This window comes from Pseudomonas sp. FYR_2, from assembly GCF_043106425.1.
Lineage (GTDB): Bacteria > Pseudomonadota > Gammaproteobacteria > Pseudomonadales > Pseudomonadaceae > Aquipseudomonas > Aquipseudomonas monteilii.
The window spans coordinates 1-56,835 of sequence record NZ_JBICMM010000006.1 but is presented as its reverse complement, the minus strand read 5'-3'; the positions used below and the strand labels follow the sequence as shown (position 1 = coordinate 56,835).

At 62.9% G+C, this 56,835-nt stretch carries 48 protein-coding genes, 1 tRNA gene and 3 pseudogenes; 29 read left to right on the top strand and 23 right to left on the bottom strand.

Annotation, left to right across the window (positions count from 1 at the left end; genetic code table 11):
• Positions 1–84: 84 nt before the first annotated feature.
• The 5 genes from ACF8R4_RS01055 to ACF8R4_RS01035 all read left to right on the top strand — a co-directional run bounded on the left by ACF8R4_RS01055 (position 85) and on the right by ACF8R4_RS01035 (position 4,099).
• Positions 85–393: a PepSY domain-containing protein gene (locus ACF8R4_RS01055; RefSeq protein ID WP_016714736.1), complete on the top strand. Its 309-nt coding sequence runs from the start codon at positions 85–87 to the stop codon at positions 391–393.
• Positions 393–707 carry a PepSY domain-containing protein gene (locus ACF8R4_RS01050; RefSeq protein ID WP_019097599.1) on the top strand — a complete coding sequence of 105 codons (315 nt, stop codon included), beginning with the start codon at positions 393–395 and terminating at the stop codon, positions 705–707. The genes ACF8R4_RS01055 and ACF8R4_RS01050 overlap by 1 nt, the downstream gene beginning before the upstream one ends.
• The gene (locus ACF8R4_RS01045; RefSeq protein WP_019097600.1) at positions 708–1,376 is read left to right on the top strand and encodes a response regulator transcription factor; all 669 of its coding nucleotides are present in this window, start codon (positions 708–710) and stop codon (positions 1,374–1,376) included.
• On the top strand, positions 1,373–2,692 hold the full coding sequence (locus tag ACF8R4_RS01040; RefSeq protein WP_164524367.1) for a sensor histidine kinase: 1,320 nt from the start codon (positions 1,373–1,375) through the stop codon (positions 2,690–2,692). The genes ACF8R4_RS01045 and ACF8R4_RS01040 overlap by 4 nt, the downstream gene beginning before the upstream one ends.
• Positions 2,693–2,944: 252 nt before the next feature.
• Positions 2,945–4,099: an HPP family protein gene (locus ACF8R4_RS01035; RefSeq protein WP_060498284.1), complete on the top strand. Its 1,155-nt coding sequence runs from the start codon at positions 2,945–2,947 to the stop codon at positions 4,097–4,099.
• Here ACF8R4_RS01035 and ACF8R4_RS01030 read toward each other — a convergent pair.
• Positions 4,073–4,939, bottom strand: coding sequence for a LysR family transcriptional regulator (locus tag ACF8R4_RS01030; protein ID WP_060498283.1), 867 nt, complete (start codon positions 4,937–4,939; stop codon positions 4,073–4,075). The two genes, ACF8R4_RS01035 and ACF8R4_RS01030, sit on opposite strands and share 27 nt — an antisense overlap.
• A 178-nt stretch (positions 4,940–5,117) precedes the next feature.
• Here ACF8R4_RS01030 and ACF8R4_RS01025 point away from each other — a divergent pair, with 178 nt between their 5' ends.
• Positions 5,118–7,007, top strand: a complete 1,890-nt coding sequence (locus ACF8R4_RS01025) for a propionyl-CoA synthetase (RefSeq protein WP_104835159.1) — start codon at positions 5,118–5,120, stop codon at positions 7,005–7,007.
• Between the two features lie 65 nt (positions 7,008–7,072).
• On the opposite strand, the gene zapE is transcribed toward ACF8R4_RS01025, so the two are convergent.
• Complete coding sequence (gene zapE / locus ACF8R4_RS01020) at positions 7,073–8,143, bottom strand: cell division protein ZapE (RefSeq protein WP_392491502.1); 1,071 nt, start codon at positions 8,141–8,143, stop codon at positions 7,073–7,075.
• 275 nt (positions 8,144–8,418) lie between these two features.
• On the opposite strand from zapE, the gene ACF8R4_RS01015 reads away from it, so the two are divergent.
• Positions 8,419–8,493 (top strand) — tRNA-Gln (locus tag ACF8R4_RS01015).
• A 111-nt stretch (positions 8,494–8,604) separates the two neighbouring features.
• On the opposite strand, the gene ACF8R4_RS01010 is transcribed toward ACF8R4_RS01015, so the two are convergent.
• From ACF8R4_RS01010 to ACF8R4_RS01000, 3 genes are read right to left on the bottom strand one after another with little or no spacing between them, the layout of a single operon-like run.
• A complete protein-coding gene (locus ACF8R4_RS01010; RefSeq protein WP_392491500.1) occupies positions 8,605–10,992 on the bottom strand; it encodes a response regulator in 2,388 nt (795 codons plus the stop codon).
• A gap of 13 nt (positions 10,993–11,005) precedes the next feature.
• Positions 11,006–11,467: a response regulator gene (locus ACF8R4_RS01005; RefSeq protein ID WP_016714727.1), complete on the bottom strand. Its 462-nt coding sequence runs from the start codon at positions 11,465–11,467 to the stop codon at positions 11,006–11,008.
• A 15-nt stretch (positions 11,468–11,482) separates the two neighbouring features.
• Positions 11,483–13,732 (bottom strand): ATP-binding protein, encoded by a 2,250-nt coding sequence (locus ACF8R4_RS01000; RefSeq protein ID WP_060498278.1) that lies wholly within the window; start codon positions 13,730–13,732, stop codon positions 11,483–11,485.
• A gap of 253 nt (positions 13,733–13,985) precedes the next feature.
• Between ACF8R4_RS01000 and ACF8R4_RS00995 the strand changes: the two genes are divergently transcribed.
• The 7 genes from ACF8R4_RS00995 to ACF8R4_RS00965 all read left to right on the top strand — a co-directional run bounded on the left by ACF8R4_RS00995 (position 13,986) and on the right by ACF8R4_RS00965 (position 20,327).
• Entirely contained in the window at positions 13,986–14,513 is a 528-nt protein-coding gene (locus ACF8R4_RS00995; protein WP_392491498.1) for a spore coat U domain-containing protein, read from the top strand.
• A 30-nt stretch (positions 14,514–14,543) separates the two neighbouring features.
• Entirely contained in the window at positions 14,544–15,080 is a 537-nt protein-coding gene (locus ACF8R4_RS00990) for a spore coat U domain-containing protein (RefSeq protein ID WP_060498276.1), read from the top strand.
• Between the two features lie 18 nt (positions 15,081–15,098).
• The gene (locus tag ACF8R4_RS00985; RefSeq protein ID WP_060498275.1) at positions 15,099–15,632 is read left to right on the top strand and encodes a spore coat U domain-containing protein; all 534 of its coding nucleotides are present in this window, start codon (positions 15,099–15,101) and stop codon (positions 15,630–15,632) included.
• 3 nt (positions 15,633–15,635) lie between these two features.
• On the top strand, positions 15,636–16,139 hold the full coding sequence (locus ACF8R4_RS00980) for a spore coat U domain-containing protein (protein ID WP_060498274.1): 504 nt from the start codon (positions 15,636–15,638) through the stop codon (positions 16,137–16,139).
• A 40-nt stretch (positions 16,140–16,179) separates the two neighbouring features.
• Positions 16,180–16,956, top strand: a complete 777-nt coding sequence (locus tag ACF8R4_RS00975; RefSeq protein WP_104835152.1) for a molecular chaperone — start codon at positions 16,180–16,182, stop codon at positions 16,954–16,956.
• A 108-nt stretch (positions 16,957–17,064) separates the two neighbouring features.
• The gene (locus ACF8R4_RS00970) at positions 17,065–19,362 is read left to right on the top strand and encodes a fimbria/pilus outer membrane usher protein (RefSeq protein WP_392491539.1); all 2,298 of its coding nucleotides are present in this window, start codon (positions 17,065–17,067) and stop codon (positions 19,360–19,362) included.
• Positions 19,359–20,327, top strand: coding sequence for a spore coat U domain-containing protein (locus ACF8R4_RS00965; RefSeq protein ID WP_060498273.1), 969 nt, complete (start codon positions 19,359–19,361; stop codon positions 20,325–20,327). The genes ACF8R4_RS00970 and ACF8R4_RS00965 overlap by 4 nt, the downstream gene beginning before the upstream one ends.
• A gap of 163 nt (positions 20,328–20,490) precedes the next feature.
• Here ACF8R4_RS00965 and ACF8R4_RS00960 read toward each other — a convergent pair whose 3' ends face one another.
• The 3 genes and pseudogenes from ACF8R4_RS00960 to ACF8R4_RS00950 form a co-directional block, all read right to left on the bottom strand.
• On the bottom strand, positions 20,491–21,639 hold the full coding sequence (locus ACF8R4_RS00960; protein WP_104835150.1) for a M14-type cytosolic carboxypeptidase: 1,149 nt from the start codon (positions 21,637–21,639) through the stop codon (positions 20,491–20,493).
• 98 nt (positions 21,640–21,737) lie between these two features.
• Complete coding sequence (locus tag ACF8R4_RS00955; protein ID WP_060498271.1) at positions 21,738–21,968, bottom strand: hypothetical protein; 231 nt, start codon at positions 21,966–21,968, stop codon at positions 21,738–21,740.
• Positions 21,961–22,344, bottom strand: a pseudogene (locus ACF8R4_RS00950) (MlaA family lipoprotein); the annotation flags it as partial. The gene ACF8R4_RS00955 and the pseudogene ACF8R4_RS00950, both read right to left, overlap by 8 nt.
• Here ACF8R4_RS00950 and ACF8R4_RS00945 point away from each other — a divergent pair.
• A pseudogene (locus tag ACF8R4_RS00945) lies at positions 22,333–22,866 on the top strand (sensor histidine kinase); the annotation flags it as partial. The pseudogenes ACF8R4_RS00950 and ACF8R4_RS00945 overlap by 12 nt on opposite strands.
• Here ACF8R4_RS00945 and ACF8R4_RS00940 read toward each other — a convergent pair.
• The 4 genes from ACF8R4_RS00940 to ACF8R4_RS00925 all read right to left on the bottom strand — a co-directional run bounded on the left by ACF8R4_RS00940 (position 22,867) and on the right by ACF8R4_RS00925 (position 26,657).
• Positions 22,867–23,331: a nuclear transport factor 2 family protein gene (locus ACF8R4_RS00940; protein ID WP_060498270.1), complete on the bottom strand. Its 465-nt coding sequence runs from the start codon at positions 23,329–23,331 to the stop codon at positions 22,867–22,869.
• A 163-nt stretch (positions 23,332–23,494) separates the two neighbouring features.
• Positions 23,495–24,298: a 2,5-didehydrogluconate reductase DkgB gene (dkgB, locus tag ACF8R4_RS00935; protein ID WP_060498269.1), complete on the bottom strand. Its 804-nt coding sequence runs from the start codon at positions 24,296–24,298 to the stop codon at positions 23,495–23,497.
• A gap of 228 nt (positions 24,299–24,526) precedes the next feature.
• The gene (locus ACF8R4_RS00930) at positions 24,527–25,021 is read right to left on the bottom strand and encodes a DUF934 domain-containing protein (RefSeq protein WP_060498268.1); all 495 of its coding nucleotides are present in this window, start codon (positions 25,019–25,021) and stop codon (positions 24,527–24,529) included.
• A complete protein-coding gene (locus tag ACF8R4_RS00925; protein ID WP_060498267.1) occupies positions 25,005–26,657 on the bottom strand; it encodes a nitrite/sulfite reductase in 1,653 nt (550 codons plus the stop codon). Before ACF8R4_RS00925 ends, ACF8R4_RS00930 begins: the two co-directional genes overlap by 17 nt.
• A gap of 213 nt (positions 26,658–26,870) precedes the next feature.
• Here ACF8R4_RS00925 and ACF8R4_RS00920 point away from each other — a divergent pair, with 213 nt between their 5' ends.
• Positions 26,871–27,944, top strand: coding sequence for an ABC transporter substrate-binding protein (locus tag ACF8R4_RS00920; protein ID WP_060498266.1), 1,074 nt, complete (start codon positions 26,871–26,873; stop codon positions 27,942–27,944).
• Positions 27,945–28,210: 266 nt separating this feature from the next.
• Here the strand turns inward: ACF8R4_RS00920 and ACF8R4_RS00915 are convergent, their stop codons facing one another.
• Both ACF8R4_RS00915 and metH read right to left on the bottom strand, forming a co-directional pair.
• Positions 28,211–28,429, bottom strand: coding sequence for a DUF2970 domain-containing protein (locus ACF8R4_RS00915; RefSeq protein ID WP_104835146.1), 219 nt, complete (start codon positions 28,427–28,429; stop codon positions 28,211–28,213).
• A gap of 108 nt (positions 28,430–28,537) precedes the next feature.
• On the bottom strand, positions 28,538–32,245 hold the full coding sequence (metH, locus tag ACF8R4_RS00910; RefSeq protein ID WP_060498265.1) for a methionine synthase: 3,708 nt from the start codon (positions 32,243–32,245) through the stop codon (positions 28,538–28,540).
• A gap of 175 nt (positions 32,246–32,420) precedes the next feature.
• On the opposite strand from metH, the gene ACF8R4_RS00905 reads away from it, so the two are divergent.
• The 5 genes from ACF8R4_RS00905 to ACF8R4_RS00885 all read left to right on the top strand — a co-directional run bounded on the left by ACF8R4_RS00905 (position 32,421) and on the right by ACF8R4_RS00885 (position 37,794).
• Complete coding sequence (locus tag ACF8R4_RS00905) at positions 32,421–34,721, top strand: fatty acid cis/trans isomerase (RefSeq protein ID WP_060498408.1); 2,301 nt, start codon at positions 32,421–32,423, stop codon at positions 34,719–34,721.
• Positions 34,722–34,829: 108 nt separating this feature from the next.
• On the top strand, positions 34,830–35,864 hold the full coding sequence (locus ACF8R4_RS00900) for an acyltransferase (protein WP_060498264.1): 1,035 nt from the start codon (positions 34,830–34,832) through the stop codon (positions 35,862–35,864).
• 58 nt (positions 35,865–35,922) lie between these two features.
• Positions 35,923–36,507 (top strand): Fe-S biogenesis protein NfuA, encoded by a 585-nt coding sequence (nfuA, locus tag ACF8R4_RS00895; RefSeq protein WP_060498263.1) that lies wholly within the window; start codon positions 35,923–35,925, stop codon positions 36,505–36,507.
• A gap of 195 nt (positions 36,508–36,702) precedes the next feature.
• A complete protein-coding gene (locus tag ACF8R4_RS00890; protein WP_392491491.1) occupies positions 36,703–37,311 on the top strand; it encodes an SCO family protein in 609 nt (202 codons plus the stop codon).
• Complete coding sequence (locus tag ACF8R4_RS00885; protein WP_060498262.1) at positions 37,312–37,794, top strand: copper chaperone PCu(A)C; 483 nt, start codon at positions 37,312–37,314, stop codon at positions 37,792–37,794.
• A gap of 49 nt (positions 37,795–37,843) precedes the next feature.
• Here ACF8R4_RS00885 and ACF8R4_RS00880 read toward each other — a convergent pair whose 3' ends face one another.
• Positions 37,844–38,071, bottom strand: coding sequence for a hypothetical protein (locus ACF8R4_RS00880; protein ID WP_003250422.1), 228 nt, complete (start codon positions 38,069–38,071; stop codon positions 37,844–37,846).
• Positions 38,072–38,473: 402 nt separating this feature from the next.
• Here ACF8R4_RS00880 and ACF8R4_RS00875 point away from each other — a divergent pair, with 402 nt between their 5' ends.
• Positions 38,474–39,691, top strand: coding sequence for an MFS transporter (locus ACF8R4_RS00875; RefSeq protein ID WP_392491488.1), 1,218 nt, complete (start codon positions 38,474–38,476; stop codon positions 39,689–39,691).
• A 54-nt stretch (positions 39,692–39,745) separates the two neighbouring features.
• Here the strand turns inward: ACF8R4_RS00875 and ACF8R4_RS00870 are convergent, their stop codons facing one another.
• The 7 genes from ACF8R4_RS00870 to ACF8R4_RS00840 all read right to left on the bottom strand — a co-directional run bounded on the left by ACF8R4_RS00870 (position 39,746) and on the right by ACF8R4_RS00840 (position 45,088).
• Positions 39,746–40,591 carry an AraC family transcriptional regulator gene (locus ACF8R4_RS00870; RefSeq protein WP_060498260.1) on the bottom strand — a complete coding sequence of 282 codons (846 nt, stop codon included), beginning with the start codon at positions 40,589–40,591 and terminating at the stop codon, positions 39,746–39,748.
• The gene (locus ACF8R4_RS00865) at positions 40,588–40,902 is read right to left on the bottom strand and encodes an AzlD domain-containing protein (RefSeq protein WP_104835140.1); all 315 of its coding nucleotides are present in this window, start codon (positions 40,900–40,902) and stop codon (positions 40,588–40,590) included. The genes ACF8R4_RS00870 and ACF8R4_RS00865 overlap by 4 nt, the downstream gene beginning before the upstream one ends.
• Entirely contained in the window at positions 40,899–41,591 is a 693-nt protein-coding gene (locus ACF8R4_RS00860) for an AzlC family ABC transporter permease (RefSeq protein ID WP_060498258.1), read from the bottom strand. The genes ACF8R4_RS00865 and ACF8R4_RS00860 overlap by 4 nt, the downstream gene beginning before the upstream one ends.
• A 125-nt stretch (positions 41,592–41,716) precedes the next feature.
• Positions 41,717–42,412, bottom strand: a complete 696-nt coding sequence (locus ACF8R4_RS00855) for a sel1 repeat family protein (protein WP_060498257.1) — start codon at positions 42,410–42,412, stop codon at positions 41,717–41,719.
• 136 nt (positions 42,413–42,548) lie between these two features.
• On the bottom strand, positions 42,549–43,631 hold the full coding sequence (locus ACF8R4_RS00850; RefSeq protein ID WP_060498256.1) for a hypothetical protein: 1,083 nt from the start codon (positions 43,629–43,631) through the stop codon (positions 42,549–42,551).
• Between the two features lie 39 nt (positions 43,632–43,670).
• Complete coding sequence (locus ACF8R4_RS00845) at positions 43,671–44,297, bottom strand: LysE family translocator (protein WP_060498255.1); 627 nt, start codon at positions 44,295–44,297, stop codon at positions 43,671–43,673.
• A gap of 2 nt (positions 44,298–44,299) precedes the next feature.
• Entirely contained in the window at positions 44,300–45,088 is a 789-nt protein-coding gene (locus ACF8R4_RS00840; protein ID WP_060498254.1) for a YqcI/YcgG family protein, read from the bottom strand.
• Positions 45,089–45,247: 159 nt separating this feature from the next.
• Here ACF8R4_RS00840 and ACF8R4_RS00835 point away from each other — a divergent pair, with 159 nt between their 5' ends.
• Complete coding sequence (locus ACF8R4_RS00835) at positions 45,248–46,168, top strand: LysR substrate-binding domain-containing protein (protein ID WP_164524371.1); 921 nt, start codon at positions 45,248–45,250, stop codon at positions 46,166–46,168.
• 386 nt (positions 46,169–46,554) lie between these two features.
• On the opposite strand, the gene ACF8R4_RS00830 is transcribed toward ACF8R4_RS00835, so the two are convergent.
• On the bottom strand, positions 46,555–46,692 hold the full coding sequence (locus ACF8R4_RS00830) for a hypothetical protein (RefSeq protein ID WP_156342102.1): 138 nt from the start codon (positions 46,690–46,692) through the stop codon (positions 46,555–46,557).
• A gap of 93 nt (positions 46,693–46,785) precedes the next feature.
• Between ACF8R4_RS00830 and ACF8R4_RS00825 the strand changes: the two genes are divergently transcribed.
• The 6 genes and pseudogenes from ACF8R4_RS00825 (at position 46,786) to ACF8R4_RS00800 (ending at position 56,766) form a co-directional block, all read left to right on the top strand.
• Positions 46,786–49,146 (top strand): DNA polymerase II, encoded by a 2,361-nt coding sequence (locus ACF8R4_RS00825; protein WP_392491484.1) that lies wholly within the window; start codon positions 46,786–46,788, stop codon positions 49,144–49,146.
• Between the two features lie 79 nt (positions 49,147–49,225).
• Positions 49,226–53,722 (top strand): annotated as a pseudogene (locus tag ACF8R4_RS00820) (NEL-type E3 ubiquitin ligase domain-containing protein).
• Positions 53,723–53,950: 228 nt separating this feature from the next.
• Complete coding sequence (locus ACF8R4_RS00815; protein WP_060498250.1) at positions 53,951–54,502, top strand: DUF4174 domain-containing protein; 552 nt, start codon at positions 53,951–53,953, stop codon at positions 54,500–54,502.
• Positions 54,503–54,676: 174 nt separating this feature from the next.
• Positions 54,677–55,168: a hypothetical protein gene (locus tag ACF8R4_RS00810; protein ID WP_060498249.1), complete on the top strand. Its 492-nt coding sequence runs from the start codon at positions 54,677–54,679 to the stop codon at positions 55,166–55,168.
• 73 nt (positions 55,169–55,241) lie between these two features.
• Positions 55,242–56,075, top strand: a complete 834-nt coding sequence (locus tag ACF8R4_RS00805) for a DUF692 domain-containing protein (RefSeq protein ID WP_060498248.1) — start codon at positions 55,242–55,244, stop codon at positions 56,073–56,075.
• Positions 56,068–56,766, top strand: a complete 699-nt coding sequence (locus tag ACF8R4_RS00800) for a DUF2063 domain-containing protein (protein ID WP_060498247.1) — start codon at positions 56,068–56,070, stop codon at positions 56,764–56,766. Before ACF8R4_RS00805 ends, ACF8R4_RS00800 begins: the two co-directional genes overlap by 8 nt.
• Positions 56,767–56,835 lie beyond the last annotated feature (69 nt).

Here is a 56,835-nt window from a genome sequence, read left to right as displayed (position 1 = left end):
CCAGCTGTTTTCAGGTTGAATTAAGGACCGGTGGTTAATCTTAACCCCGTAGACAACTTGCACAGTTCTCAGGAGAGAAGAACGATGAAAACCTTGACTGCCCTGTTCACCGCCGCCGCCCTTGCCCTGGGCGCCAATGCCGCCTTCGCCAAGGACGTACAGCCTGACGAAGTGGTCAAACTGGTCAACGCCAAGACCATTAAGTCGCTCGACGAGCTGAAAGCCACCGCCGTGGCCAAGCACCCGGGCGCCACTGTCACCGATTCGGAGCTGGAAGACGAGTACGGCCGCTACATCTACAAGGTCGAATTGCGTGACACGCAGAACGTAGAATGGGACGTGGCGCTGGACGCCAAGACCGGTGAAGTGCTGAAGGACGAGCGGGACAACTGATGATTCACTTACCGCGGCCAGCGCGCTACCTCGCGCTGGCGCTGCTGGCCGTGTGTTCGCTGGCCGCCGCCCGCGACCTTGACCAGGACGAAGCCCTGAAGCTGCGCCAGAAGGGCGTCATCCTGCCGCTCGAACAGTTGCTGGAAACCGCCCTGGGGCGTTACCCCGGGGCGCGTTTGCTGGAGGCCGAGTTGGAAGAGGACGACGATCGCTACGAATATGAAGTCGAACTGCTGACGGCGGACGGTGTGGTGCGCGAGATCAAGCTCGATGCCAGCACCGGCGCCTTGCTCAAAGACGAGGAAGACGACTGAATGCGCCTGTTGCTTGTCGAGGACAATGTACCGCTGGCCGACGAGCTGACCACCGGCCTGCAGCGCCAGGGTTATGCCGTGGACTGGCTGGCTGACGGCCGCGATGCGGTGTACCAGGGCCAGAGCGAGCCCTACGACCTGATCATCCTCGACCTTGGCCTGCCGGGCTTGCCGGGCCTGGACGTGCTGGCCCAGTGGCGTGCCGCCGGCCTGGCCACGCCGGTGCTGATCCTTACCGCCCGTGGCTCGTGGGCCGAGCGTATCGAAGGGCTGAAAGCCGGGGCTGATGACTACCTGAGCAAACCGTTCCACCCGGAGGAGTTGCAACTGCGCATCCAGTCGCTGCTGCGCCGTGCGCGTGGTCTGGCCAATCAGCCAACACTGGAAGCTGCCGGCCTGCACCTGGATGAAAGCCGCCAGTGCGTGAGCCGTGATGGCGTGGATGTGCAGCTGACCGCCGCCGAGTTCCGCCTGCTGCGCTACTTCATGCTGCACCCGCAGCAGATCCTGTCCAAGAGCCACCTGGCCGAGCACCTCTACGACGGTGAAACCGAGCGGGATTCGAACGTGCTGGAAGTACACGTCAACCACTTGCGCCGCAAGCTGGGCCGCAGCGTGATCGAGACCCGGCGCGGGCAAGGCTATATCTACGCGGGGAGCACCGGGTGAAGTCGATCCAGGCGCGTTTGAGCCTTGGCCTGGTCGCGGTGCTGGTGGTCATCGGCGTGGTCCTGGCGCAACTGACCTTGTGGTTGTTCGAAGCCGGCCTGCAGCGTTACCTGGAAAACGGCCTGCGCAAGGAAAGCGAGAACCTGCTGGTGGCGCTGGTGCGCGGGCCATCCGGCCTGCAGCTGGATGAGCGCCGCATCTCGGCGGCGTATCAGCGGCCTTTTTCCGGTTATTACTTCCGTATCGATTTCGACAAAGGCACCTGGCGCTCACGCTCGCTGTGGGACCTGGACATGCCCAAGCCAGCTGCGCCAGGCCTTTCCGACAGCCATGAACTCGGCCCGGAAGGGCAGCAACTGCTAGCCCTGCGCGCTGACTACCGGCGCCTGGGCCAAGACATCTCCATCAGCGTCGCGCAGGATTACTCGCCGGTGCGTGAGGGCTTTCGGCGCATGCAGCAGATCGGCCTTGGCATGGGCCTGGTGGCACTGATTCTGGTGTTGGTGCTGCAGCGCATGACCGTAACGCGTTCGCTGCGGCCGTTGGAACGGGCGCGCCAGCAGATCGCCCAACTGCAGCAAGGCCAGCGGTCACAACTGGATGCCGAGGTGCCCAGCGAGCTGGCCCCGTTGGTGGGGCAGATCAACCACTTGCTCAGCCATACCGAAGACAGCCTGCGCCGTTCGCGCAATGCTTTGGGTAACCTGGGGCATGCACTGAAGACGCCGTTGGCGGTGCTGCTGAGCCTGGCGTCCAGCGAGCGCCTGAAGGACTTGCCCGAGGTGCGGGCGCAGATGCGTGAGCAGCTGGAGCAGATTCAGCAGCGGTTGGCGCGCGAACTGAATCGCGCGCGGTTGGCGGGTGATGCCTTGCCCGGTGCGCAATTCGATTGCGATGCCGAACTGCCGGGGTTGCTGAGCACGTTGGGCATGATCCATGGGGAAGGGCTGCTGCTGGCCAGCGATGTGCCCCCCGGGTTGCTGTTGCCATGGGACCGTGAGGACTTCCTGGAGTTGCTGGGCAACCTGCTGGACAACGCCTGCAAGTGGGCCGACAGCGAAGTGCGCCTTGGCATTGAGCCGAACGCCGAGGGCTATCAGGTATGGGTCGATGATGACGGCCCGGGGATTCCCGAGGGCCAGCGGCAGCAGGTGCTGGAGCGCGGTTCGCGGCTGGACGAGCAGGTGGACGGGCACGGCCTGGGGCTGGGCATCGTGCGCGATATCGTCGAGGCCTGGGGTGGGCGGCTGGCCTTGCTGGAGAGCCCGCTGGGTGGGCTTCGCGTCAATATCGACCTGCCGCGCAAGGCCCGATAATGCCGGGGCCGAGATCCCCTGTGGGAGCGGGCTTGAGGATGATCAGTACTGCAAAAAAATTGCAGTACAGCCGCATTTTTTTGAATTAGCCCAATCTCCCCCCTCCCGGCAAAATCCCGTTCACGAAACCCTGCGCTTTCCATCTCTCCACGGACGGAGCCCCTTGTGGTATTGCACGCGCAATACGAGGCCCAGGCCACCTCGGCTGGGCTTTCTTTTTAATCAGAAAAACCAAAGATTCCGACTACTCAAATGCCTGCCTCGCGTTCCGAAAGTCGTCTGCAGCGGCTGTTGCCGGCGCCCCTGAATATTCCCCCAAAAGAATGGCTGCGTGCCGCTATCGGTGCGTTGCTCGGCCTGTTCCTCGCCGGCTGGCTGACCAGCATCGCCTATGGCCCCGGTATCGCCCTGCACCTGCTTGGCCCGCTGGCCGCCTCGGCTGTGCTGGTGTTCGCCGTGCATTCCGGCCCACTGGCCCAACCCTGGCCGGTGCTGGGCAGCTATGCCCTGGCGGGCGCGGTCGGCCTGGCCATGCGTGAAGGCTTCGGCCCCGAGCTGTGGGTGGCCGCTGCCGCCCTGGGCATCTCGCTGCTGGTGATGTGCCTGCTGCGCTGCCTGCACCCACCGGGTGGCGGGGTGGCGGTGAGCGCCGTGCTGGCTGACTCAGGGCTGAACGCCATGGGCGACCACCTGCTGGAGCCGGTGCTGCTCAATGCGTTGATCCTGGTGGCGGTGGCGATTGTCTACAACCGCTTGACGGGCGTGCGCTACCCGAAAGGCGCGGTGCCGCGCAAAGACCTGCACCACACCCATGACCCGCTGCCCGGCGAGCGGGTGGGCATCCGCAGTGAAGACCTGGACCAGGCCCTGGAACAGCTGGGCGAGTTCGTCGACGTCACCCGTGACGAGCTGGAGCGCATCATCCTCGCCACCGAGCAACACGCCCTGCAGCGCAGTCTCGGCGGTATTACGGCGGCCTCGGTGATGTCCCGCGACGTGCAGTTCGCCACGCCCGACACCACCCTTGAACAGGCCTGGAAAATGCTCGCCAGCTACCACCTGAAAACCCTGCCGGTGTTACAGCACGGCAAACTGGTGGGCATCGTCAGCCTCAGCGACCTGGTTGGCCCGGCGATGCAGCGCGGCCGTTTCAGCTGGCGCGGGCTGTTTGGCCGCAAGGCGGTGCGCATGGAGCAGGTGATGAGCCGGCGGGTGGTGAGTGTCAGCAGTCAGCACCCGTTGGAGCACCTGCTGCCACTGTTGTGCGAACAGGGCTTGCACTGCCTGCCGGTGCTCGACGCCGACCAGCTGGTGGGGGTGATTACCCAGACTGACCTGATTGCCGGCCTCAAGCGCCATTTGCTCAGCAAAGCCGAGGCGTCAGATAACCGGGTCCCAGCGCTGTGACCAGTCGCTGGCGCCTGCAGCTACAAGTCGGCGCAAGATAGCGAAGGCCTGTTGAAGGGCTTCGCTGTCGTGTTCGCGTGGATACACCAGGAAGGTTGGGTAAGTGAACTCTGGCGCCTGTGGTACCCGCTCGAACACACCGCTGTCCAGGTATGCCTGCACCACACGCGTGCGAAAGTAACCGCTGCCACCTTGGTCGAGAATGAACTGCAAAGCCAACGGGCCGAGGTTGAAGCTTAACGCCGGGCGCGCGCAATCGGGCAGGGCGGCATCGTGCCGGCGGCGGAAGGCCTCGCCCCAGTCGATGTAGATGTACGGCTCGGGTTGGTCGACGCGGCGCACGCGGATCAGTTTTTCTTCCATCAACTGTTCCACCTGCAAACCCGGCCCGTAGGTCGGCTGGTACACCAGTGCAGCGTCCAGCAGGCCCATCTCGACCTTGCGCAGCAGCGACTCGCCGTCGCTCACTTCGCTGCGTATGGCGTGGCTGGGCAGTTCACGGTGCAGGGCAGTGACCCAGTCAAGCAACATCGGGTTACCCAGGCTGACTTCTGCCCCCACATGCAGCACCTGCTGGCAGCCTTCAGGCAGCGGCAGGTCGCGCCGCGCTGCTTCCCAGGTTTGCACCAGCTGGTTGGCATAACTGACAAAGGCCTCGCCGTCGCTGGTCAGGCTGGCACCGTTGCGGCTGCGCACGAACAGCTGGCAGCCCAATTGCTGCTCCAGGCGCTGCACCCGGGCGGTAATGGCCGTCTGTGACACGAACAGGCGCTCGGCAGCGGCGACCAGGCTGCCGCAACGCACGATTTCCAGAAAGGTTCGGGCCTGTTCGATATCCATGGGCTGCTCGGTGGCTGAGGGGTGGCCTATTCTAGAGGCTTTGCACCGTTAGGGGCGCTTTTGCGTTGTCTGCAAATTTGCAGGTCGGTTGTGACTTTAGTCCCATGGCGGCGCTGTTGTAGCGGTCCATACTCAAGGTTCGCCCTTCAATAACAACAAGTACCGGGTTCCTTTCGCTATGAGCTATCAGCACAGCTACGCCCATTCCATTTCCGACCCTGCCGCATTTTGGGCGGAACAGGCCGCGCACCTGGCCTGGCACCGCAAGCCTGCCCTTACCCTGCAAGACAACGCCGACGGTACCCACCGCTGGTTCGCCGATGGCCGCCTGAACAGCTGCTACCTGGCCCTCGATCACCAGATCGAGCAGGGTCGTGGCGAGCAGCTGGCACTGATTTACGACTCGCCGGTGACGGGCGTGCAGCAGGCTTACACCTACAACCAGTTGCGCGACGAAGTGGCGCGCCTGGCCGGCTTGCTGCGCCAGTTGGGGGTCAACAAGGGCGATGGTGTGATCATCTACATGCCCATGGTGCCGCAGGCGGCCATGGCCATGCTGGCCTGCGCGCGCATTGGTGCGGTGCACTCGGTGGTGTTCGGTGGCTTTGCCGCCAACGAGCTGGCCCTGCGCATCGATGACGCCCGGCCGACGCTGTTGCTCACGGCATCCTGCGGGCTGGAGTTCGACCGGGTGATTGCTTACAAGCCGCTGGTCGACCGTGCCCTGCAACTGGCCCGGCACCAGCCGCGCAATGTGCTGGTGCTGCAACGGCCGCAGGCGCAAGCTGAACTGCAGCCAGGCCGCGACCTGGACTGGCAGGCGGCACTGGCCGGCGCCACGCCGGTCGCCCCGGTCGAACTGGATGCCGGTGACCCGCTTTACATCATGTACACCTCGGGTACCACCGGCAAACCCAAGGGTATCGTCCGGGAAAACGGCGGTAATGCTGTGGCGCTGTGCTATGCCATGCGCCATATCTATGGCATGCAGGCCGGCGATGTGTGGTGGGGCATTTCCGACGTGGGCTGGGTGGTCGGCCATTCGCTGATCGTTTACGGGCCGCTGATGAGCGGCTGCACCACGGTGTTCTACGAAGGTAAGCCAATTCGCACCCCGGACGCCTCGGCCTACTGGCGGGTGGTGGAGCAATACAACGTCAATGCGCTGTTCTGTGCGCCCACCGCCATGCGTGCCATCCGCAAGGAAGACCCGGAGGGCGAGCTGATCCGCAAGCACGACCTCAGCTCGCTGCGCCAGCTGTTCCTGGCGGGTGAGAAGCTCGACTCAAGCACCCATGAATGGCTGGAGCGGGTCAGTGGCAAGCCGGTGCACGACCATTGGTGGCAGACCGAAACCGGCTGGCCGGTCACTGCGCCCTGCGTCGGGCTGGAAGGCAGCGCGGCCAGGCCGGGCTCAAGCAACCGGGCGGTACCGGGCTACCATGTGCGTGTCGTGGATGACGAAGGCCACTTGCTGGGGCCTGATCAGCAAGGCTCGATTGTCATTGCGCTGCCGTTGCCGCCCGGGTGCAGCCAGACGCTATGGGGCGACCACGAGCGTTACTTGCAGGCCTACCTGCGCACCTATCCGGGTTACTACCACACAGGCGATGGCGGCTACCTGGACGATGATGGCTTTGTCTACATCATGGGGCGCACGGATGACGTGATCAACGTGTCCGGGCACCGGCTTTCCACCGGCGAAATGGAGGACCTGGTGGCCTGTCACCCGGCGGTGGCCGAGTGCGCGGTGATTGGCGTGCACGACGAGATCAAGGGGCAGGTGCCGCTGGCGCTCGTTGTGCTCAAGGACGGCGAGGGCATCAGCGAGGCGCAGTTGCTGGTGGACCTGGTGGGCAGCGTGCGCGAGGCAATCGGCCCGCTGGCCTGTTTCAACCGGGTTCGGCGGGTGAAGCGTTTGCCTAAAACGCGTTCGGGGAAGATCTTGCGGGCGGTGCTGCGCAAGATTGCCGATGGGCAGGAGTATGTGCCGCCCTCGACCCTGGATGACCCTGCGGTGCTGGGGGAGATCGAGGCGGTGCTGGCGGATCTGCCCAGGGCGTGTTGATGAGCTGACGGTTCTGGCCTCTTCGCGGGTTTACCCGCGAAAAGGCCGTTTCAGGCAATGTCGATCTAAAGGGCTACCTGGTGCAGTTGCCCCAACCGGCTGCGGGTTCGCATCAGGTCGGCAAGCGGCCCGCCCAGGCTCTCTTCCAGCGGTCGCTTGCCAATCACCGTCACTTGGCGGTCCTGGTCATACAGCACATCCACCAGGTTCACGAAGCGCTGCTGGGCTGCCAGCGAACATTCCGCCAGGTCATCCAGCCCATCAATGATCCACTCATCGTACTGCTGCGCCAGCACCAGGTAGTCGATCACCGCCGTGGCCTTTTCGCACAAGTCGTCAAACCCGAGCACCACCCGCCGGCCCTCAATGGCCAGTGCGCGTAAGGGGCGCTTGTTCACCTCCAGCATCACCGGCTGTTCGCGGGGCACGTTCAGCGCCAGGCGCTGCGCGGCATCGCCTGGCCACACATAATGGCCCTGGGTGAAACGCTGGTGCTCGCGGTTGGCCGGCAGGCTGCGAAAATCCATATCGCCGCCTACCTCCAGCACTTCCATGGCGCTGTTGATCAGGCGGATCACGGGCAGGAAACGCTCGTGGTACAGCGGGTTGGGCAGCAAGCCTTCAGGGGCGTAGTTGGAGGTCACCAGCAGGAACACGCCACGGCTGAACAAGGCGTTGAACAACCGGGTGAGCAGCATCGCATCGCCAATGTCATGCACATGGAACTCATCGAAGCACAGCACCCGGCAATCGCCCACCAGGTCATCGAGTGTGGCACCCAGTGCATCGTCCAATGCCCGGTGGCGGTGCATGCCCTGGTGCAGGCGGGCAAAGAAGTCATGAAAGTGCAGGCGCAGTTTGGCGTCCACCGGCACCGCCTGGAAAAAGCCATCGAGCAGCCAGCTCTTGCCGCGTCCCACCGACCCGTACAGGTAAAGGCTGCGTGGCTGCCCCTGTTCGAGCTGTGCCAGTTGTGTGGCCATGCACTGGATCACCCGTCGCTGGCCATCACTCAGCTGGTAACCCCGGCTGCGGGCTTTGTCCTCGAACCAGTCGAGCAGTTCACTGTGGTTGGCTTCGGCGCCACGCAGGCGTTGGCCAAGCTGGCGAAGTGGGGCGGGGATCCAGGCAGACAAATGCACAGCTCCTTGGGCGATGGCGGGGCAGCGTGCAGCTTGCCCGAGGGCGGCCATTTTGGCCAATACAGAAAGTGGCCGGCAATGATCGCTTCATGCGATAGGTCTGGCATCAGCGTGGGGGAATATGACTAACTCGCTGTTTTCTGGCAATTTTTTTTCATTAGGGGCTTCACAGATCAAAACTTTGTTGTTAAAGTGCCGCGCATTCCAAGACAACAACCCAGTTGTCACTCAGTTGGAATTGTCAGAGCAGCAAACGCTGCATCCGATACAGGGGCGTCGCCAAGCGGTAAGGCAGCAGGTTTTGATCCTGCCATGCGTTGGTTCGAATCCAGCCGCCCCTGCCATTTTCCAGATTCAAACGTATATCACCCGGTGCTTAGGAAAATGAGCGCTGGTTTTTGTCGTTTTTGTCGTTTTTGCGCGATGTTTGTAGAGCGGCCGTGTGCCGCTCTCAACTAACCTGCAATCCCCAGCATTTCATTTAGCACCCTGGCCAGTTCATCCGCCTGCACGGGTTTCTGGATCACCACGCTGCCCGGTAAATCCAGCCCTTGCAACTCCGCATAGCCAGTTAGAAACACCACCGGCAGGTGCGGGTAGCGGTCACGGGCCGCCAGCGCCAACTGCGCGCCGTTGAACTCGGGCATGGCGAAGTCGGTAAGCAGCAGGTCGATTTCCCCATCCAGCAGGGCCAGGGCCTGTTCGCCGCTGTGCGCCTGGCGCACCTGGTAGCCGTACTGGCGCAACACGTCGCCCAGCATGTCGCGCACCAGGTGGTCATCATCCACCAGCAGTACCGTACGGTTGCAGCCACTGTCGCTGACCGACTGCCTGAGCAGCGGTACGGCCGGTTCGCTCATGGCCTGCTCCTTGACCGCCGGCAGATACACCGCCACTTGCGTGCCACGGCCAGGTACGGTGTCGATGCGCACGCCGCCCCCGGACTGTTTGGCAAAGCCGAACACCTGGGCCAGGCCAAGACCGGAGCCCTTGCCGATGTCCTTGGTGGTAAAGAACGGCTCGAACACCTTGGCCAGCACGTCTTCGCTCATGCCACAGCCGGTATCGCGGATGCTCAGCATCACATACTCCCCAGGCTCCGGGTCTTCGGGGCGCTGCGGGCGGGTATCGATGCGGGTGTTGCGGGTGGTCAGGGTCAGTTGGCCGCCATCGGGCATGGCATCGCGGGCATTGATCGCCAGGTTGAGGATGATCATTTCGGTCTGGGTAGGGTCGGTCAGGGCCTGCCACAGGGCCGGGTCCAGGTCCAGGCGTACCGAGACGTTACCGCCCAAGGTGCGGCTTAACAGTTCTTGCAGGCCGGCCAGGGTGCGATTGAGGTTCAGCGGCACGGGTTCCAGGCGCTGACGGCGGGAAAACGCCAGCAGCTGTGAGGTCAGCTTGGCGCCACGCTCGCCGGCTTCGCGGATGTGGGTGAGGCGCGCGCGGGCTTTGTCCAGGTTGGCCTTGGCCAGGTCGCGCTCGAGAAAGCTGGCGCCGGTGAGGATGACCGTCAGCAGGTTGTTGAAGTCGTGGGCCACGCCTGCGGTCAGCTGGCCGACCGCTTCCAGCCGCTGCATCTGTTGCAGCGCCGCCTCGATGCGTTCGCGCTCGTTGATCTGCTCGCGCAGGCGCGTGTTGGCTTCTGCCAGGCCAAGGGCGGCTTCGCGCTCGCTGGTAATGTCGCGCGCCACCACGTACAGCAAGGTGTCTTCGGGCACCACTACCCACGAGAGCCAGCGCTGCTGCCCACCGGCGTGCTGGATGCGCCCGACGAAGCGGGCACTGGTGCGGCCGTGGGCGAGGGCGGCCAGCTCGGTAAGCAACAGTTCCTGGTCGTGCTCGGGCAGCAGGTGCAGCAAGGAGGACTGGCTCAGACGCTCGCGGGAGAAGCCCAGGCTGGCTTCCCAGGCGGGGTTGAGTGCGACTGGGGTCAGGTCTTTGTTGAGCACGGCCAGCAGGTCCTGCGACAGCTCCCAGGCGCGGTCGCGTTCTCGGGTGCGGCGCTCCACCCGCTCGCCCAGCATCTCGTTGAGCTGGCGCAGCGCCTGGGTGGCCAGGCGCTGGGTGTGGATGTCCTGCAGTACGCCGGAAAAACGCACGCACTGGTCGTTGACGAACTGGCACTGGCCGCTGCTAAGCAACCAGCGTGGCTCCAGCCCGTTGGGTTGGGCAATACGGAACTCGACCCGGTAGTGGCCGCCGCTTTCCGGGCGCATGGCGTGCTCCACCGCCTCGCGCACCAGTGGCAGGTCGTCGGGGTAGATGCCGGCGTAGAACACGTCAAGGCTCATTTCGGTGCTGGTGGGCAGGCCGAACAACGTCTTGCAGCGGTCGTCCCACAGCAGCAAGCCTTCTTGCGGGCGCAGGTCCCAGGTGCCCATGCCGGCGGCGTCGATGGCGATGCGGGCACGGGCTTCGACATCTGCCAGTGCCTCTTCGGCGCGGCGCCGTCGCTGGCGTTCCTGCACCTCGGTCAGGGCCCGGCGCACGGCCTTGGGCAGCAGCGGCAAGTTTTTCTTCAGCACATAGTCGGTGGCGCCGAGGCGGATCATTTCCACCGCGTGCTCTTCGCCATAGATGCCGGACAGGAAAATGAACGGTACGGCTGGCGCCAGGCGTTGGGCGATGGCCAGCACCTCGGTGCCGGACGAGCCTGGCAGCACGCAGTCGCACAGGATCAGGTCATAGTGGGCCTCACGCAGGGCATGTTCGACACCCCCATGGTCGAACACCAGCCGGTGCTGCACATTCAGCCCGCTGCGCTCCAGGCGCATCAGGGTCAGCTCGGCGTCCATCGAGCTGTCCTCGACCATCAGTATTTTCAACGGCGTTTGCTGCATCGTTGCGGCGGCCTCAGTTGCTACCGCGACGGTTCAGCCGCAGTGAGCCGGGTGGCGGTTCGTTGAGCACTGCCCAGAATACCCCGAGGTCGGAGATGGCGGCGACGAATTCCTTGAATTCCACCGGTTTGACCACATACGCGTTCACCCCCAACTCGTAGGCGCGCAGCAGGTCGGGCTCCTCCCGCGAGGAGGTCAGCATGACCGTGGGGATGCTGCGCAGTTCAGGTGTGGTACGAACTGCCTTGAGCACTTCAAGGCCATCGACCTTGGGCAGTTTCAGGTCCAGTAGCAGCACGGCAGGGTTGCCGTCGTCGCGATCGGCATAGGCATTGCGGCGCAGCAGATAGTCCAGGGCATCGGCGCCGTCGCGCAGCACGATGACTTCGTTGGCCAACTGGCTGCGCTCCAGGGCCAGCAGCGTCAGCTCCAGGTCCCTTGGGTTGTCTTCGACCAGCAGGATGGGTTTGAGCATGGTGATAGTGGTGCCTCAGGTGGATGCGGGGTGGTGTGGCAGGGTGAAGTGGAAGCTGGCACCCTGGTCGATCTGGCCAGTGGCCCAGACCCGGCCGTCATGGCGCTCGATGATACGACGTACGCTGGCCAGGCCAATCCCGGTGCCTTCGAAGTCCTCCATGCGGTGCAGGCGCTGGAACACCCCGAACAGCTTGTTGGCGTAGGCCATGTCGAAGCCTACGCCATTATCGACGATGATGATTTCGGTTTCGTCAGGGTGCTGTACCGCGCGGATGCCAATGTGCGCGGGGTTACGGCCACGCGTGTACTTGATGGCATTGGCGATCAGGTTGTGCAAGGCCATGTTGATGAATGCCGGATCGCCGATCACCTTGGGCAGTTCAGCAATGTCCCAAACGATTGCGCGGCCTTCGTAATCCGGTGCCAGCTCGCTGCGAATCGCATCGACCAGCGTGTTGAGGTCGACGTCGGACAGGCGCAAGGCCGAGCGGCCCATTTGCGAGAAGTTGAGCAGGTTGTCCACCAGGCTGCCGGCGAAGTGCGCTGCTTCTCCGATATGCTGAAGGTAGCGCTTGCCGCGTTCGCTCAGACCCAGGCCTTCGATTTCGCCGAGCAGTTCGGTGTAGCCGGCAATGTGCCGCAAGGGGGCGCGCAGGTCGTGGGACACGCTGTATGAAAATGCTTCAAGCTCTTTGTTCGAACGGCGCAGCTCGCCTGCCAGTTGCGCCAGCTCTTCGGCCTTGCGCAACACAATGCCCAGCACCGCGCTGCGCAACTCCATCACGCCCTCGATCACCAGCGGGTCCCAGGGCTCGCAGTAGTCGCGCAGTTCTTCCTGCCAGCGTTCGAAACTGTGCCGCGGGTCGAGGTTGCCCTGCGGCCCGGCCTGCTTGGTCGGCTGGCCAGCCCAGTTCACTGTGCGCACCTGCTCGGGGCGAAACCACAGCAGGTAGTGCGAGTGGATCTGCGAGATGGCCACCGCCAGCACACCGCCCGCATGGGCGGCCAGCTCGGGCAGGTCGGTGATGTCACGGCGCAGGTTGTCACTGTGGAACACGGTGTCTGCACCGCGCTGGCCAAGCCAGTGTACCAGCGCGGTCACCTGGGCTTCGGGCGGGGTCTTGCCGATCAGGTCGCAGCGTTCGGCCGAGATCACGGCGGCACCCTGCGCATCGGCAAAGGCCAGTAGCACATGGGGCAGGTCGCGCAGGCCGTCGCTGACGCTGTCATGGTCGGCCATGGACGAGATCATGCGCACGATGTGTTGGCGCAGCGCCAGCAGCTTGCGTGTGCTGGCATGCGCCTCGCGGGACTCGATCTGCAGCGACAGCACGCTGGCCAGCAGCTCGCTGGCCGTGCGGGTACGCAGGTCCACTGCGCGCGGCTGCTCATGGTGGCAGGACACCAGCCCCCACAGTTCACCGTCGACCACGATCGACAACGACATCGACGCCAGCGTGCCCATGTTGCGCATGTATTGCAGGTGCACCGGTGACACGCTGCGCAGCGTGGCAAAACTCATGTCCAGTGCCTTGCCGGTACGCGGGTTGGTGGCCGGGTGCAGGGGCGAGGGTTGGTAGTTGGCATCTTCGATCACGCGTATGCGGTTCATCCGGTACAGCTCGCGCGCCTGGCGCGGGATGTCTGCAGCCGGGAAGCATAGGCCCAGGTAACGGGGGTAGCCCGGGTCGGCCACCTCGGCCAGCACCTGGCCGTTGCCATCGGCATCGAAACGGTACGCCTTGACCCGGCCAAAACCGGTGATGCGCTTGAGTTGCAGCACCGTTTGCTGCAGCAGGTCTTCAAGGCTGCTGGCCAGCTGAAGGCTGCCAACGAAGCTGCGCACCAGTGGGTAGTAGTCGCCTTGCCCGACCAGGTCCGGTGGCAGGCGTGGGGGTTCGAGCTCGGCCACCAGCACGTCGTCGTGACAGTGCACCAGCAGGTGCAACGGGGTGCTGAACGGCGCGCCTTGGCGCAAGCGCACGTCGCCTATGTGAAAAGGGAAGATTTCATCGTCGGGTATGCGCGCGAGCTGCGCGCGTAGGTCAAAACCGTCGCCGACCAGGTGGGTGAATTGGCAACCGATCAGTTCCCGGGCCGGCAAACCCAGCCACTGTTCGACATTTTCACTGGCCTGCAGCACGCACAGGTCGGTGGCATCCAGCACCAGCAAGAAACCGTGGGGCTGGATGCTGCTCGGCACGTGGATCGGTTCCCGGGCACAGCGTTCCATGGCTTCTTCCAGCGTGTTGTCTGCAGTCATCAGTGAAAACGCTCCTGTCTTGTCCGTCCCTGTATGGCACAGGATAAGGTGTGTCACCCTAACAGAATATCAGCAGTTTTACCGGCCTCTGGCCATTGGAGGCATTGGGTAGCGAGGGGTTCTACGCGGTGCTGGTTTTTTTTGACGGGGCGGTATCGCTTTATCGCTAATACAAAAAAATGGCTTGATGCCACCACGGTCGCGCTGCCTCGCTGCTACGCTCAATTCAGGACGTAACGACAAGGATAATAAGGTGACGGAGCGCTTGGTGGCCGTGCTGTTGGGCCTGTTGTTCAGCGGCAGTACCGTGGCAGCGGATTTTCTCGTGGAAGTGCGGGTACTGGTGCAGCGTGGCTGCATGCTGGTGACCCAGGCACGCGATGCGGGAGCCCAGGCGCTGGGGCGGATCGACCTGGGTGCGACGGCGCGTCTGGACGGCCTTGGCGCGCCTTTGAGCGGGGTTCTGCTGAGCCAGCGCCCGCCGCGCCTGGAGTGCAACCCGGGCACCCCTTATCAAGTGCGCGTCGACGGCGGCCAGCATGGCGGCGTTGGCGAACTGCGTTACCTGGCCAGCGACGACCGCACGGCCCGGCCCATACCTTATCGCTTGTACCGCGATGCTGCCTGGCGCGACCCCTTGGAGGTTGGCGTGGCCCAGTCGGCGCGGGTGCCAAGCAGTGGCTCGGTCGAGCTGCCGCTGTATGCGCGTGTCGACAAACTGGCCTGGGTGCCGGATGCAGGGCTGTACGCCGACCTGCTCAAAGTCACGGTCACCTGGTAGGGATATCACCATGCACAAGGACGCGATGCCATGAAGCGCACTTCGATCCTGTTGCTCACCCTGGGGCCACTGCTGGTACCCGGTAGCACGGCGCATGGCAGCACCACCGGCTTCATCCAGGCGAGGCTGGTCATCAGCGCGGCCTGCCAGATCAGCAGCAACGAAACGCAACCGGCCGTGCTTGGCAACCCGGGTGTACTGGACTTTGGCGAGCGCGGCCCGAACTGGGACCAGCCGCTGCGTAGCCGGGTTGACGAAGCGAGCGGCGAGGGCAGCCTGCAGATCAGCTGCACACCCGAGGTTCGGGCCTTCAACGTACGGATCAATGGTGGCCTGAATGGCGATGATGGTATTCGCCGCCTGAGCAACGGCCGTGAACTGATCCCTTATCAACTGGCGGTCGACCCGGGCGGCAATAGCCGCTACGTCATCGGCCAGGCACGCGCTTTCACCATCAACAGCGCCCGGCAGATCCCGATTCCCATCTACGGTGTGGTAGTGGCGCAACCCCGCGCGCTGCCGGCCGGGCTGTACCGCGACACCCTGAGAGTGACCCTGGACTGGTAACTACGCAAGGAGACTCCGATGCGAACGAACCTTTCATGCTGCATGCTTGCAGGCCTCGGCCTGGCGCTGGCCTCTCCGGCACAGGCCGCCACGGTGACCGGGAGCATTACCTCGACGTTGACCCTGATTGCCGCATGCCAGGTCAATGGCGGTACGGCGACATCAGGGCTGAATTTCGGCGCGCTGAACTTCGGCACCGTGGATGCCTTGTTCACCAGCGCCAATGCTCAGGTACAGAGGAGTGGTGGCGGTGCCATGAGCATTCTGTGCTCGGCGGGTGCGATCCCTGTGATCAAGGTGCGCGCCGGCCTGCATGATGGCCAGTCGAGCGGGGGGACGCGGGCGCTTGCCGATGGCGCTGGCAATTTTGTGCCCTACGACCTTTATACCGACTCCGGTGCTTCGAACTTGCTGGCGATCGACGGCACCATCACGTTACCAACCAGCACCGGCGCGGCCCAGACGGTCAATCTTTACGGCAGGGCGGTGGGCAAGGCCGGTTTGCCACCCGGGACCTACACCGACACTATTTCGGTTGAGCTGTCGTTCTGAGCCATGCGCCGCTGGTTGACGTGGGGCCTGACCGGTACCGGCCTGTTGCTGGCCACCCCGCTGAGTGCGGTGACCACCAGCACCTTCACGGTGACGGCTCAAATCGTTGCCGGCTGCCTGGTGATGGGCGGCGTCACCAACTACGGGGCGCTGGACTACGGCACGCAGTCAGCGTTGTCCACCAGCACACTCAGCACTTCGCTGGGCGGCAGCACGGTGACGTTCCAGTGCACGCCAGGCGTGGCCATGAGCATGAGCCTTGACGGGGGGCAGAACAGTGCCAGCGGCACACGCAACCTCAAGCGTGCGAGCGGGGCACAATTGCTGGCCTACCAGTTGTACCGGGACGCGGCCTTCAGCCAGAGCCTGGGGATCGGCCAGAGCGTGGCCGTGAGCTATTCCGACCCGACGGCGATCAAGCTGCCGGTGTACGGGCGGGTCCAGCTGACCGGCACCCTGCCGGCAGGGACCTACACCGATGTGGTGCAAGTGACGGTGACCTGGTAGACGCCAGCGCCAGCAACGACAAGTGTCTAAGGAGAGCTGCATGCGGGAAGGCGCGAAGTGGGCGCATGGATTGATCGGATTGTTGTGGCTGGCAAGCTTGCCGGCAGGGGCGGCGACGTCGGTGCTGATCTGGCCGATCGACCCGGTGCTGGAAGCCGACCAGAAGGCCGGTGCCCTGTGGCTGGAAAACCGTGGCACTGCGCCGGCCAACTTGCAGGTGCGCGTGTTTGCCTGGCGCCAGGGTGATTACCAGGAGCAGTTCCAGGCGCAGCGCGAAATCATAGGCAGCCCGCCGGTGGCCAACATTGCGCCGGGGCAAAAGCAGCTGATCCGCCTGACCCGCACCGGCCCCTCGCCAGCCGGCCAGGAGCAGGCCTACCGCATCATCATCGACGAAATCCCGTCCGCCCTCCCTGTCGAAAAGGCCGAGCCTGGCGCAACAGCGGCCATCCGCCTGCAGATGCGTTACTCGGTGCCTTTGTTCGTCTACGGCGAGGGGCTGTGGGGCAAGGCCGACCCCGAGGGCAAGCGTAATGTCGAGGGTGTGGGCAAGCCGCAGCTCAGCTGGCGCCCCGTGACCGTGCAGGGCAAACCCTACGTTGAGCTGCGTAACACGGGCCCGGTGCATGCGCGCCTGACCGATGTGGTGGTGCAGCAAGGCAGCCAGAGCAAACCGTTGGCCGAGGGCTTGCTGGGCTATGTACTGCCAGGTGCCAGCATGCGTTGGCCGGCACCCGTGGCGCCCGGCAGCACCAGCGTGCTCAAGGGGCGGGTCAACGGCCAAGGCTCGGCGGACGCCATCCGCCAAGGCCAATGAGCCAGCAACTGAATGCAGTGCATGGGCCAGGGAGGACCCGGCAATGGTTGGAAACCGTGTGTGAAGTGGCTGACGGCGATGACGCACCGCTGGTGCCTGGGGCTGGCCGTGGTCAGCCCTGGGCTGGCGCTGGCCGACGGCCTGCCCCCGCCGCCCACGGAGATGTCCGCCATCGCCGATGCCACGCTGTACCTCGACCTGCTGGTGAACCAGATGCCCAGGGCTGAACTGGTGCCGGTGCAGCAGCGGGCCGGGCAGTTGTACCTGGACAGCGAGGTATTGCGCGCGGCGGGCATCTCGCTGCCGGGCAACCCTCAGGGCGAAGTGGCCCTGGAGCGCATCGTGGGGTTGCATACCGACTACGACAGCCAGAATCAACGCCTGCTGCTGCAGGTGCCGCCAGCCTGGCTGCCAGACCAGCAGCTGGGCGACCGCAACCTGTACCCGGCCAGCGATGCCCGCAGCAGTTTCGGCGCCTTGTTCAACTATGACCTGTACCTGAATGACACCGACGACGGCGGCACCTACCTGGCGGCCTGGAACGAGCTGCGCCTGTTCGACAGCTGGGGCACCTTTTCCAGCACCGGGCAGTGGCGCCAGTCGTTCAATGGCGTACAGGCGGACGCCACGCGGCAAGGCTTCATGCGCTACGACACCACCTGGCGCTTCACCGACGAGCAGCGCCTGCTGACGTATGAGGCGGGTGATTTCGTGACCGACGCCTTGCCCTGGAGCAGTTCGGTACGCGTGGGCGGCTTGCAGTTGTCACGTGACTTTGGTGCGCGCCCCGACCTGGTCACTTACCCGTTGCCAGCGTTCGCAGGGGAGGCGGCAGTACCAACGTCGCTGGACCTGTTCATCAACGGCTACAAATCCAGCACTACCGAGCTACAGCCAGGCCCTTACACCTTGACCAACGTGCCCTTCATCAATGGCGCGGGGGAGGCGGTGGTCGTTACTACCGATGCGCTGGGCCGGCAGGTGTCGACCACCTTGCCGTTCTATGTAACCAGTAGCCTGCTGCAGAAAGGCCTGTCGGATTATTCGGTGGCCGCAGGCAGTTTGCGCCGTGATTACGCCGTACGCGATTTCGCATACGGCCCAGGCGTTGCGTCGGCCAGCTTGCGTTACGGCGTCAGCGACAGCTTCACCCTGGAAACCCACGCCGAAACCGCTGAGTCGCTGGCATTGGGTGGCCTGGGCGGCAACATGCGGCTGGGCAACTTCGGCGTGCTTAACGCCGCGTTGGCGCAAAGCCGGTTTGACGGTGACAAGGGCCACCAGGTCGCCTTGGGTTATCAGTACAACAGCCAGCGCATTGGCTTCAGCTACCAGCGCCTGCAACGCCATGGGGACTATGCCGACCTGACCCGGGTCGATGCCCCGGACATGCAACTGAGTAAAAGCAGCGAGCAGGTCACCCTCAGCCTCAACCTGAACGAGTATGGCAGCGTCGGCGCCGGTTACTTCGATGTGCGCGCCGGTGATGGCACGCGTACCCGGTTGATCAACCTGAGTTACAGCAGGCCGCTGTGGGGCAGCAGCAGTGTGTACCTGTCGGCCAACCGCGAGGTGGGCGACAGCCATTGGGCGGTGCAGGCGCAGTTGGTAATCCCGTTCGACCTGCATGGCACCCTGGCGCTGGGCATGGAGCGCAGCAAGGAAGGCGAGCGCCTGCAACGGGTCAACTACAGCCGTGCGGTGCCGGTAGGTGGCGGTGTTGGTTACAACCTGGGGTATGCCGCAGGCAGTGATCGCGATGCCTACCGCCAGGCCGACGTCACCTGGCGCCTGCAGTCGGTGCAGCTGCAGGCTGGTGTGTATGGCAGCAGCGGCGGAATGACCCGCTGGGCCGACGCCAGTGGCTCGCTGGTGTGGATGGACGCCGGGCTGTTTGCCGCCAACCGCATCGACGACGCCTTTGTGGTGGTCAGCACGGCGGGGTATGCCGATGTACCGGTGCGCTACGAAAACCAGGAAGTCGGCCGCACCGATGCCAAGGGGCACTTGCTGGTGCCGTACAGCAGCGGTTACTACCGGGGCAAGTACGAAATCGACCCCATGAACCTGCCGCCGGATGTCCTCGCATCGGACGTAGAACAGCGCGTGGCGGTACGCCGGGGCAGCGGCTACTTGCTGGAGTTCCCGCTCAAGCGCGTGATGGCGGCCAGCGTTGAGCTGGTGGACGCAAACCAGCAGGTACTCAAGTTGGGCAGCCGCGTTACCCACGAGCAAAGTGGCGGCCAGGCGGTGGTGGGCTGGGACGGCCTGGTCTATCTGGAGAACCTGTCGCCGCACAACCGCTTGCAGGTAGAGATCGAAGGGGGCGGGCATTGCGAGGTGGAATTCGACTTGCCGCAAGCACAGGGCTCGGTCCCCTTGATTGGCCCGTTGGTGTGTAAATGAAGGCCGGCTGGGGAGGGTTGTGGGCGGGCGCCATGCTGTTGTTGGCGGGCTCGTCCTGGGCCAAGTGCACGTCAGTGGCCACCTTGCCAGCGGCGTTTGGTGCGCTTAACTCTACCCAGGTGCGCGGCACGTCACAGTCGGCGTCCAGCGCCAACTCGGGGTTGCAGTGCAACGGCTCGGTGCTCAGCGTGCTCAGTAACACCGACTCCTTTGTAATAAAGATCACTTCCACCACCAGCGGCCTGGTAGGGCCAACCGGCGATGTCATCCCCTACACGCTGTATGCCGACGCCACCACCACCTATCCGATCGCCCGTGGCACGCCCTTCGAATTCAGGACCACCGGCATCCTCGATTTGCTGGGCTTGCTCAACGGTACGCCCAAGGCTGTTCCGATCTACATGCGCACTCAGACCGGCGCTAATGTTGCAGCGGGGCTTTATCAGGAAACTCTCAATGTCGAGTGGACCTGGAAGTACTGCGATGGGATTGGCCTTGGCGGTTTATGCATAGGGTATGACCAAGGTAGCGATTCCAAACCCATGACAGTGAGCCTGACGGTGACCAACGATTGTCAGATCACCACCCCCAACATCAGCTTCAGCAGTGCGCCGGTGGTGTCGGGGTTCGGTACGGTAAGCCAGGGTATCAACGTGTCGTGCACCAAGGGCAGCAGTTACACGGTGGGGCTGGATGACGGGCAGAACGTGTCCGGTGGGCGGCGGCGAATGAAGTCATCGGCCAACAATTACCTGGCCTACGACATTTTCAAGAGTGCAGGGACGGTGCGCTGGGGATCGTCAGGGGCGGCGCGACGTGCCAGTGCCGATGCGGACGTGAATCCAGGGGCGGGTACCGGCACTGGGAGCCAGGTGTTCAACTATAACGCCAAGGTCTACACGGACCAGGCTACGCCGCCAGCGGCGACCTATTCCGACAGTGTGATACTGGATGTGCAGTTCTGACTGAGCCTGACGCGGTTTTCTGTTGCGGCAACGGTTTTGAGGGTTTGCGCGATCACTGTGGGAGCGGGCTCGCCCGCGAACAGCGGCGAAGCCGGTGCCATACACCGCGTCGTATTCTTCGCGGGCAAGCCCGCTCCCACAGGATGTGACGTCAGTCTGCCCGTTAGCGCAAATCGCCCACCATCTTCGCCAATGTCTCCAGCACCGCCCCGGCGAGTGCCTTCGACCGCGCCCCCGACCACCCGGTAACCGCATCGGGCGCGTCATCATGGTCCTTGAACGGCATCTCCAGGGTAAGTGACAGGCAGTCATGCGCCATGCCCACCGCGTTGCAGGCCAGCGTGGTATTGGCCTGCCCTGGCTCGTCACGGGTATAGCCATGCACGGTCTGGAAGTCCCGGGTCAGGCTGCACAAGGTGCTGCGGAACTGCTCCTCCAGCGTTGCCAGGCGTGGCGAGTAGCCCGGGTTGCCCTCGCAGGCGGCGGTGAATACGTGGGGGATCTCTTCATCGCCGTGTACATCGATAAAGGCATCCACCCCGTACTGCTTCATCTGCGCCTGGGCAAAGAACACCTCCGGGGTCAGCTCGACGCTGGCGTCCTGCCAGGCGCGGTTGAGGTCCTTGCCCTTGAAGTTGGTGCGCAGGTGGCCGAGGAAGGCGCCGTCCGGGTTCATGTTGGGGATCAGGTACAGGTCGGCCTTGGCCAGCAACTGCTGGATCACTGCATCGTTGGCCTGCAGGCGATCGATTACCCCTTCCATGAACCATTCGGCCATGTGCTCGCCCGGGTGCTGTTGGGCAATCAGCCACAGCTTGCGCTTGCCGATGGCGCCATCGCCGGCGCGCAGCAGCGGAATGTCGCGGCCCTGTACGCTTCGGCCGCTGGCCAGCAACTCGACCCCTGGCAACTGGCGAGCACGTTCGATCAGCTGGTTGTGACGGGCGCGCGGGTAGGGCTCGAAGTAGGCGAACCAGATCTGCTCCTGCTCTGCTTTCACTTCGAACGACAGCGCCGTGCCGTCGAACTGACTGGGTACGCGGAACCAGGTGTTCTGGTCATAGCTGGCCACTGCGTTGTAGCCGCTCCAGGCATTTTTGTACGAGGAGCCCGATGCGTTGTCGAGGCTGAAGCGATGAACCTGGCCCGGGGTCAGCCCACTGACCTTGAAGTGGAACCACTGGTAGTGGCCGCTGTGGGTGTCGGGACGGATGGCCAGGTGCACCTGGGCCGGGTTGCTGGCGTCCAGCACCTGAATGTTGCCGGAATCGAAAGCGCAGTCGATCTGCACGGGGGACAGCGTCACGGTCATGGGCCGGGCTCCTTATCGGGCGTTGTTGTAGGAGTACTGTACACGGCTTGGCAGGGGTGCTGCTCGATATCAAGGCCAATCGGGCGGCGGTAAGCCTTTTAGCGTTCGTGCCTGGCCATCCAGCGTAGCAATGCCGCAATCGATATGCTGCGGTGAGCCTCGCATCGGTAGGGCTTGCCTTCGGCGCTGTAGCGCTCCCGATACCGGCTAAGGACCAGGTTACGGCCATCAGCCGATAGCCGCGCCTCCAGTTCATGCAGCAACACGGGTTGCCGGGCGGCACCTTCCAGGCGCCGGAGCAGCAGCATGGCTGCCTGGGCATCATTCATGGCCGGTTGCCTCCGGGCAATGGGCTTGCCACGTTCCAGGTTTGCCTGCCTTGCCCTCTGCCACCAGGTTGCTGCGCTGCTGGGCGGTGTAGTCGCGCATTGCCAGGTAGTAGTCGGGCCAGGTATGCAGCAGATCGGTCAACGGCAGGGCGGCGGCGCGCCCATTCACGATGTGCCCGGCAGTGGCCCCGGTCGTGAGGGTGGCAACCGTATCGCTGTTATCGCCGAACGGGTCCACGGCCATGCTCAACACCTTGCCGGTAGCGTCGCGCACGTTGTGCGTACCCAGCAGTGGCAGCTCGATGATGGGGCCATTGGCGATGCCCCAGACCCCGAAGGTCTGGCCAAAGTCTGAACGGTGCTGGCTCAGCCCCAGGCCAAGTTGTTTCAGGACGTTGACGAGATGCAGGCCATGGTCGATGCCGCGCTGGCGTTTTTCCGTGATGACGCGCGGCTTGAACCGACCACCGTGTTCGACCTGGGCGAGCTGCTGCTGACCGTGGTGGACGACTTCAAGGATGCGGGCGTGGAGGTTCGCCTCAGCGGGCCGCGCCGCTGTGTTTACACCGGGCGGCCCGTGGGCATCAAGCGGGTGCTGGTCAACCTGATCGACAATGCCGCGAAGTACGGTTGCGAACCCACGGTGGTCTTGGCAGTAACCGCCAGGCAGATAGAGACTACCGTGCAGGATCGCGGGCCGGGCATCGCGCCAGACCTGCAGGAGCAGGTATTCGTGCCGTTTTACCGTATTGAAGGCTCACGTAACCGCGGCACGGGCGGTGTGGGGCTGGGCCTGCCCGCCGCACGGGCCATCGTGCTGGAACAAGGTGGCAGCCTGACACTGAGCAACCGCCTCGATGGCGGTTTGCAAGCCAAGGTCACGCTGCCACTGGGTTGATCAGAGCCCCAGCTCGCTGAGCCCGGGGTGATCATCCGGGCGCCGGCCCAGCGGCCAGTGGAACTTGCGCTCGGCTTCGCTGATGGGGTGTTCGTTGATGCTCGAATGACGGTTCTGCATCAGTCCGTCGTCGGCAAACTCCCAGTTCTCGTTGCCGTAGGCGCGGAACCATTGGCCGCTGTCGTCGTGGTATTCGTAGGCGTAGCGCACGGCAATGCGGTTGCCGGTGAAGGCCCACAGTTCCTTGATCAGGCGGTATTCCAGTTCGTGGTGCCATTTACGGGTCAGAAACGCTTCGATCTCGGCACGGCCACGGGGGAACTCGACGCGGTTGCGCCACACCGTGTCCGGGGTGTAGGCGAGCGCAACCTTGGCCGGGTCGCGGCCGTTCCAGCCATCTTCGGCCAGCCGGACTTTTTCGATGGCACTTTCGCGGGTGAAGGGTGGAAGGGGTGGGCGGGACATCGGTGTACTCCTCGAGTCGTTTGGCTTGTAGCAGGTTAGCTGCCGCTGCCTGGACAGAGAATGGATGTGCCGGGCACTTCATAATTGCGGTGCGTGAAACAGTACTGAGGTGTAGTGCCCAGGTGCTGCCCTTGTGTAACCCCTGCACAAGGGCGTACCCCGGTCAGTCCCAGGCCGGTGCCAGGCCGTCTGGGCTGACTTCGCGGCCATTGCGTTCGAGCGTGGCGATGCGTGCCATGTCGTCTGCGTCCAGCTTCAGGTCTCGGGCAAGCAGGTTGCTGGCCAGGTTTTCACGCTTGGTCGACGACGGGATGACCGCATAGCCCAACCGCAAGGCCCAGGCCAGGGCCACTTGGGCGACAGTAGCCTTGTGCTTCGCGGCAATCTCGGCCAGTACCGGATCCTTCAGCACCTTGCCGTAGGCCAGGGTCATGTAAGAGGTGACGGTGATGCCCTGTTCCTTTAGGAACGCGGTCAGCTTGCCGTTTTGCAGGTAAGGGCTGAGTTCGATCTGGTTGGTAGCGATTTCGCCTTTGCCGACCACCTCGATGGCCTGGCGGGTCAGCTCGATGTTGAAATTGGACACACCGATCTGGCGTGTCAGGCCCAGTTTCTTCGCTTCGGCCAGTGCGGTCATGTATTCGCGCAGTTCCACCCCGTTGCCCGGCGCTGGCCAGTGGATCAGCAGCAGGTCGACATAGTCGGTACGCAGTTTGCTCAGGCTGTCGCGCAGGCTGGGGATGAGCGTGTCGGCGGCGTAGTTGTCCACCCAGATCTTGGTGGTGATGAACAGCTCGCTGCGTGGCACGCCGCTTTCGGCAATCGCTTGGCCAACGTCAGCTTCGTTCTTGTAGATTTGCGCGGTGTCGATCACCCGGTAGCCCAGCGCCAGGGCCGACTTGACCGAATCGATGACGGCCTGGCCGGTGAGGCGGAAGGTGCCGAGGCCGAAAGAGGGAATGCTCATGAATCTGCTCCTGGTGAGTGGGGAATAGCATTGAGCCTGGTCGCTCAACGTCGATCTCATTGGGTATAGGTGCAGTGTGCGGGTTTCGGTGCGCCGGATTAAGGCAGGGCAGGGCCAAGGTCATTTGATTCACAGTCAAGAATCGGTGGCCAAGTTGTGACTGCGTCAGGGGGCAGGAAACGAAACGGCCCGCCATGGAGGCGGGCCGTCAGGCATTGCAGGTGACGATCAGCGGCGGCGGAACAGCGGCAGCGGCTCGTCGGTGGCGGCCTGGTAGGTCACCGAAAAGTCCTTCAGGCTTTGCAGTGCGTCTTCCGGGTCCTTGTCGGCACGGATGGCGAATGCATCGAAACCGCAGCGGGCCATGAAGAACAGCTGGTCGCGCAGCACGTCGCCAATGGCGCGCAGCTCGCCCTTGAACTTGTAGCGGTCACGCAGCAAGCGCGCATTGGAGTAGTTGCGCCCGTCGGTGAAGGCCGGGAAGTTCAGCGCGATGACCTGGAAGTGATGCACGTCTTCGCCGATTTCTTCGGCTTCTTCGTCGCTGTCCAGCCAGATGCCCAGGCCGCCGTCGCGCGCCTTGAGCACATGGGCGTGGTCACGCCACAGTTGCAGCGGGACGATGTAGTCGTCGCAGTTGGTCAGCTCGTCAAAGGACGTTTCCTTGGGCAACAAGTGCCAGGTTTCGTCGACGATCTGGTTGTTCTTAATGATTCGCTGCATAGACGCGTTCCTTGAAGGGGTCGATGCCGATACGCTGGTAGGTGTCGATGAAACGCTCTTCCTCGGTGCGTTGCTCGACATACACGGCGATCAGCTTCTCGATCACATCGGCCATGTCATCCTGGGCGAAGGACGGGCCGAGGATCTTGCCCAGGCTCGCGCCACGCGCGGCGTTGCCGCCCAGCGACACCTGGTAGAACTCCTCACCCTTCTTGTCCACGCCGAGGATGCCGATGTGGCCCACGTGGTGGTGGCCGCAGGCGTTCATGCAGCCAGAGATGTTCAGGTCGATTTCACCGATGTCGAACAGGTAGTCCAGGTCGTCGAAACGGCGCTGGATGGATTCGGCGATCGGGATCGACTTGGCGTTGGCCAGCGAGCAGTAGTCACCGCCCGGGCAGCAGATGATGTCGGTCAGCAGGCCGATGTTCGGTGTGGCGAAGCCGCCTTCGCGCAGCTCCAGCCACAGCGCGTGCAGCTGGCGCTGCTCGACGTCGGCGAGGATGATGTTCTGCTCGTGCGAGGTGCGCAAGAAGCCGAAGCTGTAGCGCTCGGCCAGGTCGGCCACGGCGTCCAGCTGTTTGTCGGTCAGGTCGCCCGGGGCAACGCCGGTCGGCTTGAGCGACAGGGTCACCGCCACGTAACCCGGGCGCTTGTGGGCGCGGGTGTTGCGCGAACGCCAGCGGGCGAAGCCTGGGTATTCGGCGTCCTGGGCGGCGTAGTCGACGTTGTCGAGGGCCAGGTAGTCCGGGTCGACGAAGTGGCGCGACACGCGCTGGACTTCATCTTCGGTCAGGGTGGTGCTGCCGCCACGCAGGTGGACCATTTCGGCCTCGACCTTCTCGGCGAACACTTCCGGGGTCAGGGCCTTGACCAGGATCTTGATCCGAGCCTTGTACTTGTTGTCACGGCGACCGTAACGGTTGTACACGCGCAGGATGGCGTCCAGGTAGCTGATCAGGTCTTGCCACGGCAGGAATTCGTTGATGAACGAGCCCACCACCGGGGTACGGCCCAGGCCACCGCCGACCAATACACGGAAGCCCAGCTCGCCGGCAGCGTTGCGCACCGGCTCCAGGCCGATGTCGTGCACTTCGATGGCGGCGCGGTCTTCCTGCGAGCCGTTGATGGCGATTTTGAACTTGCGCGGCAGGTAAGCGAATTCCGGGTGGAAGGTGGTCCACTGACGGACGATCTCGCACCACGGGCGCGGGTCGATGATTTCGTCTGCGGCCACACCGGCGAACTGGTCGGTGGTGGTGTTGCGCAGGCAGTTGCCGCTGGTCTGGATCGCGTGCATCTGCACGGTGGCCAGCTCGGCGAGGATGTCCGGGATGTCTTCCAGTGCCGGCCAGTTGTACTGCACGTTCTGGCGGGTGGAAATGTGGGCATAGCCCTTGTCGTAGTCGCGAGCGATCTTGGCCAGGGTGCGGACCTGGGTGGCGTTCAGCTGGCCGTACGGCACGGCGACACGCAGCATCGGCGCGAAACGTTGGATGTAAAGGCCGTTCTGCAGGCGCAGAGGGCGGAATTCTTCTTCGCTCAGCTCCCCGGCCAGGTAGCGGCGGGTCTGATCACGGAACTGCTTGACGCGGTCCTCGATGATCCGCTGATCGTACTCGTCGTATACGTACATATAAGTCCTGTCTCAGGCATGCAGCTATTCGCGCGCACGGCCGCGCACTCCGGTACGGAGCCGTGGAACGATATCAGGTTGCGGTTATGCGCTAAAGTGATGTTTTAGCATATGAAAAGAACCAAATGGACTATGTGAGACTGACTGCCATTTGTGCCTTGGGCGAGGCAGGGCGTTTATAATCCGGTGTTTGCTTCGCAGAGATGTGACCCTATGCTCAAGGCCCTGTGCCAAAGCTTGTGTCTAGCCCTGCCGCTGGCGGCAAGCGCGCAGCCATCGGTGGTTTTCCTCAACCCGGGGCTGTCCACCGAGACGTTCTGGACCAGCTACACCCGCTTCATGCAGGCCGCCGCAGATGAGCTGGGCATGACCCTCAGGGTGGAATACAGCGAGCGCCGCGCCGACCTGGCCCTGACCCAGGCCCGGGCGATCCTGAGTGGGGCGCAGCGGCCGGATTACCTGGTGCTGGTCAACGAGCAGTACGTCGCGCCCGAAGTGCTGCGCCTGTCGCGTGGCACGGGGGTGAAACTGCTGTTGGTCAACAACGGCCTGACGGCCAGCCAGGTTCGCAGCATTCAGGCCCAGCCCGACAAGTATGCCGAGCCGCTGGGCACCTTGATGAGCAACGACGAGCAGGCGGGCTTCCAGATGTTGCACCAGATGGTCGCGCAACTGCCGCACGACGTCGGGGCGGTGGACCTTGTGGCGTTTGCCGGGGTCAAGACGACCCCGGCCTCGCAGCTGCGCGAGGAGGGCATGCGCCGTGCGCTGGCCGACTTCCCTCAGGTGCGCCTGCGCCAGGTGGTGTATGGCGGCTGGAGCCGCCAGCGCGCCTACGAGCAGGCGCAGCAGTTGCTGGAGCGCTACCCGGCCACGCGTCTGGTGTGGTCGGCCAATGACGAAATGGCCTTTGGCGCCATGCAGGCGTTCGAAGCCGCCGGGCGCAAGCCGGGGCGCGATGTGCTGTTCAGCGCGGTCAACAGTTCGCCCGAGGCCTTGCGCGCGCGTATCGACGGGCGCCTGAGCGTTTTGATGGGCGGGCACTTTACCCTGGGTGGCTGGGCCATGGTGATGCTGCACGACGACGCACACGGGCTGGCGCTGAACCGCGATGGCCTGCGCGAGCACAGCGTGCCGGTGCTGCAGTTGATCGACCAGGCCAAGGCCAGGCGTTGGCTGAAACTGCTGGAACGGGACGACTACGGTGTCGATTTCCAGCGTTACAGTGCCGAAGGGCGGCCGTCTGGCTACCAGTATCCGTTTCTGACGGCACCGGTCGAATATTGAAAGACCCTGCTTGAGGAAAGGGCATTGCTCGTCTTAACTGCTGGTGGTGAAGTGCATTCCCATAACCACTACAAGAGGCAATGCAATGGGAAACTCAACCAAGGTCCGCAAAGCTGACAGCAGCGTCGATGCCTGGGCGATCCTCTGCCTGATCGTGTTGGTGGTGGTCACTGCCGTGTATTGGGTCAGCCACCAGTAGACCTGTTCTCAAGACCGTGAAGCCGTCCGAGCGCCTGCGGGAGGGAATCCTGCAGGCGTTTTCATTTCTAGCGGGCGGTAAGGTGCATGGCCAGTTGCACCAGGCCGATCAGGACGGCAATGAACACCAGGGTGAACAGCGTCCCCAGTGCGATGAAATGGCTGGCTTTGCCGTGGGTAAAGTCGCGGGCGCGGTTCTTGCCGCTTTGCACGCCGAAGGCGGCGGCGAGAATGCTGTGCAGCATCTGCCAGAAGGTAGGCGGTTTGCCCTGGCTGGAATCGTCCATGGTGGCTCCTGAAGAATCAGAGGCAATCAGGGACAGTGTAGGCAATGTCTATGGGGTTGCCTGTGCCGGCCTCTTCGCGGTTTTACCCGCGAAGAAGCCAGCGCGGTGTTAGCTGTCGTACCCGAGGTTAGGCGCCAGCCAGCGCTCGCTCACGCTCACATCCTGGCCTTTACGCGCGCTGTAGTTCTCGATCTGGTCCTTGTCCACCTTGCCCACGGCAAAGTATTGCGCCTGCGGGTGGGCAAAGTACCAGCCGCTGACCGCCGCCGCCGGGAACATCGCGAAGTGCTCGGTCAGGAACACGCCGCTCGGCCCGGTTTCGCCAATGGCGGTGCCATCGAGCAGGCGGAACAGGGTTTCCTTCTCGGTGTGGTCGGGGCAGGCCGGGTAGCCCGGGGCCGGGCGAATGCCGCTGTACTGCTCCTTGATCAGCGCCTCGTTGTCCAGCTGCTCGTCGCGGGCATAGCCCCAGTGCTCTTTACGCACCTGTTCGTGCAGCCACTCGGCGCAGGCTTCGGCCAGGCGGTCGGCCAGGGCCTTGACCATGATCGAGCTGTAGTCGTCGCCTTTGTCCTGGTAAGCCTTGGCCACTTCCTCGGCACCGATGCCTGCCGTGGTGATGAACCCGCCCACATAGTCGGTGACGCCGCTGGCTTTTGGCGCGACGAAGTCGGCCAGCGACCAGTTGGGCTTGCCGTCCGGCTTGATGGTTTGTTGGCGCAGGTGGTGCAGGGTGGCCAACGGCTGGCCATCCTCGCCGTACACCTCGATGTCGTCATCGGCGACCTGGTTGGCTGGCCAGAAGCCGAACACCGCGCGGGCGCTGATCAGCTTCTCGTCAATCAGCTTGTCGAGCATCTCTCGGGCATCCTTGTACAGCGCCGTGGCCGCCTCGCCGACCACTTCGTCGGTGAGGATGCGCGGGAACTTGCCGGCCAGGTCCCAGGAGATGAAGAACGGGGTCCAGTCGATGTATTCGGCCAGGGTGCGCAGGTCGATGTCTTCCAGCACCTTGACGCCGGTGAAGGAGGGCACCGCTGGCTGGTAGCTGGCCCAGTCGTATTGCGGCTTGGCGGCGATGGCCTGGCTGTAGCTCAGGCGCTCGGTGCGGGCGCTGCGGTTGGCGGTGCGCTCGCGTACTTCCACGTATTCCTGGCGGGTTTTCTCGACGAAGCCCGGCTTGAGTTCCTTGGACAGCAGCTGGGTGGCAACGCCTACCGCACGCGAGGCGTCGGTAACGTAGATGACCGCATCGTTGCTGTACTTCGGCTCGATCTTGACCGCAGTGTGCGCCTTGGAGGTGGTAGCGCCGCCGATCATCAGTGGCAGCTCGAAGCCCTGGCGCTGCATTTCACGGGCAACGTGCACCATCTCGTCCAGCGACGGGGTGATCAGGCCGGACAGGCCGATGATGTCGCACTTCTGTTCGCGGGCGGTTTGCAGGATTTTTTCGGCTGGCACCATCACGCCGAGGTCGACGATGTCGTAGCCGTTACAGCCCAGTACCACGCCGACGATATTCTTGCCGATGTCGTGGACGTCGCCTTTGACCGTGGCCATCAGGATCTTGCCCTTGGCTTCCGGCTTGTCGCCTTTTTCGGCCTCGATGAACGGGATCAGGTGCGCCACGGCCTGCTTCATCACGCGGGCCGACTTGACCACCTGGGGCAGGAACATTTTGCCCGCGCCGAACAGGTCGCCGACCACGTTCATGCCGTTCATCAGCGGGCCTTCGATCACTTCGATCGGGCGTGCGCACTGCTGGCGGCATTCCTCGGTGTCTTCGACGATGAACGCGGTGATGCCTTTGACCAGCGCATGCTCCAGGCGTTTTACCACCGGCAGCGAGCGCCATTCTTCGTTTTCCACTTCTTTGGTGGCGCCGCCGCCCCGGTAGTCGTCAGCGATCGCCAGCAGGGCGTCGGTGCCGTGCGGGGTGCGGTTGAGTACCACGTCCTCGACTTTTTCGCGCAGTGCAGCCGGGATTTCGTCGTAGATTTCCAGCTGCCCGGCGTTGACGATACCCATGGTCAGGCCGTTCTGGATCGCGTGGTACAGGAACACCGAGTGAATCGCCTCACGCACCGGGTTGTTGCCACGGAACGAGAACGACACGTTGGACACACCGCCCGAACTCAGCGCGTGGGGCAGGTGATCGCGGATGTAGGCACAGGCCTCGATGAAATCGACGGCGTAGTTGTTGTGCTCTTCGATACCGGTGGCGACGGCGAAGATGTTCGGGTCGAAGATGATGTCTTCCGGCGGGAAGCCCACTTCGTTGACCAGAATGTCATAGCTGCGCTGGCAGATTTCCTTCTTGCGCGCGGCGGTGTCGGCCTGGCCGACCTCGTCGAAGGCCATCACCACCACGGCAGCGCCATAACGCTTGCACAGGCGGGCGTGGTGCTTGAACTGCTCGACGCCTTCCTTCATGGAAATGGAGTTGACGATGCCTTTGCCCTGGATGCACTTGAGGCCCGCTTCGATCACGTCCCACTTGGACGAGTCGATCATGATCGGCACGCGGGAAATGTCCGGCTCACCGGCGATCAGGTTGAGGAAGCGGACCATGGCGGCCTGGGAGTCGAGCATCCCTTCGTCCATGTTGATGTCGATCACCTGGGCGCCGGCCTCGACCTGCTGCAGGGCGACTTCCAGCGCTTCGGTGTAGTTCTCTTCACGGATCAGCCGGGCGAACTTGGCGGAGCCGGTGATGTTGGTGCGCTCGCCGACGTTGACGAACAGCGACTGGCGGTCGATGGTGAACGGCTCCAGGCCCGACAGGCGGCAGGCCTTGGCGATTTCCGGGATCTCACGCGGCTTGTACTTGGCCACGGCTTCGGCAATGGCCTGGATGTGGCCTGGGGTGGTACCACAGCAGCCGCCGATGATGTTCAGGAAGCCGCTGGCGGCGAACTCCTCGACCACCGCAGCCATTTCCGCCGGGGTCTCGTCGTATTCACCGAAGGCGTTCGGCAGGCCGGCGTTGGGGTGGGCCGAAACATGAGTGTCGGCTTTGGTCGCCAGCTCTTCCAGGTACGGGCGCAGGTCCTTGGCGCCGAGGGCGCAGTTCAGGCCCACGGAAATCGGCTTGGCGTGGCGCACCGAGTTCCAGAACGCTTCGGTGGTCTGGCCGGACAGGGTACGGCCGGAGGCGTCGGTGATGGTGCCGGAGATCATGATCGGCAGTTCGACGTTGTCGTCCTCGAACACTTGCTGCACGGCGAAGATCGCCGCCTTGGCGTTGAGGGTGTCGAAGATGGTTTCGATCAGGATCAGGTCGGCGCCGCCCTCGATCAGGCCGCGGGTGGCCTCGATGTAGTTTTCGACCAGCTCATCGAAGGTGACGTTGCGGTAGCCAGGGTCGTTGACGTCCGGGGAAATCGAGCAGGTGCGGCTGGTAGGGCCGAGCACGCCGGCAACGAAGCGCGGCTTGTCGGGGGTTTCCAGGGTCTTGGCGTCGGCCACCTGGCGGGCGATGCGCGCGCCTTCGACGTTCAGTTCGTAGACCAGCGACTCCATGCCGTAGTCGGCCTGGGAAATCTGCGTGGCGTTGAAGGTGTTGGTTTCGAGAATATCGGCGCCGGCATCCAGGTAGGCTTTCTCGATGGCGGCGATCACGTCCGGGCGGCTGAGCAGCAACAGGTCGTTGTTACCTTTGACATCGCTTGGCCAATCGGCGAAACGCGTGCCACGATAGTCGTGTTCCTCGAGACGGTAGCTTTGGATCATAGTACCCATGCCGCCGTCGAGGATCAGGATGCGCTCTTTGAGTGCGTTCTGGAGTGCTTGGAGACGAGCGCTGCGGTCGGACATAGGAACTACCTGGTCGGGCAAATATCAGAAGGTGCGGAATCATAACAAAGCTGCGCGGTTTTTACGCACATCGCCCATTTGCATGAAAACTGCTCATGTTGTTGGCGCGATTACCAGCACCCAAGGACGACCAGGCACAATCGTGATGGCTTTCAAGAACCAGGACTTTTCGCACATGGTGCATCGTATCCTTGCCGGCGCCTTCGCCCTGCTCATCAGCGGCGCGGTGTTCGGGCAAGCCCCCCACTCGAGCCCGGCTATTTCCTACACCCGGGACATTCAACCGATCTTCACCGAGAAGTGTGTAGCCTGCCACGCCTGCAACGACGCGGCCTGCCAACTTAAGCTGGAAAGCCCCGAAGGCGCGGTGCGCGGAGCCAGCAAGGTCCCGGTTTATGAGGGCGATCGCAGCAAGGCGGTGCCCACCACGCGGCTGTTCTACGACGCCCACAGCGAAGAGCAATGGCGCAAGAAGGGCTTCTACTCGGTGCTCGACAACCAGGGCAGCCAGGCCGCACTGATGGCGCGCATGCTGGAACTGGGGCACAAGACCCCGCTCACGCCCAACGCCAAGTTGCCCGAGGACATCGTCCTGGGCCTGAGCCGCAACAACATGTGCCCGTTGCCCCATGAATTCGACGCCTATGCTGGCGCCCACCCCAAAGAAGGCATGCCGTTGGCGGTGACCGGGCTGACCGACAAGGAATACGACACCATGCGCCGCTGGCTGGCGGCCGGTGCGCCGGTGGAATACCAGCCGATCAAGCCGAGCGAAACGGAAGCCAGGCAGATCGCTGATTGGGAAGAACTGCTCAACCGCCCGGGTTCCACCGAGGCGCTGGTCGGCCGCTGGCTGTACGAGCACCTGTTCCTGGCGCACATCTACTTCGTTGGCGGCGAGCAGGGCCACTTCTTTCAGTGGGTGCGTTCACGCACGCCGAGCGGCCAGCCGGCCGACATCATTGCCACGCGCCGTCCCAACGACCCGCCGGGCACCGACTTCTACTATCGGTTGATCCCGGTGCAGGGTGTGATCGTGCACAAGACGCACATCACCTACCCGATGGGGCCGCAGAAACTCAAACGGGTGAAGCAGCTGTTCTATGCCGGCGACTGGCACGCCACCGCACTGCCGGGTTACGGCCCGCGTCACCGGGCCAACCCGTTCGAAACCTTCGAGGCGATCCCGGCAGTGGCGCGTTACCAGTTCATGCTGGATAACGCCGAATACTTCGTACGCACCTTCATCCGGGGCCCGGTGTGCCGTGGGCAGATCGCCACTGACGTGATCCGCGATAACTTCTGGGCGCTGTTCCAGGAGCCGGCCTTCGACCGTTACATCACCGACGCCAAATACCGTGGCGAGGCCACGCCGCTGCTGGCCATGCCGGGCCAGATCGATGACGTGGGCAGCGTGCTGAGTCTGTGGCACGCCTACCGCGACAAACGCAACGAGTACGAAAAGCTGCGCCGTGACGCCTACGCCGACATGCCGGCACCGGGCTGGTCGACCTTGTGGGCCGGTAACGACAACGCGTTGCTGAGCATCTTCCGCCACTTCGACAGCGCCTCGGTGAGCAAGGGCCTGATCGGTGACGTGCCGTTGACCGTGTGGTTGTTCGACTACCCGTTGTTCGAGCGCACCTATTACCAGTTGGCGGTCAACTTTGACGTGTTCGGCAATGTTTCGCACCAATTGCAGACGCGCCTGTATTTCGACCTGATTCGCAACGGTGCCGAGGTCAACTTCTTGCGCCTGATGCCGGCCGACCAGCGCAAGGCGATCCTGGGTGATTGGTACCAGAACAGCGGCAAGGTGAAGATGTGGATGGACTATGAGGACATCGACACCGACACCCCGAGTGGCATCCAGCTTGACCCGCGCAACCCCAAGCGCGACTTTGGCCTGAAGCTGTTGCAGCGCACCGGCAGCCTGAATGCCACGCCCGACCCGATCAACCGCTGCCAGGGCGCGTTCTGCTCACGGCCGCAGATGAGCGAAGAGTTCCGCAATGCCGAGCAGTCGCTCAGCCGCCTGGTGTCGCGCCCCGCTGCGGGGCTGAAGGTAATCAACCAGCTGCCCGAGGCAACCATGCTGCGTATCGAAGGGCAGGGCGGCCAGCGCCAGGTGTACAGCCTGCTGCGCAACCGTGCGCACAGCAACGTGGCGTTCCTGCTGGGTGAGGCGTACCGCTATCAGCCGGGGCTGGATACCTTGACGTTGGCCCCGGGCGTGCTCAGCAGCTACCCGAACTTCATCTTCAACATCCCGACCAAGGATGTGGCGGAGTTCGTCGAGGACATGGAGTATGCGAAAGATGACCCGGCGAAGTTCGAGCGCATCGTCATGCGCTGGGGCGTGCGCCGTAGTCACCCTGAGTTCTGGCGTTACTTCCATGACTTGAACAGCTTCATCAAGGAGACCCAGCCGGTGGAGGCGGGGGTGCTGGACATGAACCGCTACGAGAACCTCTGATCGGGTAGGCTGACCTTTCCGAGTACCCTGCGGTCGGACAGGTTGGGTGGTCTGGGAGCTGTCATAGGCTCCCAAGGCCTCAACGCACCGGCAAGCGCAGGGTACTTCATGCTGTATTCGCTTCAGGCACTGCGGGCGTTCGCCGCCTGGGTGGTGGTCTGCCACCATTTCATGCAGATCTTCTTCGACTTCCACGCCACCGGCCCCATTGGCCAACTGCTTACCGACCGTGGCGCCGTAGGCGTCGACATCTTCTTCGTCATCAGCGGGCTGGTCATCTACCTGTCGACCCGCGACAAAACCATCGAACCGCGCCAGTTCCTGCTCAATCGGGTGCTGCGTATTGTGCCGGCCTACTGGTTCTACACCGCGTTGATGGCCCTGTTGCTGCTGGCTTTTAGCCAATGGATGCCACATCAGGTGTTCGCCTGGCATCATCTGGTCTTGTCGATGCTGTTCATCCCGGCAGAAAACCCCGGAGGCTATGGCCTGTACCCGACCCTGAACGTGGGTTGGACGCTGAACTTCGAGATGTTCTTCTACCTGCTGTTCGGCCTGGCCTTCCTGGTGCGCCAGCGTCATCACCTGTTGCTGGTTACCGCGGCCTTGTTGCTGGCCAGCGAGGTGCTGGGCCGGCTGGGTGTGCTAAGCCGCTTCTACAACAACGACATCATCTACGAGTTCTTGCTCGGCATCGGCCTGGGCGTGCTGTATCGCCGTGGGCTGATCCGGCAAGGGCGGTGGTTGCCGCTGGGCGTGCTGGTTGTGGCGGGCCTGGCCATTTATCACCTGGATGCGTCCCAGCGCTTGCTGCATTGGGGCCTGCCGAGCGCCATGATCGTGATGGCCTTCATCGCGCTGGAGCCGCTTTTTCAAGGCAACCGGCTGCTCAAGGCCTTGGGGGACTGCTCGTATTCGGTGTACCTGGTCCATGTGCTGGTGCTGTACGCCGGCTGGTTCGCCAGCCAGCGCCTGCAGTTGAACCCGTATCTGGTGTTTGCCCTGTGCGTGCCGTCCATTGGACTAATGTCGTGGTTCAGTTACCAGTGGCTGGAGCGGGGGCTGTACCGGCGCATGCAGGCCTGGCTGGCGGCGCCACGCGGGGCGGCCCCTGAATATGCGCTTTCCCGAGTCAAATACTAGGACTTTGTTCAATGAGCGGGTTGGCGTACACTTGGCGGCAAGTCTGTGAGGAACCTACATGAGCGCTATAACCATTACCGACGCCGCCCATGACTACCTGGCCGATCTGCTCTCCAAGCAGAATACGCCTGGCATCGGCATTCGCATTTTCATCACCCAGCCGGGCACCCAGTACGCCGAGACGTGCATTGCCTACTGCAAGCCGGGCGAAGAGAAGCCTGACGACACCGCCGTGGGTCTGAAGAGCTTCACCGCTTACTTGGATGCGGTCAGCGTGCCGTTCCTGGAAGACGCACTGGTTGACTACGCCACCGACCGCATGGGTGGTCAGCTGACCATCAAGGCGCCTAACGCCAAGGTGCCGATGGTCAACGATGACAGCCCGATCAACGAGCGCATCAACTACTACCTGCAGACCGAGATCAACCCGGGTCTGGCCAGCCACGGCGGCCAGGTCAGCCTGGTGGACGTGGTTGACGACGGCATCGCCGTGTTGCAGTTCGGTGGTGGTTGCCAAGGTTGCGGCCAGGCCGATGTCACCCTGAAGGAAGGTATCGAGCGCACCCTGCTTGAGCGTGTTCCGGAATTGAAGGGCGTGCGTGACGTGACCGACCACAGCCAGAAAGAGAACGCCTACTACTAAGCCAAAGGCGGCTCTCTAGCAACAAAGTGTTACGGTTTCAACCCCTGCGACAACAGGCCGCAGCCCGTATTCAAAGGGTTGCAGGCCTTCCCCGCCTTGGTCGGGTAGAACCCCTTGGGGTGTCATGCCAGAATGCCCCGGTTTTTCAGCCGGCCCATCCCGAGGGCCGGCACCTTCCCTGTAAAGGATGGTTTCATGAATGATCTATATACCCGGCGCGCAGTTGTCGCCGGGATGGGCGTTCTCGGGCTTGGCCTGCTGGCAGGCTGCAGCCCGGCCCGGGGGCTCGAGTTCAAGTACGGCAAGAACATGAGCAACGAAATCCTCGGGCGCAAGTTCAGTCTCAAAGACCCGCAAGGTAACGTGCGCACCCTGTCGAGCTTCTACGGCAGCATGCCGATGGTGTTCTTCGGCTTCACCCAGTGCCCGGCCGTTTGCCCGACCACCCTGGCGCGTGCGGCGCAAATTCGCAAGTTGCTGCGTGGCCGTGACCGTGACCTGTTCCAGGTGGTGTTTATCACCCTGGACCCGGAACGTGACACGCCCGAAGTGCTCGATGCCTACGTCAAAGCCTTCGACCCCACGTTCACCGCACTCACGGGCACCCCCGAGGAAATCGCGGCGGTGGCCAAGGAGTTCAAGGTGTTCTACGAAAAGGTTCCGGCCGGCGACACCTACACCATCTCTCACTCGTCCACCAGCTACGTCTACGATACGCGTGGCACCCTGCGCCTGAGCCTGGGCCATTCCCTGACCGCCAAGGAATGTGCCGAAGACCTGGTCACCCTGATGGAGATCTGCTGAATGTCGATGCAACCGATCAAACGCGGCCTGGCTGCCCTGGCACTGATGGGCCTGGCCCTGCCAGCCCTGGCCCAGACCACCGTGAGTGAGGCCTGGGTGCGTGCCAGCGTGCCGCACCAGCAGTCCACCGGTGCGTTCATGACCCTCACCGCCAGCAGCGACAGCAAGCTGGTGAGCGTGGCTTCGCCTGTGGCCAAGACCGTGCAGGTGCATGAGATGACCATGAACGGTGACGTGATGGGCATGCGTGAGGTGAAGTCTGTCGAGCTGCCGGCTGGCAAGGCCGTCACCCTCGACCCGAATGGCCTGCATGTGATGCTGATGGGCCTGAACAATCAGGTGAAGGAAGGCGAGAAAGTGCCACTGACCCTGACCATCGAAGATGCCAAGGGCGGCAAGGAAACCGTGGACGTGCAGGCTGAAGTGCGTGCGCTCAACGCCGAGGCCGGCGGTGGGCATGACCACATGCACATGAAGCACTGACCGATCAAAGGGCCGCGTTTAGCGGCCCTTTTCTTTTCAGCCGTACCCTTCAGCTACGAAAGCGCGGCAGCGGCCTGTCGAGTGTCAGCGACGTCAGCGTCTTGCGGACCTGGGCTTCGTCGGCCTCCAGCGCCTTGAGGCTTGCGCGGATCTTGCCGGCGGCGGGCACATCGCCCTGCCGGTCGATCCAGTCGGCAATCTCCTTGCAGGCACTGCTCAGGCAGGCCTGGCGCTGGTTCATCAGCGACAGAAGGGTGGTGAGCTCTCTTTCGGACATGGCAGGATCCTCCCATTCAGCCTTGTCAGTGTAGCAGAGGGTTGGCGGGGCTCCTGATGGCTTTGCAGAAGGTGCCGAGGCCGCCAAAATCACTACTCTGTCGTTTAAGTAACACACAGTTACTTATCTGCAAGAGTAAACACAGTGTTTAAAGTGGATGCCGCTACGTCGTTAGCGGCACGAATTTTTGCGAGCTGACGAGATGTGCTGAGCCGTTCTGTCGCGCGGCTGGGCAGCGGCAGGTCTGATTGCGTCAATAGTGAGTGAGCGTAGGCGTATTCGGAGCCTCACTATTGGCTGTGCTGGCAGCGCCTGTGTTGTTACAACTTTGGCGTTGAGCCCAGCCGCGGATGAGCTCTAGATTCAGTTGCTCTATACCGCTGGCTGAGGAAAGCAACGATTATGCAGGCGTTGAGTCTTAACTCCGGAACGCGTTCACTGGCATTGGGCTATTGCTTTTCCAAGTGTGGTGAATTTGCCTTCGAAGCGGCATTTGCCGTGACCATCGTGCTCATCACCGAGGCGGATTTGTTGTTGATTGGCGTCGCGTATTTCTTCCGCTACTTGCCGAGCATGGTGTTTTCTCCCTTGGCTGGTTGGCTGGCAGATAACGCTGATAAGAAGCGAACGCTGTTTGCGGTCGAGGCGGCCAAATGCCTTCTGGCACTTGCCTTCTTTGCCCTGTTCAGTTGGTTCACGCCGACATTGCCCGTGTTGATGGCTTTCGCGATGGTCATGACTGCGCTTGAATGTCTGTATGTGCCTACGTTTCGCGCATACTTTCCGGATCTCGTCGAAAAGAGCCAACTGGCTTCAGTCAACAGTAGTATTCAGGTGATCGAAGATGCAGCCTCGATTATCGGGCCGCTGGTGTTTTCGGCCTGCGTGTTGCTTTTATCTCGCGATGCAACCTTTTTGTTCTTTGCGATATGCCTGGTGTTGTCTTTTATTTCCATTGCTACCGTGGGGCCTTCCAGCCAAGGCGTCCGTCAGGCATTCGATGGGCGTGCCATATTTAGCGATACCGTGCGCAGCGTGAATCAGCTCAAGGCCAGCAATGTCCCGCTATTTGCCGTTATTGGCTGTACTACGCTCTGTGCGATGTTCGCCACATCGGTGATTCGCTTCATCCTCCCGGCGGCGGTGTTGGAACACTTTGCCTCTGAGGCTGCGGTGGGTTACGTATTTTCACTGCTTGCGGCAGGCACCGTGCTGGGGGGCGTGCTCTACACGCGCTTCAATCCGCGCACCACTGCACGGTTGGTGCTGCGCTATTGGGTGGTTTACGGCGCACTGTTTTTTTCGGCTGCAGTAGCGCTGCAATTCAATACCTGGTTGTTCCTGCTGATCCTCTTCCTGGTTGGCTTCATCGGAGCATTTGTCGATATCGCTATCGTGACAAACATCCAGTGTTTGTCGAATGAGCACGAAGTTGGCAGGAACTTTTCCCTTTATTACTTCACGGCCGTCATTGGGGATGCTGTTTCAGGGCTGGTTGCCAGCATGGTCTTCCTGCTTGCGGGGTCAGCAACCTTCATCTGGATGACGCTCATGCTGTTCATCGCACCGGTACGCTGGAACCTGAAAGGACGTGCCCTTGATACCGACAATACGGCGTAACGCGACGCTCGGTAGTGGCACGTGGAGGTAGGCTTGAGCGGGTATTGCGATGCCTCAGGCGGGTGTTGAAGATTGAGCACAAGCCTGCCGATACGCCCCCGGTGTCACCCCATACGCCTGCTTGAACTGCCGGCTCAAATGGCTCTGGTCAGCAAACCCCAGGTCAAACGCCACTTCCGAACCGACCAGGCCGCTCTTCAGCATTTCCCGGGCGCGGGCCAGGCGGCGTTGTTTCAACCAGGCATGTGGCGGCAGGCCGGTGGCCTGGCGGAATACCCGTGCGAAGTGGAACGGTGACAGGTTGACTGCGGCGGCCAGCGCTTCGAGCGAGGGTGGGTCGGCCAATTGGCTTTCCAGCAGTTCGCGGGCGCGGGCCACGGCCAGGGGTTCGTGGCCGGGGGCTGAAGGCTCGGCGCATTGCCCATGACGCTGCACCAGGGCCAGCACCGCCTGGCGCCAGGCGGTCTGTTGCTGCAGGGCGCTGGCGCCGGCTTCGGACAGCTGATGCAGCTGGCTGAAGGCGATGGCCAGGGCAGGGTCCTGGATGACGCTGTCCTTGAACCTGGGCATGCCGTGACGGCCCAGTTCCAGCTCGTCGAGCACGCCGGTTACCCGCTCGTGCTCGGGGTAGAAACCGCGATAACGCCAGCCCGCTTCATGGGCTGTGGCACCGGTATGCAGCTCGTCAGGGTTGATCAGCACCATGCTGCCAACCGGCGCCAAGTGCTCGCTGCCTCGGTGCCAGAAGCGCTGCGCCCCGGATTCGATCACGGTGAACACATAGCCTTCGTGCACATGCGGGGCGAAACGCTGCTGGAAATAACGCGCGTGCAGCATCTCGACGTCGCCCAGTGCCGGCGCCTGCCAGAGGTGTGTCTGCTCGCGCAGGGGCGTGCTCATGCCAGCCAGCTGCGCAGGAAGAAGAAGATCAACATGCTCACCAGCATGCTCAGCAATACGCTGCGGGTCAACAGCACCAGGGCGATGGCCACCAGTGAGCCCAGCAGGTAGGGGTTGAGCAGGCTCAGGTTGAGCTGGTGCTCGGGCATGAAGATGATCGGGCCGCAGATGGCGGTGAGCATGCCCGGCACGGCAAAGCCAAGGAACTGCCTGGCGTTGGAGCTCAGACGCAAGGGTAGGCGCGGCTCCAAGAATGCATAGCGGTTGAGGAACACGATGGCGCCCATGGCAAAGATCAGGATCCAGGTCATGCTCGGGCTCCGGCAAATTTCTGGCAGATGAACCCGGCGCCCATACCCAGCAGGCCTGCGGCCACCAGGGCGGTCTCCCAGTGCCAATGGCTGAACAATACCGAGCAGAACAACGACACAGCTACGCACACCACCGTGGGCAGGTTGCGCACCAGCGGTGCGATCAGGGCGACGAAGGTGGCGACGATGGAGAAGTCCAGGCCGAACTGGTCCAGGTGTGGAATGTTCTTGCCCAGCAGGATGCCGGCCAGGGTAAACAGGTTCCAGGCAATATAGAAGGTCAGGCCCACCCCCAGGGCGTACCAGCGGTTGAACTGCTGTTGGTCGTACTGGCTGGTCAGGGCGAAGAATTCGTCGGTCAGCAGAAAACCAAGGCCCAGGCGCCAGCGCAGCGGCTGGCTGGACAGTACCGGGCGCATCGACAGGCCGTACAGCAGGTGCTGCGAGGTCAGCAGCAGGGTGGTGAGCAGGATCGACGCCAGGTTGGCGCCGCCTTTGAGCATGCCGATGGCCACCAGTTGCGCGGCGCCAGCGAAGACGATGGCCGACAGCCCTTGGCCTTCCCAGGCAGTGAGGTTGGCTTCGATGGCCATGGAGCCGGCCAGCAGCCCCCAGGGGGCGACGGCCAGGGACAGGGGAAGAATGGCGATGGCGCCGTGGAGAAAGGCTTGGCGGGCGATGTGGGGCATGATGGCTGCAATGCTTTACGTGGTAGGCCAGCATGCCAGAAGGGGTAGGAGCATGGCTTGAACGATCTTGCTGGTCTATCGCCTGCCGCGCGCAGTCCCTTGTAGCAGCGCGTTAGCTCGGTGGATTATGGATGGCGGGTCAGATGCTGTTGTGCTGTCACACAGCCATTGATGTCCACGGCCTTCTGCAGCAGGGTCAGGCGGTGCTGCGGGTCGAGGTCGCCGAGCAGGCGGTACACTTCGGCCTGGTAGTCACGCTGGCGCCCCCACAGCATGTCCAGGCCTTGTGGCCGGCTGCGGTTGCAGGTCAGGCGGGTGGCCGGTTGCGGGTAGTAGGGGGCGTACACGGTGGCCATGCTGGGTATGGCTTCCAGCGCTGCGCGGTACTCGCTGCTGACGTTGTAGGGCCGGCACCAGGTGGCGATGGCCGGCGCGGGTGCGGCAAACCCCTGCTGGAGGCTGGCCACGAGTAACGGGCAGGCGGCATCCGGAATTTGCGCGACGGGCAGGTACGTGATGTAGTACAGCGCCAGGCGGTACTGCGCGACCGGGTGGCCCAGCTCGACCGATTTTTTCAGCAGGGCTACCGCTGTCGGCAAGGTGTGGGCCAGGGCCTGGCCCTGGCGGCTGAGCTCGGGGTCGCCGCCAACGGCTGTGCGCAGAGTATCGGCGTTGTCGCTCTGGTTGTCGGCCTGCTCCAGCAACGGCAAAGCCTGGCGGTAGAGCAGGTCGGCATGAGGGTCGATGCGCACCTCCAGCGCGTGCGCAGCCAGCGGCATCAGGGCGATCAACAGCGGGGGCAGGCGTCGCATGCGGCTCACAGGCAAGCCCCATGGGCGGCCAGGCAAGGATGGACGGCTTCGATGTTCATGGCGGTCAAGCGTGCGCCTCGGCAAATCGGAACGACGACGTATTCTAGCCACCCAGGCGGGCGGCCGGAAGACCACCTGGCAACTGTCAGACGAGCTTGATCGGCGTGACCTTGCGCAGGGCGTGTTTTTCCTGGGCCAGACCGAGTTTGGCGGTGATCACCTTTGCCAGGGCATTGTTGCCCAGATCGTTCAGGTGCAGGCGGTCGATGAACAGGTCGGCCCCGAACACGGGTGAGCTGTTGAGCATGCAGTTCATGTCGTAGCAAGGCACAGGGTCGGCCTGGCTCTTGATGCGGCGGAAAAACGCCGAATGCAACTGGCTGTCGAATGCACCCTCCAGCAGCCGGTCGAAGTTCGCCGGTTTTTGCTGCAGCGCGGTCAGCATGGCCTGTTCACCGGCAGGCAGGGTATCCCGGCACCAGGGCAGCAACGGCTGCAGAATGAAGGTGAGGGTGGCGTGGCTGTCTGCCAGTAGCCGGTCCCATTGGCGCAAGGTACGGCCAATGTTATCGGCAGCACGGGCCAGGCGCTTTTCCGGGGGCGACAGCGGCCAGCTGACCGGGGCGGCGACCACAGGGGTGGCCAGCGCCTGACGGATACGCCGCCACAGCGACTGCCGACGGGGTGGTGCGGCGGGCTGCATGCCTTCGCTGAAACTGTTGAGAAAGTCCTGGTAGGCCTTGGCGTGCTGCGGGCCGTTGAGGTTGGCGAGGACTTCACTGAGGGCTTCGTGGGCCAGGCTGTTGAGGCCGCTGAGCACCACCACGTGGCCGAGCTGGCCAAGGCGGTGCTGGTGGGTCAGGAACATCAGCAGCTCCTGGCTGGCGTTGAGCCCGCAGCCGGCCAGGCTCAGCCAGACTTCGCCGGTGAGCATCGACAGGTGCGAGGCCACCGTGTGCTCGTCGGAGCTGGCGCCGATACCCAGGGCCGTGGAACCGCCGACCAGCAGGTTGATACGCGAAGCACCGCCGCGCTCGGCTGCGGAAAAGCGCTTGCCGGCGCAATGGCTGTAGCGCAGGCCGAGCGCATCGGTATTGATGGTGCCAGAGCGGTAGCCACTTTCGTGTACATGCACGGTGAGCGGGGCACGCCGGCTGCCCAGCAGCAGAAAGCGTTGGTAGTCCTGCTGCAACGGTGAAGGAGATGCGTTCATGTCAGTCACGGCCATGGTCGCTCCTTCGGTTGCGCCGAGTGTTGCGCTTCACGTTCAGGCTGCCAGCTCCTTGAGGTTGTACAGCAGGCCACCGGCGGCGATCAGCAGCAGGGCCACACCGGAAGCCAGGCTTATCATGCGGTTGCTCCGCTGCGAGGCGATCTTGCCGATGGCGAAGATGTACAGGCTGAGCACGGCAAAATCGATGGCCACCCACAGGAGCGACAGGACCACCATGCTTTTGCCGAACGACTCGGTGATCTGGATGAACTGCGGAAAGAAGGCGATGAAGAAAATGATGTCCTTCGGGTTGGAGATACCCACCATGAACCCTTGCAGCAGCCCGCCACGCCCAGCCTTGGGGGCTTCGCTCGCCGCTTCCGGGGCAGGCGCCTTCAGGGCTTCCCTCAACGTGCCCACCGCGATGTAGCCGATGAACAGGCAGCCCAGCAGGCTCATGGTGCTGAGCCAGGCCTTGTCGATGGCGGCGCTGGTGAGAATGATCCAGGCCGCTGCACCGATCAGCACCAGTGACGCCCAGTTGGTGCCGACGGCGGTAAACATGGCCTTGCGCGAACCGGAGGCGGCCGCAGTGTTGACGATCAGTGCCACCACCGGGCCGGGGGTAGCGATAAGCAGCAGGACAGTGAGGGCATAGGTGGCGGTAAGTGCGGTATTCACGGTCAGTTCTCGATCAGTATGTCGGTTGCCGCCGGGTGTGCGGCATGGGCGTGGAATGGGCAGCGCGACGGGTTGAGCGACCCCGCCTCCTGAAGTTGGTACTGCTTCCACTCGTAGTTGTCGGCATCGCCGAAGAAGCCGAGGGTGTCAGGTACGACACCGTCGTTGTAATGGTGCACGCGTTCGCGAATGCGCTCGCGGATTTTCCTGCCGCTCTCGGTATTGGCGTTGGCCACTTCGTCGAAGTTTTCCCGTGGGTTGATGACGAAGGTGATGTGCTGGCCCAGGTTGCGGCTTTTCATTTGCTGGTGGCCGGGGAAGTTCATGTTGATGAACAGGGGCATGCCGGCATAGCAGAACGACCAGGCGGTGTCGTCGGGGTCGGTGGGAATGCCTTGCGGCCACGGGTGTGGGTCGCGCGCATGTACGCCACGCAACACTTTCCAGGCCAGCGCCTGTTGTTCGGCCAGGGTGCTGCCCGCTGCCGTTTCGAGAAACACCACCAGTGGGCTGCTGATGCGCTGTTTGGGTTTGATCGGCGTGACGGTGCGCACGTAGTCGGCCAGCCCTTGGGCGATGTTATCGGCCAGCTGCTCGGCGCCGGCGAAAAGAATATGGCAGGTTTCGCCGTTGACCGCCTTGCGGCCGAACAGGCATGGGAAGTCAGGGTTGGCGAGAATACTGCGAAAATGCTCTATGGTCTTGTAAGTCCAGTGCTGCGTGTTCCAGACATGTTCATCGGCCAGCTCTAGCGCATCCAGGCGATAGCAATTTCCATATCCCGTAAACATGATTTCCCCAGGCGTAAATTTAATGAACGTTCAAGCCACATGCAGGCAGGATCTTGGTTATGTTTATTATTTACCTGCATTTTCCGAGACGCTCTTGACGTTGTAAAACGCGTGGAACTATGACCTACTATTAGTCTTACTCATGCTCGGGACGTCGCCATGTCGGAACGGATTCAGGCCTTGCACGCCCTGCGTGCCTTCGAGGTGGCCTCTCGCTATGGCTCCTTTACCCGCGCTGCGGAAGAGCTCGCCTTGACCCAGGGTGCGGTCAGCCATCACATCAAGACCCTGGAGGCCATGTTCGGCTGCGACCTGTTCGAACGCCGTGGCCCCAAGCTCAGCCTGACCGAGCACGGCCGCCTGCTGGCGCAAGAGCTGAAAGTGGGCTTCAAGATCATCGAAAATGCCTGCGCATTGCTGCGCCAGGACCGCTATGGCCTGCGCCTGAAGGCCCCGTCCACGCTCACTGTGCGGTGGCTGCTGCGGGCACTGGATGCCTTCAAGAAGCACGAGGACAACTGCAGCGTGCAGTTGTCCAGCGTGTGGATGGACATCGACAGCGTGGACTTCTATTCCGAGCCCTACGACTGCGCCATCCTGTTGGCCAACGGGCGCTTTCCCGCCGATATCGAGAGCTTCAAGCTGTTCGATGAATGGCTGATCCCCGTGTGCCACCCCGACTACATGGCGCAAGCGCAGCCGGCCCTGGCCGACCTGACCCAGTGCGAATTCCTGCACCCGTCCCCGGACCGCCGTGACTGGCGGCGGTGGCTGGCGCGCATGGATGCGCTGGATATCAGCATCGATCAGGGGCAAGTGTTCGATACCCTCGACCAGGGTATTTCAGCCGCCCAGCAAGGCCTGGGTATTTCGGTGGTCGACCTGGTACTGGCCAGCGCCGACCTGGCGGCCGGGCGCCTGGTCACACCGTTCAAGCACGCCGTGGCCACCGGCGACGGCTACTACATGACCTGGCTCAAGGCCAGCCCCAAGGCGCGGCAAATGCACAAGCTGCGTGACTTCCTGTTCGGCCAGGTGCCGCCGCTGGCCTGCAAGGACATCAACTACCTGTACGGTTGAACACCCGCTCGAGCATGAAGTACTCCGCTGGAGCGGTTTTGTGGGGGGCGTTTGTCTTGAGGGATTCAGCGTCAGTGAGATCGAGCGCCGCTCGCGCGGCGCATCGCGAGCTGCGCTCGCTCCTACGTTTGTTTCGGGCCAGTCAGTCCTGTGGGATTTACGCGCGTACGCTTTGGCGCATGGCGTGATATCGAGTCGTACAAACAAGGCGGTCGCGCGCGCCTGTCACAAGCGTTACTGGCCTGAAACAAACGTAGGAGCGAGCGCAGCTCGCGATGCGCCGCGCGGGCGGCGCTCGATCTCACAGGCCCTGAAAATATTGCGGCAGGCACCTGCAGGCCCTAACCCCATTTCCGTCAGGGCCTTTACCCCAGCAAGAACAGACCTCAGCGCAAGGTATTCTTGGTCAGCACCAGATCGATGGCATGGGCGAGGGCGTGGAGATGGTTGATGTCTGATTTGACTGCGAAGAGCGGGGAATGGCTCAGGAAATGGCGAGGTGGGTCGGGAACAATCTTCTTCATGTTCAGAAATGTCCTACGGAAGATGCGCTCCCTCGGTGCGTCGGCGTTAGAATCGCCGCAATCAACACAACAAACGATTCAGAGGTCGACGCAGTGGAGTTGCAGCAGGGCTTTGTCCTGACCCGGCATTGGCATGACACGCCCGAAGGCACCTGCGTGGAGTTCTGGCTGGCAACCGACCAGGGGCCGCGACAGCTTCGCCTGGCGCCGCAGGTGTCGGTGGCGTTTATCCCTCAGGTACATGAGGCGCATGCCCGCGTGTTGCTGGCCAACGAGCCTGAGGTCGAACTACGCCCCTTGCAATTGAGGGATTTCGACCAGCGCCCGGTGCTGGGGTTGTACTGCCGGCAGCACCGGCAATTGATGCAGCTGGAGCAGCGCATGCGCAATGCCGGCATCGATGTATTCGAAGCGGATATCCGCCCGCCTGAGCGCTACCTGATGGAGCGCTTCGTCACCGCGCCGGTGCAGTTCACCGGGCAACCCGATGACCAGGGCGTGATCTGCGATGCCCAGCTCAAGCCCCTGCCGGGCTATCGCCCACCGCTGCGTCTGGTGTCGCTGGATATCGAAACCAGTGAACGTGGCGAGCTGTACAGCATTGCCCTGGAAGGCTGCGGCCAGCGTCAGGTGTACATGCTCGGTCCGGCCAACGGCGACCCTGAGGGCCTCGACTTCGACCTGCACTATTGCGATGACCGTGCCGGGTTGCTCGTATGCCTCAACCAGTGGATGGCGGAGCACGACCCGGATGCAATCATCGGCTGGAACCTGATCCAGTTCGACCTGCGCCTGTTGCACGAGCACGCCAAGCTGCTGCAAGTGACGCTGACACTGGGCCGCAACGGCGCCCCCATGACCTTGCGCAGCCACGCCAGTGGCGGCCATGTCTTCGCCGACGCGCCGGGGCGGCTGTTGATCGACGGCATCGAAGCGTTGCGCTCGGCAACCTGGAGCTTTGCGTCGTTCAGCCTGGAAAATGTCGCGCAAACCCTGCTCGGTGAAGGCAAGGCCATCGACACGCCGTACCAGCGCATGGACGAAATCAACCGCCGTTTCGCCGAGGACAAACCCGCCCTGGCACGCTACAACCTCAAGGATTGCGAGCTGGTCACGCGCATTTTCGCCCATACACGCCTGCTCGAGTTCCTGCTGGAGCGCGCCTCTGTCACCGGGTTGGCGGTAGACCGCAGTGGGGGGTCGGTGGCCGCCTTCTGCCACCTGTATATCCCGCAGATGCACCGCCTGGGCTTCGTCGCCCCCAGCCTGGGCAGCCGCCCTGACGAAGCCAGCCCCGGCGGTTTCGTGATGGATTCGCGCCCAGGCCTTTACGACTCGGTGCTGGTGCTGGACTACAAGAGCCTCTACCCGTCGATCATCCGGACCTTCCTGATCGACCCGGTAGGGCTGGTCGAGGGCCTGCGCTTGCCCGACGATGAGCACTCGGTAGAAGGCTTCCGGGGTGGGCGTTTCTCACGCAGCCAGCATTGCTTGCCGGCTATCGTCGAGCGCGTCTGGCAAGGGCGGGAGGCGGCCAAGCGTGAAGGCAACGCACCGCTGTCCCAGGCGCTGAAGATCATCATGAATGCCTTTTACGGTGTGTTGGGCTCTAGCGGTTGCCGTTTTTTCGACACGCGCCTGGCCTCGTCGATCACCATGCGCGGTCACCAGATCATGCGCCAGACCCGGGCGTTGATCGAGGCCAAGGGCTACGAGGTCATCTATGGCGATACCGACTCCACATTCGTCTGGCTCAAGGGCGCCCATGGTGAAGCGGCTGCGGCACAGATCGGCCGAGAACTGGTCGCCCACGTCAATCAGTGGTGGCGCGAGCACCTGCGCCAGCAGATGAACCTGGAAAGCGCACTGGAATTGCAGTTCGAAGTGCATTACCGGCGTTTTCTGATGCCGACCATCCGTGGGACCGACGAGGGTAGCAAGAAGCGTTATGCCGGGCTGGTACAACGCCCAAACGGTAGCGAGGATGTGGTTTACAAGGGGCTGGAGTCGGTGCGCACCGACTGGTCACCACTGGCGCAGCAGTTTCAGCAGGAGCTGTACGGGCGGATCTTTCGTGGCCAGCCGTATCGCGACTACGTGCGCCATTACGTGCAGCAGGCCCTGGCGGGCGAACTCGACAACCTGCTGGTGTACCGCAAGCGCCTGCGCCGGCCGCTGGCCGATTACCAGCGCAACGTGCCACCCCATGTACGGGCTGCGCGCCAGGCCGATGAATACAACAGCCGACTCGGTCGCCCTCGCCAGTATCAGCGCGGCGGCTGGATCAGTTACGTCATCACTACCGCCGGCCCCGAGCCGATGGAAAACCTTCAATCGCCGATCGATTACGAGCACTACCTCAGCCGGCAGTTGCAGCCGGTTGCAGATGCCATTTTGCCGTTCGTTGGCGATGATTTTGCCACGCTGACTGGCCGCCAGTTACAGCTGTTCTGAGCGCAGGCGTTAGCTATCTAGTGCCCGGTGCCGAGCCTGCTCCCTAGTCTGGCCTCTTTTCGTGAAGAGGCCTCGAGCAATGGACACTACTCCGCCCTCAGGCGCACAGGCAGCCATCGATGCGTTCCAGGACAGCATCATCAGCCAGCGCCTGCCGCTCTGGTTGCGTCAGACACCCCCAGGGCAACTGCCTGAGGTCGGCAAGGCATTGGCGAACAGCCTTCGCAGCCGTGAGCAAGTCAATGCGCTGCTGCGGAGTATCGAAGGTATCGACAGCTTTGTTGCGGCGGGCCTGGAGAAGGCCCTTGACGCGCGTTTCGGGCTTGGCGGCAACGCGCGCACGCTGAAGTTTCTGGAGGGCCGTCGCGAGCCTGTCATCAACAGCCAGCCGGTCGGCGCGCACCTCACCGAGGTGGTCTATGAAGAAAAGCCGCTGCTTGAGGTGGCACTGCGCAACTTCACTGCCGAGCAGGCCCAGGCCGGTGGATAGCCGCGCGGTAATCGGCTGCTGGTTCCGCGCCAGGGCAGGCTTGCACCGCCCACATGCATCGAGCTTGCTGCGCTTTGCCGTGAGCTGGATTTGGGTGAGGGTTATCAACGTCATCTGGATTCCACTCTAAAGCCCGCAGGTGATGCAGGGCGCGTGGAGTCCTGCCTTGTAGATGCCAGTCGCCACGCCATGCTGGTAGACGCCTACAAAGCCAGGCAGGAAGCGACGCTGGATGACAGCGAGCTCAAGTGGGTGGTGGCTATGTGCGATGATGGCAAGCTGCTGCGCCTGGCGGGTGACCTTGTGCAGGCCAGGCAACTGAAGTTGCTGGGTTGCCGGATTGAGCAGGTGATCGTGTTCGAGGTGATTGACCAGGGTGTCCTTTTCAACACCACCCGCCGTGTGTTGCTCTACGTGCCAGGCGACCCTGTGTCGCCTTGGCGCGCATTCGCGAACGTCGACAAGTTGAACCGCGAGTTGGGTCGTCGCCTGCGAGACAAAGCCTACCAGCGTTTTTTCAGCCGCTTCGTGCTGCGACGTGACAGCCAGGCTTTCTTTGCCCAGGTTTCGGCGCTGTTCGATGACCTGGCGGACTGGGCGTTCCGCGATCTCGAGCCGCATTTGCAGGGTTATTCGCAACCGTTGTTCAATGGTTTGGCACAGGCGCGTATTCGCCAGATCAAGGAGGATGCGGCGATGATCGCGGTGCCTGTGGCCAGGCTGGACCGTGAGGTGCAGCGCCAGCATGACCAGCGCCTGGCCGCCGAGGGATGGGCGTTGCTTAACCTGGCCAGTTTCTTTGTACCGGGCCTTGGCCTGGCGCTGCATGCCGTGACAGCGTGGGAGCTGCTGGGTGAGGTGTACCATGGTTTTGAAGCCTGGCATGAGGGGGATCGCCGAGAGGCGCTCGACCATTTGACCCATGTTGCCACCGACCTTGCCGTGCTTGCGACCACGGTGGCGGGGGTTGGTGTGGCCCGACGGCTTTGGGCGCGCTCCGTGCGGGTCGATGCCATGGTTCCGGCTCGGCTGGAAGACGGCACCGTCAAACTCTGGCAACAGGATCTGACCCCGTTTCAAGGGCAGGCCCCCGATGCCGGCGCAAGCCGCGACGCCATGGGCATCCGACGTCTGGGCGGGCAGGCCTGGATCGAGATGGACGGCCATCATTATCGTGTGACCGAATCGGCCGGGGACGGCCAGTGGCAACTGTGCCCCGTTGCCGGCCATGGTCCCAGGCTGCGTCACAATGGCGCTGGCGCCTGGCGGTTATGGAATGAACAACCGGCCCTGTGGCGGGATAGCTATCGCATGTTTCGTCGCCTGGGCGAACCCTTCAACAGGCTGGATGACGAACAGATCGATCAGGTCCTGCTATTCCATGGGCTCGATGGCGATGACGTGCGAGGCTTGCATGTTCATGCCCAGGCGCCCAGCCCAGGTATGCTCGACAGCGTACAGCGGGTCGGGCTCGATCAGCGCATTCGCGGCATGATTGGCCGCTTGCGCAGCGGCGAGCCGGTAGAAGATACGACCGTGCTTGATCACGCTCGGCGGTTGCCAGGTGCCAATGGCCTGCCATATCAGGCACTGGCTGAGCTGGCGTGGACACAACGCCGGCCATTGCTGCAGTACCTGTACGATGCGTTGCAACCCACCGACAGCCCTGGGAGTGCAGCGCTGCGCCGGGTCTTCCCCGGGCTGCATACACGCACCGCGCAAGCGTTGGTAACGGCCGCCAGCGGCGTTGATCGCAGGCGCTTGTTGACCAGCGGCAGGGTCGCACTCGACCTGGCCGAAGCGGCCAGGGCCAGCCTGTCGGGTATCCGCCAAACGCGGGTTCTGGAAGCCTTGTACCTCGACACGCCGCAGAATGCGGACCTGGCACGGGTGGCCTTGGGCCTGTTGCAGGAGCTGCCTGGGGGCGAGCAAGGTGTGCGCTGGCGCTTGTACGAGGGCTATCGGGGCGGGCCGATGCTGGCGCAGTGCGGTCAAGGCGGGCAAGCATTTGACCTGGTGCACCGGAACGGCGTGTTCCAACTGCTCGATGATCAGGGTGAGGCGATCGGTGAGGCAGGTGAGCTGTTTGAAGTCATCGCGTCAGCTTATACCGAGGCGCAGCGGGAAATGATGGGGGTCGGTGACCCGTTCTCGCACAACCTCCGGGTGATGCTTGGGCGCGAGGCGGTGAGACACCGTGACCAGATCAGTCGTCTGCTAGGTGTGGTAAGCCCGCGGGCTTTTCGAGCGCCGATGCGCTTGGCCGACGGGCGTTTGGGCTACCCGCTGGGGGGGGCAGGCGTGAGCGGTTTCGCGTCAAGAGGTAATGGCTTTAGGGCGGAATTGCGCGATATCTTCCCTTGGTTGAGTGACGAACAGATTGACACCTTGGTCGATGACGCGAGACGTTCAGGGCGTCAGCTCAGAGGGCTACTGAGGGACCTGAGCACTGAATTCACGGTGCTTCGCAACACGCTGGAAACCTGGGTAGCACAGGAACAGAGCGATGTTCGGGAGGACCGCGATGCCTTGCGCCAGACGTTGTTCAATTGCTGGAGACGGTCGGTGGGGGTGGGCGATCTGCACATCGACGCACAAGAAAACCTCCATGTCATGTATTGCAATTTCAGGTCGGGCGGTTTGCCCAGCCTGCCCGCGCAGGTCACCTTCAGAGGGGTGAGCAGCCTGTCGTTGCTGCACCTTGACCTCATGGAAATACCTGACAGTTTCTTGTTGGCCTTCCCTAATCTCAGAACCCTTGATTTGGGTGGCAACCTACTGACGCGGCTGCCGCAACCGTTGCTGCAGTTCACGCAGCTACGGCACCTGAGCCTTACCAACAACCGCATTGGCCTGAACCTGCAGCAAGCCGCCACACTGGCCTGTTGTACTGGCCTGGAATCCCTCGACCTGTCCCACAATCCACTGCGGCGGGGGTTCACGTTGGCCGGGTTGACCGAACTGCGCTGGCTGAGCCTTCGCGACACACAAATCACCCAGCTTCCCCCAGGCATTTTCGACCGCGATCAGTTGGTGGCTGTTGACTTGCGGGAAAACCGGATCCGGCAGGTGCCGGAGCATTACTACCAGTTACCCGTATGGCGCCGTCGAAGGATCCGCCTGAGTGGCAACCCCTTGGGTGAAGCACAGACAGAGCGGTTGCAGGCTTCGCTGAGGAGCGAGCAACTTGTCGTCGACGAGGAGCAAGCGCTGCTGCGGCTGGATCACGCGCGTGAAGTATGGGGGGATGCGGTGGCCCCGGAGCATCGCGGCTTGATGCTCGCAGCCTGGGATTCCCTGGATGCAGGGACGGAGTCCGAGCGGTTTTTCCGCGTCCTCAGGCAACTGTTGATGTCCGAGGATTTTCGCGTCAATGCGCGGGCGATGGGTAATCGGGTGATGGCGGTGTTGCAAGCGATGGCCATCACGCCGGAATTGCGGGAGCACCTGTTGTCCGTGGCCAATGATGAATGGGGGTGCCAGGATGGTGCAACCTGGTGCTTGAGCAATCTCGAACTGAACCTGCTCGTGTGGCAAGTTGAACATGCCGCTCAAGGAAAGGACGAACGCGCCCTGCTTCGCCTGGGAAGATGTTTATGGCGCCAGGATGCGGTCGACAGGTTTGCTACCCGATGGGCACTCGAACATGGCAGGGAGCAAGAGGGAAGTGAGGTCGGTTTGGCCTTCAGGGTTGGGCTGAGGGAACCGCTCGACTTGCCCCTGCAGGTGGGTGATATGAGCTTCCATGCTATTTCAGGGGTTCTCCAGGCGGACCTGGCGGCGGCGCAAGCGGCAGTGCTGGATGCCGAAACCCGGGATGAGCTCGCCCGCTCGATGGTTGACCGTGAATTTTGGCAGGCGCACCTGGAGCGTACTTATCCTGACCGGTTCGCCGAAGTTGACCGGCCGTTCAGGCGGCAGCTTGAAACGGTCCTTGACGATGAAGCGCTCCCTGAGGGTGAGAGGCTCGAGCAGGCAGATGCCATTCGTGACGCCCAACGTGCTGCACGCAGGGGGCTGATGCTGGAGTTGACCATTCGTGCCATGGAAGTGGGGCCAGAAGACCCAGGCGTTCATGTGCGCTGATGGCGGCTCAATGCAGGGGTGGCCTGCCCCTGTGCGAAGCGGCTTTGGGCTATGCTCAGTCAAGGTGACAGGAGCTTGTGTCCGCTCTGTCGCCTTGGCTTCAGAACACTTGGAAATCGACAGTTACTTTTCCACGGCCCGTTCTTGAGTGAAGTGGTTTAGGCTCCTTGTCGGATTTTTCTCCGTGATCTGTAGTCATTGGTATATCGAGACAATAAGGAGATACGCATGCTCGTCCGGTCACTGACTCTCGCTACCTTGCTAGCTGTTGCCGGCCCCTTGTTTGCCGCAGACAGTGATGCACCCCTGGCCAAGGAGCTGGGCAAGGCCAGGCCATTGGTGGTGATTGCCCCGAGCACTGCCGACCCGACCTTGCGCGGGTTGAACAAGGCACTGGAAGACCCGGCCACCCAAGCCGCCTTCAAAGAGCGCAACCTGGTGCTCTACAGCGTCGCCAACATGATGGGCAAGCGCGAGGACAAAAACCTCGAGCAGCAGACCACCATGGCCCTGATCCGCGAGCTCAAGCTGGGCGCGAGCAAGGGCACCAAGGTGATTCTGGTGGGCAAGGACGGCGAACGGCACATGCTCAAGGATGACGAAAGCGGTGAACCTATCGACCCGCAGGCGATTTTCAAGGCGGTCGATGAATTGCCCGCCAGCGAAAAGGCGGTGACCGCACCCGAACCTGTGGCCGCGGCGCCGGACGCAAAGGCCAAGGACAGCAAACCGGCCAAGCCAGCCAAACCGGCGGCCCCACCCAAACCGCTGGAAGACTGAACACGCGTCCTGGCCCCAAGGTAGCTTGGGGCCCGTTGCCGGGCGTTGTGTATCCCACTGTATCTGACCGCGCTGCAGACCCGCTCCCATACAAAAGCGCGCCTGGCGCGATACATTCACGACAAACCGCAACGGCTTAATGGCTCCACTTTCCAACCACAGTGGAGCTGCATCATGACTCAAGCAAAAAACACCCTCGGCCTGCTCGGCGCCGCCCTGATCGGCAGCATGGCATTGACCAGTAGTGCGTTTGCCGTGGAACCGCTGGCACAAGGTTACCAACTGGCTTCGGCCAAGGTGGCCGGCGAGGGCAAGTGTGGCGAAGGCAAATGCGGCGGCAGCGCCAAGGCCACCCAAAGCGAAGGCAAATGCGGTGAGGGCAAGTGTGGTGCCAGCGCCAAGGCCGGGGCTGAAGGCAAATGCGGCGAAGGCAAGTGCGGCGATGCCTCGTTCGCCAAAACCGACAGCAACCACGATGGCAAGGTCTCGCGGGATGAGTTTCTGGCGGTGGCCAAGGACCGTGCCGGCGACTTCGACAAGATCGACAGCAACCATGACGGCTTCATCTCCGAGCAAGAAGCGGCGGACCACCTGAAGGCGATCTATCAAGCCAATGGCAAGGCCATGCCCGAGGGGCTGTTCAGCCATTTGGCTGGCAAATCCTGACCTTACCCTTTGAAGTGACGCAACGCCCCTCCTGCTGGTCAGGCGGGGCGTTGTGCCTGTTGGAGACCTGTTTATGCGTGCTGCGACGTTGAACACCGGGCTTGGCTTGCGCCGTGGCCTGTTGCCGGAACTGCTAACGATGGACGCTGGTGCAGTGGACTTTCTTGAATGCGCGCCGGAAAACTGGATAGCGGTTGGCGGCGCCTACGGCAAGGGCCTGGCCCAGTTGGCCGAGCGCTTTCCCATAACTTGCCACGGGCTGTCGTTGTCGCTGGGCGGCAGTGAGCCACTCGACCTGCATTTTCTCGATCAGACCCGCCATTTTCTCGATCGCCACCAGGTACGCCTGTACAGTGAGCACTTGAGCTATTGCAGTGACGACGGGCACCTGTACGACCTGATGCCCATACCGTTCACCGACGAAGCCGTGCACCATGTGGCTGCGCGCATACGCCAGGCGCAGGAGCAATTGGGCCGGCGTATTGCCGTGGAAAACATCAGCTACTACGCCGCGCCTTATCAGGCGATGAGCGAGCTTGATTTTATCCGTGCGGTACTCGATGAAGCCGATTGCGACTTGCTGCTGGACGTCAACAACGTTTTCGTCAATGCCTGCAACCACGGCTACGAAGCCCGGGCCTTTCTTGAAGGCTTGCCCCAGGCCCGGGTGACCGGCATGCACATAGCCGGCCATTACGATGAAGCACCGGACCTGAAGGTCGACACCCATGGGGCGCCGGTAAAGGAAGATGTGTGGGCGTTGTACACCCTCGCTTGTGTGCGCTTTGGCGTGCAGCCGACCGTGCTCGAACGGGATTTCAACTATCCCCCGCTGGCCGAACTGTTGGCCGAGACGGCGCGTATCCGCAGCGTGCAACTGGCGTCGGGAGGGCAGCGTGATGAATGAGATGTTGCGCGAGCAGCAATACACCTTGGCCCGTCACGTGCGCGACCCGCAACGCAACGCACCGCCGCCGGGCGTGGAGGCGCGACGTCTGAAGGTTTACCGCGAGTTGTTCTATGGCGCTATCGAGGGCCTCCTGGCGGGCAGCTTCCCGGTGATGCGTCAGGCGTTGGGTGAACAGCGTTGGCATGCCCGCGTGCGAGCTTTCTATGCCAACTACCGTAGCCAGACGCCCTTGTTTACCGAGATTGCCGAAGCGTTTGTCGATTATCTGCAAGGCGTCGAGCTGGATGCGCCCTGGCAGTTGGAGCTGGCGCACTATGAGTGGGTCGAGGCGCAGTTGTATTTGAGCGATGCCGAGGACCCGGCCCATGACCCGGCAGGCGATTTGCTGGACGGGGTGCCGTTGTTGTCCTGCGTGGCGCGGGTGCTGGCTTATCAGTGGCCGGTAGAGCGCATTGGGGTGGATTATCAGCCAACGGTTGCGCCCGAGGCACCGACGTTGCTGCTGGTGTATCGCGATGCTGCGTTGACGGTGCGCTTTGCCCGCCTGGCGCCGATGGCCTATCGGTTGCTGGCGCTGGAGCAGGGTACCGGACGGGCGCGCCTGGAGGCGTTGGGAGGGGATGCGCAGCAGGGGCTGGCATTGCTGGCGGGGTTGCGCGAACAGGGTGTCATTGTCGGAACAGTTTGAGGGCCTTGGGGGCGCTTTGCGCCCCATCGCCGGCAAGCCAGCTCCCACAGGCTCGGTGCAAGGTGCTCT

Coding starts and splice junctions, on each gene's coding strand:
- metH (WP_060498265.1), bottom strand. CDS start 32,245: ATGTCCGACCGCAGCGCTCGTCTCCAAGCACTCCAGAACGCACTCAAA.
- ACF8R4_RS01025 (WP_104835159.1), top strand. CDS start 5,118: ATGAGCTATCAGCACAGCTACGCCCATTCCATTTCCGACCCTGCCGCA.
- ACF8R4_RS01010 (WP_392491500.1), bottom strand. CDS start 10,992: ATGCAGCAAACGCCGTTGAAAATACTGATGGTCGAGGACAGCTCGATG.
- ACF8R4_RS01035 (WP_060498284.1), top strand. CDS start 2,945: ATGCCTGCCTCGCGTTCCGAAAGTCGTCTGCAGCGGCTGTTGCCGGCG.
- ACF8R4_RS00810 (WP_060498249.1), top strand. CDS start 54,677: ATGACTCAAGCAAAAAACACCCTCGGCCTGCTCGGCGCCGCCCTGATC.
- ACF8R4_RS01030 (WP_060498283.1), bottom strand. CDS start 4,939: ATGGATATCGAACAGGCCCGAACCTTTCTGGAAATCGTGCGTTGCGGC.
- ACF8R4_RS00920 (WP_060498266.1), top strand. CDS start 26,871: ATGCTCAAGGCCCTGTGCCAAAGCTTGTGTCTAGCCCTGCCGCTGGCG.
- ACF8R4_RS00985 (WP_060498275.1), top strand. CDS start 15,099: ATGCGAACGAACCTTTCATGCTGCATGCTTGCAGGCCTCGGCCTGGCG.
- nfuA (WP_060498263.1), top strand. CDS start 35,923: ATGAGCGCTATAACCATTACCGACGCCGCCCATGACTACCTGGCCGAT.
- ACF8R4_RS00885 (WP_060498262.1), top strand. CDS start 37,312: ATGTCGATGCAACCGATCAAACGCGGCCTGGCTGCCCTGGCACTGATG.
- ACF8R4_RS00840 (WP_060498254.1), bottom strand. CDS start 45,088: ATGTTTACGGGATATGGAAATTGCTATCGCCTGGATGCGCTAGAGCTG.
- ACF8R4_RS01000 (WP_060498278.1), bottom strand. CDS start 13,732: ATGACTGCAGACAACACGCTGGAAGAAGCCATGGAACGCTGTGCCCGG.
- ACF8R4_RS00980 (WP_060498274.1), top strand. CDS start 15,636: ATGCGCCGCTGGTTGACGTGGGGCCTGACCGGTACCGGCCTGTTGCTG.
- dkgB (WP_060498269.1), bottom strand. CDS start 24,298: ATGAGCATTCCCTCTTTCGGCCTCGGCACCTTCCGCCTCACCGGCCAG.
- ACF8R4_RS00955 (WP_060498271.1), bottom strand. CDS start 21,968: ATGAATGATGCCCAGGCAGCCATGCTGCTGCTCCGGCGCCTGGAAGGT.
- ACF8R4_RS00835 (WP_164524371.1), top strand. CDS start 45,248: ATGTCGGAACGGATTCAGGCCTTGCACGCCCTGCGTGCCTTCGAGGTG.
- ACF8R4_RS01045 (WP_019097600.1), top strand. CDS start 708: ATGCGCCTGTTGCTTGTCGAGGACAATGTACCGCTGGCCGACGAGCTG.
- ACF8R4_RS00960 (WP_104835150.1), bottom strand. CDS start 21,639: ATGACCGTGACGCTGTCCCCCGTGCAGATCGACTGCGCTTTCGATTCC.
- ACF8R4_RS00800 (WP_060498247.1), top strand. CDS start 56,068: ATGAATGAGATGTTGCGCGAGCAGCAATACACCTTGGCCCGTCACGTG.
- ACF8R4_RS00815 (WP_060498250.1), top strand. CDS start 53,951: ATGCTCGTCCGGTCACTGACTCTCGCTACCTTGCTAGCTGTTGCCGGC.
- ACF8R4_RS00865 (WP_104835140.1), bottom strand. CDS start 40,902: ATGACCTGGATCCTGATCTTTGCCATGGGCGCCATCGTGTTCCTCAAC.
- ACF8R4_RS00890 (WP_392491491.1), top strand. CDS start 36,703: ATGAATGATCTATATACCCGGCGCGCAGTTGTCGCCGGGATGGGCGTT.
- ACF8R4_RS01055 (WP_016714736.1), top strand. CDS start 85: ATGAAAACCTTGACTGCCCTGTTCACCGCCGCCGCCCTTGCCCTGGGC.
- ACF8R4_RS00905 (WP_060498408.1), top strand. CDS start 32,421: ATGGTGCATCGTATCCTTGCCGGCGCCTTCGCCCTGCTCATCAGCGGC.
- ACF8R4_RS00930 (WP_060498268.1), bottom strand. CDS start 25,021: ATGCAGCGAATCATTAAGAACAACCAGATCGTCGACGAAACCTGGCAC.
- ACF8R4_RS00875 (WP_392491488.1), top strand. CDS start 38,474: ATGCAGGCGTTGAGTCTTAACTCCGGAACGCGTTCACTGGCATTGGGC.
- ACF8R4_RS01005 (WP_016714727.1), bottom strand. CDS start 11,467: ATGCTCAAACCCATCCTGCTGGTCGAAGACAACCCAAGGGACCTGGAG.
- ACF8R4_RS00915 (WP_104835146.1), bottom strand. CDS start 28,429: ATGGACGATTCCAGCCAGGGCAAACCGCCTACCTTCTGGCAGATGCTG.
- ACF8R4_RS00900 (WP_060498264.1), top strand. CDS start 34,830: ATGCTGTATTCGCTTCAGGCACTGCGGGCGTTCGCCGCCTGGGTGGTG.
- ACF8R4_RS00830 (WP_156342102.1), bottom strand. CDS start 46,692: ATGAAGAAGATTGTTCCCGACCCACCTCGCCATTTCCTGAGCCATTCC.
- ACF8R4_RS01050 (WP_019097599.1), top strand. CDS start 393: ATGATTCACTTACCGCGGCCAGCGCGCTACCTCGCGCTGGCGCTGCTG.
- ACF8R4_RS00850 (WP_060498256.1), bottom strand. CDS start 43,631: ATGGCCGTGACTGACATGAACGCATCTCCTTCACCGTTGCAGCAGGAC.
- ACF8R4_RS00965 (WP_060498273.1), top strand. CDS start 19,359: ATGAAGGCCGGCTGGGGAGGGTTGTGGGCGGGCGCCATGCTGTTGTTG.
- ACF8R4_RS00925 (WP_060498267.1), bottom strand. CDS start 26,657: ATGTACGTATACGACGAGTACGATCAGCGGATCATCGAGGACCGCGTC.
- ACF8R4_RS00860 (WP_060498258.1), bottom strand. CDS start 41,591: ATGCCCCACATCGCCCGCCAAGCCTTTCTCCACGGCGCCATCGCCATT.
- ACF8R4_RS00940 (WP_060498270.1), bottom strand. CDS start 23,331: ATGTCCCGCCCACCCCTTCCACCCTTCACCCGCGAAAGTGCCATCGAA.
- ACF8R4_RS00975 (WP_104835152.1), top strand. CDS start 16,180: ATGCGGGAAGGCGCGAAGTGGGCGCATGGATTGATCGGATTGTTGTGG.
- ACF8R4_RS00805 (WP_060498248.1), top strand. CDS start 55,242: ATGCGTGCTGCGACGTTGAACACCGGGCTTGGCTTGCGCCGTGGCCTG.
- ACF8R4_RS00990 (WP_060498276.1), top strand. CDS start 14,544: ATGAAGCGCACTTCGATCCTGTTGCTCACCCTGGGGCCACTGCTGGTA.
- ACF8R4_RS00880 (WP_003250422.1), bottom strand. CDS start 38,071: ATGTCCGAAAGAGAGCTCACCACCCTTCTGTCGCTGATGAACCAGCGC.
- ACF8R4_RS00870 (WP_060498260.1), bottom strand. CDS start 40,591: ATGAGCACGCCCCTGCGCGAGCAGACACACCTCTGGCAGGCGCCGGCA.